This window comes from Rhizobium sp. 32-5/1 (assembly GCF_029537235.1).
Classification (GTDB): Bacteria; Pseudomonadota; Alphaproteobacteria; order Rhizobiales; family Rhizobiaceae; genus Pararhizobium.
In genome coordinates, this window is record NZ_CP120638.1 from 2416977 (window position 1) to 2474647 (window position 57671).

The window sequence follows — 57671 nt, forward strand, 5'->3', positions numbered from 1 at the left end:
GCGATGATGGCGAGGCAAAGGATCGATTCCGTCAGCCCGAATTGCAGACCTGGGCAGACCCGCGGGCCGCTGGCAAAGGGAATATAGCTGTAGGGGATGGGCTTCTGGCCATCCAGAAACCGTTCCGGCTTGAACAGGTTGGCATCCGTAAAGAAGGCCTCCGTGCGGTGCAACAGCCAAGGCACGATCAGGATCAGCGACGCCGGCTTGACCTCGATATCGCCGATTCTGTCGGCCTTCGTCGCCTGACGCGCAAGAATCGGAACGGGCGGGTAGAGGCGTAGCGTCTCTTCGATGACGGCGCGGCACCATTCAAGCTTCGGGACATCGTCCAGCGTCGGCACATTGCCGCCGCAGACGCGTTCGATTTCCTCATGCACCGATTGTTCGACCCAGGGCGCCCGCGACAGCAGATACCAGGCCCAGGTGAGTGTGGCCGCCGTCGTTTCGTGCCCTGCCATGAAGATGGTCGCGGCCTCGTTACGGAGCGCCACCACATCGAGTTTCAGCTCCGGATTCCGGCTCTGGCGCCGCACCAAGAGTTCGACCATGGAATTGTTGTCACCGCGTCCAGCCAGGTGATCCTCGACCACTTTGTCGATGATGCCGTGGATGCGCTTGACCGAGCGGCGCAGCTTCGGCGTGCGCAGCACCGGCAGGCCTTCGTCGAAGCCGAGGAAATAGCCGATATTAATGGAATCGATCAGCGACTGGTAGCTGGTGAAGCCTTCTGTGACCGCGTTTGCGGCCTCCTCGCCGAGGTCGTTTCCGAAAACGCTGCGGGAAATGATTTCCGCCGTCAGCCCGGCCATTTCGTAGAGTGCGTTGACACTTGCGCCGTCCTGCATGTCGTTCCAGCGTTGAACCAGTTCGGTGGAGGTGTTCTCCATGATCTTGCCGAAGGCGGGAACGCGGTTCTTGTGGACGATGTCGTTGACCAGCGGTCGCCGCTGTTTCCAGGTGTCACCGTCGGAGATGAACAGGCCGTCGCCGAGCAGGAATTCAAGCGCGCGGCGCATCTGCGGCGACTTGCGCTCGAAATTTTCGTGACGGGTCGCGACGACATATTTGATCGCTTCCGGCGAATTGACGATCACGATCTGCCGGCCGAAAAGCTTCATGGTGGAAACGCGGTTGGTATAGTCGTTTTCACGCCAGATCGACAGGAAGTCGTGCCGCGCCTTCAGGATCAGGTTGAGAGGCTTACCAGGCTTGCCGCGGTAGAAATCCGCATGCGCAGGCTCAAGCGTAGTCTCGCCACGCTTTTCGACGATGTCAGTCGTTTGCCGAAAACTCGCAAACATGATCCGGCTGCCCCAGCAAGACGGGACACATCAAGCTGCCCCGAAAATTTCGTTGTCCCCGGATAGCAGCAAATGGAGGCGGTGCAAAATTCTTTCCTGCAACACAAAACCTGCCGCAGAAGGCGGCAGGTTTTCAGCGCCCGGCGATTTGCCGCGCGTCACTGAAGTTCAGCGCAGGCCTTGGCAATCCGCTCCAGCGCGACGGTCAGTTCCGCTTCCGATGTCGCATAGGAAATCCTGAAGAACGGTGACAGGCCGAAAGCCGAACCGGGTACGACCGCGACATGTGTTTCGTTGAGCAAGTAGGCGCAGAAATCGGTATCGGTTTCGATCCGCTTGCCTGCCGGTGTCGTCTTGCCCAGCATGCCGGCACAGCCGGAATAGGTGTAGAAGGCCCCTTCCGGCACGCGGCAATCCAGACCATCGATCGCATTCAGGCCTGCAACGACGAGATCGCGGCGTCGTTTGAAGCTGGCCGTGCGCTCCTTGAGGAAATCCTGCGGCCCGTTGAGCGCGGCCACGGCCGCTGCCTGGCTGATCGAGCAAGGGCAGGAGGTTGCCTGGCTCTGCACAACGGCCATGGCCTTGATCAGGTCGCGCGGGCCACCGGCGTAACCGATGCGCCAGCCGGTCATGGCATAGGCCTTGGAGACACCGTTGACGGTCAGCGTCCGGTTCTTCAGCCGCGGCTCCAGTGCCGCCGGCGTCACGAATTCGAAGTCGTCATAGAGGATATGCTCATACATATCGTCGACCAGAAGCCAGACATGCGGATGCCGGAGCAGCACGTCGAGAAGCGGCCGGTAGTCGGCGGCGCTATAGGCAGCACCCGAGGGATTCGATGGCGAATTCAGCATGACCCAGCGTGTCTTGGGCGTGATCGCCGCTTCGAGCTGCTCGGCCTTCAGGCGAAAACCTGCTTCTGCGTCGCAGGCGATGAGAACCGGCTTGCCTTCGGCGATTTCGACGATATCCGAGTAGGAGGTCCAGTAGGGCGTCGGGATGATCACCTCGTCGCCGGGGTTCAGCGTCGCCATCATGGCGTTGAACAGGATCTGCTTGGCGCCGGTTGCGACCGTGATCTCATCTAGCTCATAGGAAACCTCGTTTTCCCGGATGAACTTGTCCCGGATCGCCTTTTTCAGCTCCGGCGATCCGTCAAGCGCGGTGTACTTGGTCTGACCGCTCTGCATGGCATCCCATGCCGCCTGCTTGATATGATCGGGCGTGTCGAAATCCGGCTCTCCGGCGCCGAGGATGATCACCGGCTTGCCGTCGCGCTTCATTGCTTGCGCCCGAGCGCCGATTTTCAGGATTTCCGAAACACCGATCGTGGAAATCCGCGAGGCGGGCGCGAAGCCCGCCTCCTCAACCTGTGTGTTGATGGTCATGCCCAATCCTATCAATTATTCGATGTCAAACGAGACGCCCTGAGCCAGCGGCAGGGCCTTCGAATAGTTGATCGTGTTGGTGGCGCGGCGCATGTAAGCGCGCCAAGCATCCGAGCCCGACTCGCGGCCGCCGCCGGTTTCCTTTTCGCCGCCGAATGCGCCACCGATTTCAGCACCTGACGTGCCGATGTTGACATTGGCGATGCCGCAGTCGGAGCCGTCAGGCGAGAGGAAGCGCTCGGCTTCCTGCAGGTCGAGCGTGAAGATCGACGAAGACAGGCCGGCACCGACGGCATTGTGATCGGCAACGGCAGCGTCGAAGTCGCTGTATTTCATGACGTAGAGGATCGGGGCGAAGGTTTCCTCGGTGACGGGGCCGTCCTGCTTCGGCATTTCGACCAGGGCCGGCTTCACATAGTAGCTGTTGGCATGACCGAGATCGACGCGTTCGCCGCCGGTGATCGACCCGCCGTGCGCTTCTGCTCCGGCAAGCGCCTTCTGCATGTTGTCGTAAGCCGGCTTATCGACCAGCGGGCCGACGAGAGCGGTGGATTCCAGCGGGTTGCCGACCGAAACGCTCGTATAGGCCTTCTTCAAGCGCGGAACGAGCTGGTCGTAGACGCTCTCATGGACGAACAGGCGGCGCAGCGTCGTGCAGCGCTGGCCGGCCGTGCCCATCGCACCGAAGGCGATGGCGCGCAGTGCCATGTCGAGATCGGCAGACGGGCAGACGATGCCGCCATTGTTGCCGCCGAGTTCGAGGATGGCCCGGGCAAAACGCTTGGCAAGGCGCGGGCCGACGTCACGGCCCATGCGGGTGGAGCCCGTCGCCGAAACCAGCGGCACCTTCGGGTGATCGACCATGACTTCGCCGATGGTGCGGTCGCCGATCAGAACCTGCGTCAGTCCATCAGGCGCATCGCCGAAACGGGCGATGGCGCGATCAAGGATAGCCTGCGATGCAAGGGCGGTGAGCGGCGTCTTTTCCGATGGCTTCCAGACGACGGCGTTGCCGCAGACCAGCGCAAGCGCCGAGTTCCAGGCCCAGACGGCAACCGGGAAATTGAAGGCGGAGATAACGCCGATGACGCCGAGCGGGTGCCAGGTTTCCATCATGCGGTGGCCGGGACGCTCGGTGGCGATGGTCAGACCGTAGAGCTGGCGGGAGAGACCGACAGCGAAATCGCAGATGTCGATCATTTCCTGGACTTCGCCGAGACCCTCCGAGGTGATCTTGCCGGCTTCAATGGATACGAGACGGCCGAGATCGGCCTTGTGGGCGCGCAGTTCCTCGCCAAGCAGGCGGATCAATTCGCCGCGCTTCGGAGCAGGCACCAGGCGCCAAGCGCGAAAGGCCGCGTCGGCCTTCTCGATCTTGGCGGCAGCGTCGGCAGCCGAGACCGTCTTCAGGCTGGCGATCTGCTCGCCGGTCACCGGCGAGAAGGAGGCCATGTCGCCGCCTGTGTAGAGATCCTTGGAGACGCCAAGCTTCTCCAAAAGTGTGGCCGTTTCCTGAACGACATTTACCGTCTTTGTTGCAATGTTCATGATGAGCAAACTCCCGTTTTCTTGGTCTAAGGACTATCCGAAGCGCACCGCGCCGAGCTCTCCCGGCGAGGTAATGGCTTTGAGGCCCTGAGCCATGTCCTTGATTTTCTGTTGCGTATAGAGGTCGTAATAGGCCTGGTTTTTGCGGCCGATGGCATGTTCGGCGCTGAAGCTGCCGTTGAAATCCTTGACGGCGATGGCAAACACCCAGTCGCGCAGCCGCCGCTCGAAATCGGGGTCCGATGCCGAAGCGCTGTCCTTCGGCACCACCAGATTGAAATGCACGCCGCCATCGCCGATATGGCCGAAATCGCAGATCGTCACCTCCGGAAAGGCGTTCGGCATATCGGCCTTCATGCGATAGCAGAAGGCCATGATATCACCTCTGCGGAAGGAAAGATCAAACGCGATCAGTTTTCCGGAGTGCTTCACACCTTCCGACAGGGCATGGCGCAGCGACCACATTTCATGGGCCGGACCGACGAAGGCATCGGCGAGCGGCGCTTCGTCCGTTTCCCAGATTTCCGCCAGCACCGTTTCCAGCACCGCATCGAGCGACTGCTCGCCCTCGCGCGATTCCCAGGTGCGGGAGATCTCGGCCAGGATCACATAGTCCGGCACGTTGCCGCCCTGGAAGGGATTTTTCAGCGATGGCACATGGTCGAGCGCCGCCGAGACGGAATTTTTGAGATGCCCTCGAAGGCTGAGAAATAGGCGCCGAGCCTGTCTTCCATGGCGCGCAGAAGCGGCATGACATGGGCGCCACTGGCCGGGACCAGATAGGCGGTCGCCACCTGCTTCGGCAGGGGCTCAATGTTCAGCACGCATTCGGTGATAATGCCGAAGGCGCCCGAGGTGCCGATGAAAACCTGCTTCCAGTCGATGCCGGTATTGTTCTTGCGCAATTCCGAGGTCAGGTCGAGGATCGTGCCCGCTTCATCGGCAAGCACGACCTTGATGCCCAAAGTGTTGCGGCGCACGTCGCCGTATTTCAGGAAGCGCGAACCGCCGGTATTGGTGGCGAGCATGCCGCCGATGCGCGGATCGGCACCAAGGTCGATCGGGAAGAAAAGCCCGTGCTTTTCCAGCCGGCTATTGATGTCGGAAAGCCGGAAGCCAGCGTCCAGGCGAAGCGAGCGATTGTCGAGATCGAGATCGAAACGATCGGTCATCCGGTCGAGGCTGAGAACGATCTGCTTACCGGACGTATCCGGTGTCGAACCCGAGACGAGGCCGGTATTGCCGGATTGCGGCACAATCGTCAGGTCATGGCGCACGCAATAGGCCACCGTCTGCGAGACTTCCTCGGTGGTGCGGGGGCGCAGGACAAGCGCTGCTATGCCGGCATCGTATCGGGCGCCGGTCTGATAGCCGGCCATATCGCCACCATCGGAGACAACGCCCTTGTCGCCGAGCATGTCCAGCAGTGCTGCCCTGTGCCGTTCATCGATCATGGCTGCGACTTACTCCGCCGCTTCGGCATGCGAGAGCGTGTTCAGGCATTCGGCGATCGAGGCCTGTTCGATGCCCGCATAATGATCGAACTCGTTCAGCACTTTTGCGCCAAGATCCTGCTCGAAACGCTGCTGGTTCGGGCTTGCGACAAAATCCTGAGCCGCCTCGTCCCCGAGGTTGGACTGGAAAATTCCGGCGGCGCTGACGGGCAGGAAATCCTCGTAGACAACAGGGTCGAACTGCACGAGCCCGTCAGCGATCAGGCTTTCGAGGCTTTTCGAGGCATCGGCTTTCGTCTTGCGGCCCTTGGCGGTCAGCGAATAGGCAAAATAGCCAAGGCCTTCGGTACGGATACCGGCCCAGCTGTCCGGGAAGGGAGTGAAGGCTTCGGTCAAGGCTTTTTCGTATTCGGCTGCGTTCGAGCCATCGGCCGCGGGGCGGATGACCTCGCGTGACGCGTTCAGCAGGTCGTCGTAAAGAGCGCGCCCTTCGGGGTCAGCGCAATACCGCGCTGTTCGATCTCGCCAAAACGGGCGGTGTGCGAGCCTTCCTTCCAGCTGCCATCTTCCGCCTGGAAAGAGACAGGTTCCTCCAGCGCCTTGAAGGACGTCTGGCGCAGGAGAATGGCGCATTTCCGACTCGGCGGGCCTTCGATCGTTGCCTTCGGTGCGATCCCGTATTCCGGCATCTGCGCCTGGACAGCATCGATATCGAGCGTGCGCGGCGTCAGGTGATTGATATGCGGTCCCTTGAAGGAAACGACATCGGCGATCAGCCGGTGCGCATCATGCAGCCGGTGATACATGTCCGGGCTGACATTGGCGCGGTCGTGCCAGCGGAAGGTTTCCAGCGCCTCCGTGACAAAACGCTCGGCATCGGCCTTGTCGAGACCGCCCTGCCTTTCCGCCTTTTCCGTCAGCGCGATGGCACCTTCGGTAAAAATCCGGCGCTTCGACAGGATTTTCTCGGCTTCATGGCGCAGTGATCCGTCAGCAACCAGATCGAGACGCAGCAGCGAGGTGAAAACGCGGAAGGGATTTTTCTTGAGGGCAGCCTCGCCGACCGGACGGAAGGCCGTCGAATGAACCGGGACGCCGGCCGTCGAAAGGTCGTAGTAGCCGACCGGCAGCATGCCCATGACGGCAAAGACGCGGCGCATCATCGACAGCTCGCCCGGCGTGCCGAGGCGGATGGCGCCGTGACGCTCCTGCGAGATGCGGTCCAGTGAATCGGTTTCTTCGAGCCGCTCAAGCTGGGCCGGATCGGCCGCCAGCGTCTCGGCGTTGACCTTGGCAACCAGTTCCATCAGCGTGCCGTAGGCCGGCACTTCAGCGCGATACATCGTCGACATCGCAGCAGAAAAGGCCGAGCGGATATCGTCGGCGGATACGAAACGGTTGTCAGTCACGGCGCGGACCTTTCGAAAGACGTGATAAAGCTTGGTCATTCTCAATCCGTATCATATATAGGCTCTATACGCATTGATTGCGACAATTTTGACTATGGTCATGCGAGGCGCGAATGAAGTTGAGCAGAAGGCTGGTTCCAGACGTGACGACGCTGCAGGCGTTCGAATGCGCGGCACGCCATGGCAGTTTCACGCAGGCGGCGACCGAACTTAATCTGACGCAAAGCGCTGTCAGCCGCCAGATCAAGGATCTCGAAATCCAGCTCGGCGTTCTTCTGTTCGAACGGGTTCGCCAACGGGTGATCCTCTCGGATGCCGGCCAGAAGTTCCTGCCGGAGGTTCGGCGCCTGCTCAATCAGTCGGAAGAGTTGATGGTGCGGGCGATGGCGTCGGCACGTTCGGAATCAACGCTGTCGATCGCGTCGTTGCCGACTTTCGGCAGCCGCTGGCTGACACCGCGCCTGCCGGATTTCCTGAGGCAGCACCCGGGGACCGTCGTCAACATTGCCTCGCGCTCCCAGCCTTTCGATTTCGAGGAGCAGAATTTCGATCTGGCGATCCACTACGGCCAGCCGGTCTGGGCGCATGCGACCTGTAGCTATCTCTGCAGCGAAGTCATCATCCCCGTGGCGAGCCCGGCGCTGATGGCCGCGACCCCGATGTCGGATCCGCAGGAACTGGAAGATAAGCCGCTGCTGCATCTGGCCACCCGTCCGAAAATGTGGGCGCAATGGTGCGAAGCCAACGGGCTCGATATCAAGTCTGCCTATCGCGGCAACCGGTTCGACCAGTTTTCTATGGTGATCGAGGCCGCGGCTGCTGGTCTCGGTATCGCACTTGTCCCGCGTTACCTGATCGAGCAGGAGCTGGCACAGGACCGTCTGCGTATTCTGTTCGATCGGCCGATGCAGACGGAAAACAGCTATTATCTGGTCGTGCCCGAGGGAAAGCTGGAAAATCCCGTCAGCCGGGCGTTTCGGGCCTGGATCACGAGCCAGGTCGGCTAGGACGCCTTCGGAACCTTTCGCCACGCGATACGTTCCCGTGGGAGGCAAACATCAAAATCGGACCCCGTTTTGAACAAATTACATCCCTATGCTCACCCGGAAATCATCCTTTGCCAGGGTTGCGCCGCCTGACCACATGTCAATTCGTTCACGCGACGCTTCGGTCTCCTTGCATGCTTTCGGCACTACGGCTAGAAAATGCCACGTTCGTTCCTCAGATCAGCCTGACATCAAACCAAACGGCCGCTTTCACGATCACCATCTCTTGCTTTCGTGCGATGCCGTTTCCTTTGCACCAGCATAAAGGGTGGTTAGAACCATGGCTGAGAAAAGTCTAAGTCAAGGGCCCAAGCCCATCCGGCAAGCCGATGCGAGCCGGGCAAAACAACACCCGTTGGATCCAGAACCCGCACCCATGCCCCTTCATAACAAGCCGTCCACACCACCGCGCGAGCCGGAATCGAAGCAAATCGATTATAATGACTCGATTCGTTCGACCTATTTCACCATCGACGAACTGCATGAGAGCGGCGCCAAGCTTGCGCGTGAAGGGGTGTCGGCGCTTCCGGGATTCTTCCCGTTCGAATTCAGGGCGCGTCATAAGGAAAACGAAAACGAGATTTTCCGCGTCTATAAGGTGACAGCGGCCGATGTCGAGGCTGGTGCGTCGATTACGCCGGCGGCGGAATGGCTGCTCGACAACCACTATCTCGTTGAGGAATCGATCCAGGAAGTCCGTCGCGATTTTCCGCGCAAATTCTACCGTCAACTGCCAACCATTGACGTCAACGGCACGACGATTCCTCGGACGATGGCGTTGGCCTGGCTCTATGTCGCGCATACCCATTCCACGGTTTCGCGCGAAAGCCTGACGGCCATGGTCACCGGCTTCCAGAACCACGAAACGCTGAAGATCGGTGAGCTCTGGGCCCTGCCGTCCATTCTCCGTTTCGTCCTCATCGAAAACCTGCGCCGTATCGCCATCCGGGTCGACCGCTCGCGCAGCATGCGGCAAAAGGCCAACGAGGTCGCCGACCAGATCATCCGGCTGAGCGAGGCCGACAAGGTCCAGGCGCTTCTCGCCGATGTTGAGCCGCTGTCTTCCGACAATACTTTCGTGGCGCAGCTTCTCTATCGCCTGCGGGACGGCTCGCAGACATCTGGTGCGGTCATCACCTGGCTTGAGGCGCAGCTGGAAAAACGCGGCAGCGACGTCGAGGATGCGTTGGTTGCCGAACAGAACCGGCTGTCATCAGGCAATGCCACGATGAGCAACATCGTGCGCAGCCTGCGCGAAATCGACGACAACGACTGGGCTGTGTGGTTCGAAAGCGTCAGCAAGGTCGATGCGGTGCTACGAGACGGCTCGGATTATGCCGCATTGGATTTCGGTTCGCGCAACAAGTATCGCAACACCATCGAAAAACTGGCGCGACGCTCGGGAAATTCAGAGCTTGATGTCACCAAGACCGCCCTTGCCATGGTCAAGGAGCCGCTGGAGCCCCGGGCCGCCAACATCGCCTCGCATGAGCCGAATGTCGGCGGTTTCCTAGTTGGCAAGCAGCGCCGCATTCTCGAGGAAAAGATCGGCTATCGTCCGTCTTTCCTCCAGTCGGTCATCCGCGCCAGCCGCAAGCTCGATTGGCTGGCAATTGCCGGTCCGAACATCATCCTGACGGTTCTGGCGATGATCGCCGTCTATGTGTTCGTCAGTCCGATGGACATTCCAAGCGGCGCCAAGCTGATCATGCTGCTCTTGTTCGCCCTGCCGGCTTCGGAAGGCGCCGCCGGGTTGTTCAATACGCTGGTCACACTGTTCGTGCCCCCGTCGCGCCTTGTCGGCTACGAATTTCTCGAAGGCGTTCCAGAGGACGCCCGTACGCTTGTTGTCGTTCCCTGTCTCATCTCCAAGCGCGATCATGTCGATGAACTCGTGCGCAATCTGGAAGTCCACTATCTCGCAAATCCGCGTGGCGAAGTTTATTTCGCCCTTCTCAGCGACTGGGCCGACAGCAAGTTCGAAGAAACGGCAACCGATCTCGACGTGCTTGACTATGCCAAGCATGAGATCGAGGCGCTGTCTGCGCGTTATGCCCATGATGGCCGGACACGCTTTTATCTTCTCCACCGCCGCCGGCTTTACAACGAGGCCGAAGGCGCCTGGATGGGCTGGGAGCGCAAGCGCGGCAAGTTGCACGAACTCAATCTTCTGCTGCGTGGCGACCGCGATACAAGCTATCTGCCGGGTGCCGATATGGTACCTGCGAACGTGCAATATGTCATGACGCTGGATGCCGACACGCGCTTGATGCGCGATGCGGTGACCAAGCTCGTCGGCAAGCTCTATCACCCGATCAACCGCCCGGTCGTTGATCCGGAAACGCAGCAGGTCACGGCCGGCTACGGCATTCTGCAGCCCCGCGTGACACCGTCTCTGACCACCGGCAGCAATGCCTCGGCCTTCCAGCGTATCTTCTCGATCAATCGCGGAATCGACCCTTACGTCTTCACAGTGTCAGACGTTTATCAGGACATTGCCGGCGAAGGCACATTCACCGGCAAAGGCCTCTATCATGTCGACGCCTTCGAGGCGGCGCTGAAGGGCAAGATCGAGGAAAATGCCGTTCTCAGCCACGATTTGCTTGAAGGGTCCCTGGCGCGTTGCGCGCTTGTCAGCGATGTAGAGCTGGTCGAGGACTTTCCGACCCGCTACGAGGTGGAAATGTCGCGCCAGCACCGCTGGGCGCGTGGCGACTGGCAGTTGCTTCCCTACATGTTCAACCTGGCGAATGGCGTCTCGATGCTCGGCCGTTGGAAGATGTACGACAACCTTCGCCGCTCGCTGATCCCTGCCGCCTGGCTCCTCGCCTCGGTCATGGGCTGGTACTATATGGAGCCGACTCAGGCGCTCATCTGGCAGGCCGTGCTGATCTTCAGCCTGTTCGTCGCTCCGACCCTGTCGCTGATCAATGGCCTTATGCCACGCCGCAATGACATTGTCGCGCGCGCCCATCTACATGCCGTCCTGTCGGAAATCCAGGCTTCGAATGCGCAAGTCGCGCTTCGCATCGTTTTCATCGCCCATTCGGCAGCGATGATGCTGGATGCGATCGTGCGTTCCATCTACCGCACCTTCGTCAGCGGCAAGCTGATGCTGGAATGGCGCACTGCAGCCCAAGTCCAGAGTTCGGCAGGCGGCACCATCCTCGATTATTACAGGTCGATGTGGATTGCGCCGGTGCTTGCCGTCGTTTCGCTGGCGCTTGCCGCGATTTCCGAAACCGGCCTGCCCTTCATCGGCGTGCCCTTCGCGCTGCTCTGGGTACTTTCGCCGGCAATTGCCTGGTTCGTCAGCCAGTCGGCCGAGACCGAAGACCAGCTGGTCGTGTCGGAAGAGGTTGTCGACGACTTCCGCAAGATCGCGCGTCGGACCTGGCGTTATTTCGAGCAGTTCGTTGACAAGAGCCAGAATTTCCTGCCGCCGGACAACTTCCAGGAAATCCCGCATCCGATCCTCGCCGAGCGGACGTCTCCCACCAATATTGGCGTTTACCTGCTCTCCGTCATGTCGGCCCGCGATTTCGGCTGGATCGGCTTTGAGGAGACGATCAACCGTCTCGAGCAGACGGTGGCGACCATCGACCGGATGCCGAAGTTCCGCGGCCATCTCTATAATTGGTACAAGACCGACACGCTCGAACTGATGGAGCCGCGCTATGTGTCTGCGGTCGACAGCGGCAATCTTGCCGGCCATCTGATCGCCGTGTCCTCCATGTGTCGCGAATGGGCGGAGGCGCCCTCGGCCCATGTTCAGGGCAGCCTCGACGGTATCGGCGACGTTGCCGCCATCCTGTCCGAAGTGCTGGCAGACCTGCCCGACGACCGCAAGACCGTGCGGCCGCTGCGGCGCTTGATGGAAGAGCGTATCGTCGGCTTCCAGAACGCGCTGGCCGCCGTCAAGCGCGAGCCTGAATTCGCCTCGATCCGCGTCATCAATCTGGCGGTCCTCGCCCGCGATATCCATAAGCTGACGGTCAATCTCGACCATGAAGTCAAGAATACGCAAAGCGGCGAAGTGACTAAATGGGCCGCGGCTCTGGTCAATACCTGCGAGGCGCATATTTCCGATAGCGTCTTTGATCTCGGCGCCATCGAAACGCTCCGCCAGCGGCTCATCGTCATTCGCGATCGGGCACGCGACCTCGCCTTCTCGATGGATTTCAGCTTCCTGTTCCGGTCGGAGCGGCGTCTGTTGTCGATCGGCTACAGGGTCAGCACCAACGAGCTTGACGAGGCCTGCTACGACCTTCTGGCGTCGGAAGCCCGCCTCACCAGCCTGTTCGCCATCGCCAAGGGCGACCTGCCGACGGAGCATTGGTACAAGCTTGGCCGTCCGATCGTGCCGATCGGCGCACGCGGCGCACTGGTCTCGTGGTCCGGCTCGATGTTCGAATATCTGATGCCGCCGCTGGTCATGCAGGAACGGCAGGGCGGCATCCTCAACCAGACCAACAATCTGATCGTTCAGGAGCAGATCAATCACGGTCGCCGGCTCGGTACGCCGTGGGGGATTTCGGAAGCGGCCTTCAACGCCCGCGACCATGAATTGACCTATCAGTACACCAACTTCGGGGTGCCGACGCTCGGCCTTAAGCGTGGACTTGGCCAGAACGCCGTCATCGCGCCTTATGCGTCGATCCTCGCCAGCATGTACGATCCGAAAGCGGCGCTCGCCAATCTGGAGCGGCTGCGGGACGTGGGCGCGCTCGGTGCCTATGGCTATCATGATGCGGTGGACTTCACCCCGACACGCGTGCCGGAGGGCAAGACCTGCGCCGTGGTGCGCAACTATTATGCCCACCATCACGGCATGTCGATCGCAGCCGTCGCCAATGTCGTCTTCAACGGACGCCTGCGCGCGTGGTTCCATGCCGATCCGGTGATCGAGGCAGCGGAACTGCTGCTCCAGGAAAAAGCGCCGCGCGACATTCCGGTCATCAACGCCAAGCGCGAGCCGGAATCTCTCGGCAAGGGACAGGCCGATCTCTTGCGGCCGGAAGTCCGTACGGTGGTCAATCCGCTCGTCAAGGACCGCGAGACGGTGTTTCTGTCGAACGGCCATTATTCGGTGATGCTGACGGCGACCGGAGCGGGCTATGCCCGCTGGAACGGCCAGACGGTGACGCGCTGGAAAGCCGATCCGACCGAGGATCGTACCGGCACGTTCATCTTCCTGCGGGATACGGCAACCGGTGCCTGGTGGTCGGCAACGGCAGAACCACGCCGCGCCGAGGGCGAAAAGGCGCTAGCCCGTTTCGGAGACGACAAGGCAGAATTCATCAAGACGGTCGGTGATCTCACCAGCGAAGTCGAATGCATCGTCGCCACCGAACATGATGCCGAGGGTCGCCGGGTCATCCTGCTCAACACCGGCACCGAAGATCGCTTCATCGAGGTGACCTCCTATGCCGAACCGGTCTTGACGACGGATGATACGGATACCGCCCATCCGCTGTTTTCCAAGATGTTCCTTCATACGGAAATCGACCCGAAGGGCGACGTCATCCGCGTCACGCGCAACAAGCGCAGCCCCGGCGAGCCGGACATGCAGGTCGCGCACCTGATTGCCGATAATGCCGGCAGCACGCGGCACACCGAAGCCGAAACCGATCGCCGCCGGTTCATCGGCAGCGGCCGCACGCTTGCCGAAGCGCAGGCTTTCGATGCCGAGGCCAAACTCTCGGGAACGGATGGCTATACGCTTGATCCGATCGTTTCGCTGCGTCGGGTCGTCCGGGTTCCCGCCGGAAAGAAGGTCAGTGTGATCTTCTGGACGATCGCGGCCCCCGGCCGCGAGGACATCGACCGCGCGGTTGAGCGCTACCGCCATCCTGACAGTTTCAACCATGAACTGATCCACGCCTGGACCCGCAGTCAGGTGCAGATGCGCCATGTCGGCATCACCTCGCAGGAAGCGGCCAGTTTCCAGATGCTCGGCCGATACCTCGTCTATCCCGACATGCAGCTTCGGGCCGATACGGCGACGGTGCAGGCGGGACTTGGCCCGCAATCGGCGCTCTGGCCGCTGGCCATCTCCGGCGACTTCCCCATCTTCGCCATCCGCATCAACGACGATGTCGATCTCGGCATTGCCCGCGAAGCGCTCCGCGCCCAGGAATATCTGCGCGCCCGTGGCGTCACCGCCGATCTGGTGATCATCAACGAGCGCGCCTCGTCCTATGCGCAGGATATGCAGCATACGCTGGATTCCATGTGCGAAAACCTGCGCCTGCGCGGCCTCTCCGACGGTCCGCGTCAGCATATCTTCGCGGTGCGCCGCGATCTTATGGAACCGCAAACATGGTCGGCGCTTCTGGCCGCATCGCGGGCCGTCTTCCACGCCCGCAACGGCAAGATTTCCGACCAGCTCACCCGGGCGGAAGCGCTGTTCTCGACGCCGGTCATCGAAAAAGCCGATGGCGAGCAGCCTTTGCTTCCCGTGATGTCTATCGCGGAAGGTTCGCATGCCGAGGTTTCGGGCGATGGCCTCGACTTCTGGAATGGCTTTGGCGGCTTTGCACCCGGCGGTCGCGAATATGTCACGCGCTTGCGCGGCAGGGAGGCAACGCCGCAGCCCTGGATCAACGTGATCTCCAACGAGACCTTCGGCTTCCATGTGGCGGCGGAAGGGGCCGGTTTCATCTGGAGCCGGAATTCCCGTGATTACCAGCTGACATCATGGACCAACGATCCCGTGATCAACCGCCCCGGCGAGGCGATCTTCATCCGTGATACGCAGAGTGGTGCGGTGCTGACGCCCTATGGCAGCCTGTCGCGCCGGAAATCCGTGGTGTTCGAAACGCATCACGGCCTCGGTTACTCGACCTTCAGCAGCACGCAGGAGGGGATTGCCATCGAAGCGACGCAGACCGTCGATCGTCAGGCACCGGTCAAGCATGTCAAGCTCTCGCTGACGAATACCGGAAACGACACCCGTAAACTCAAACTTTACGGCTATATCGAATGGGTTCTCGGCAACAATCGCGCAAAAACCGCACCCTTCGTCCTGTCGCAACGGGATGAGGAAACCGGCGCGCTTCTCGCCTTCAACCCCTACAGCATCGACTATTCCGGTCGGGCTGCGTTTCTGGCAGTCAGCGTCGAGGCACCCGATTTCACCACGAGCCGCCGCGAATTCCTCGGGCGCGGCGGAAGCCTCTACGCACCGCAGGCCGTCATCGATGGCACGGCGCTGTCAGGCGCCGTCGATCCGGATGGCGATTCCTGCGCAGCGCTGGCTTTCGATATCGCCCTGAAGCCGGGCGAAACTCGGGACGTAACCTTCTTCATCGGCGATGCAGATAATGCTGGACAGGCGGTCGAACTTGTAAAGTCGGCGCGCGAGACAGTGTTTGCGGAAATCGTTGCAGCCTCGACAGCCTTCTGGGACGATTTCACCGGTGTGCTGCAGGTCGAGACGCCGGACAAGGCCTTCGATACTATGGTCAATGCCTGGCTTCCCTATCAGAGCCTCGGATGCCGCATCCTGGCGCGGTCGGCCTTCTATCAGGCCAGCGGAGCCTATGGCTTCCGCGACCAGTTGCAGGATACACTGGCCTTCATCGTCCACCGTCCGGATCTGGCGCGCGCACAGATACTCAACGCTGCGGCGCGACAATTTGCCGAGGGCGACGTGCTGCATTGGTGGCTGCCGGGTAACGGTTCCGGCGTCCGCACGTTGATTTCCGACGACGTCGTCTGGCTTGCCCATGCCGTCGAGCACTATTGCTCGGTCACCGGCAACACCGACATCCTGAAAGAGCAGATCGCCTTCATCGAAGGCCCGGCGCTGGAAGAGGGTCAGCATGACAGCTTCTTCCAGCCGAAGGTCTCGGAGACGCGGGCCGATCTCTACGAGCATTGCGTTCGTGCGCTTGATCTGGCCATTGCCCGCAAGGGTGAAAACGGCCTGCCGCTGATGCTGGGCGGCGACTGGAACGACGGCATGAACCGCGTCGGAATCGAGGGCCGTGGTACCAGCGTCTGGCTGGGCTGGTTCCTGGCGTCTGCACTCCGGGCCTTCCTGCCCTTCGTGCGTGAGCGCGGCGACGAGGCCCGGGTCAAAGCCTGGGAAAACCATCTGGAGATCCTCAAGGCTGCGCTGGAAACCGCAGGCTGGGACGGCGATTATTATCGCCGGGGCTATTACGACAATGGAACGGCGCTTGGTTCCGCAGAAAACGATGTCTGCCGGATCGATTCCATTGCCCAATCCTGGAGCGTGCTGTCCGGCGAAGGCCAGCCCGAGCGCTCGGGCCAGGCCATGGATGCCGTGATGGCGGAGCTTGCCGATCCGGAACACCAGATCGTCCGTCTGTTCACGCCGCCCTTGTCCGATACCGAGCAGGATCCCGGCTATATCAAGGGCTATCCACCCGGCGTGCGCGAAAACGGCGGTCAGTATACCCATGCGGCCACCTGGGTCGTGCTGGCGCTGGCGAAACTCGGGCGCGGCGACGATGCCTGGAAAGCCTTCCAGATGCTCAACCCGGTCAACCACGCACTCGACCGCGAGGCTGCCGAGCATTACCGCGTCGAACCGTATGTGGTGGCTGCCGATATCTATGGCGAAGGCCCCCTGACAGGGCGCGGCGGCTGGACCTGGTATACCGGCTCTGCGGCCTGGCTCTACAGGGCAGCAGTCGAAGGCATCTTGGGCATTACCTGGGAAGGGGATCGTCTGATCGTCCGGCCTGTCATGCCGCAGGAATGGAACGGGTTCAAGGCCGAGCTTAAGATCGCTGGCCGCGTGCACGAGATTTCTGTGACCCGCGATGCGAAAAGTGGCGAACCGATCGTCAGCATCAATAATACTGTCACAAAAAACGCGCATGAAGGGGTTTTGCTACCCTAGCCGCGTTGATCCAAAACGGAAGCCGGCTTCGTCCCGAAAGGACAAGCCGGCTTTTTGCGTTTCAGGGCAGGACGGTGCGGGTAGATGTTAGGTCATGGGGCAGGGGCTCTGAACCATGAACGAGAGACCCCAGAACCCGAATGCTCCAGATTCCACAACGGGCGATCCCCGCCGATCCGGGCGCAACGCAACCGTCTTCGGTTGTCCCTGCCCTGCGCGATACGCGCCTTGATGTTTATCGCGCCCTTTGCCTGCTGATGATTTTCATCAATCACGTGCCGGGCCAATATCTCGAATATCTGACGTCCAAGAATTTCGGTTTCTCCGATTCGGCGGAGGCCTTCGTGCTGATCTCCGGTCTTTCCGCGGGGCTCGCCTATGGCCGGAAATTTATCGACGGGCGACGCCTTGCGATGACGCTGAAAATCTGGCGGCGGGCATTTGCGCTTTATGTCGCGCATATCATGACGAGTATCGTCACCCTCGCCATCTTTGCCGGTGGTGCGCTCTATTTCGGGCGGCAGGACCTGATCGGCGAAATCAACATCCGGCCGATGGTCGACCATACCGAGCAGGGGTTCGTTGCCATGGTGTTGCTCGGGCATCAGCTCGGCTACAATAACATCCTGTCCATGTATGCCGTGGTCTTTCTGCTCCTGCCGGGCATGCTCTGGCTTCTGCGGCTGGGCGGCGGGCTATTGCTTGCGGTTTCAGCGACCCTCTGGCTAGTCGCCGGCATCTTCATGATCGTCCCGTCGAATTTCCTCGATGAAGGCTACTGGTTTCTCAATCCCTGGTCCTGGCAGTTCCTGTTTGTAATCGGGCTGGTTGCCATGACGCATGTGCAGCGGGGCGGCGCGATCCCGCGCCATCCGCTGCTTCTCGCCCTGTCGGCTTTTTATGTCGGGCTGTCATTTCTATGGGTCATACTGTCCTGGTGGAATATCGACTTTTCCTATGGCTTGCCCGCAGTGCTGACGGGTTTCGACAAGACCTTCCTGTCGACCACGCGGCTTTTGCATGTCGTGGCACTTGCCTATCTGCTGGCGGTGCTACCGGTGTTCAGCCGGATGACGCGGCTGCGGCTCGATCATCCCCTTGTCGTGGTCGGGCGTCATTCATTGGCCGTCTTCATCTTCGGGACGATCCTTGCCATGGTGGCGCAGGTCATCCTGTTCGTCACGGGCAAGAGCCCGCTCTGGGGTACGCTTTTGGTGCTGATCGGTATCGGTCTGCACTTTGCCTATGCCTATTATCTCGACTGGCTCTCTGGTCTCTCGCGACAAGGGGCAATTCCCGCTTGATCCAGGCAACAAAAAACCGGCCCTGTAAAAACAGGGCCGGTCTTGTTGGTTCCGGAACTGACCCTGGGGATCAGGCTGCTGCTGTGTGGCTGCGACGGACATCGTCGTCCGTGAGAATACCACTGGCGCGCAGCAGGGCGGCAAAGCGGCCGTTGCTGTGGCTGAGTTCGTTGAAGCCGCCCATCTCGACGATCCGGCCGTGGTCCATGAAGATCACCAGATCCGCTTCCCGCACGGTCGACAGGCGGTGCGCGATAATGAAAGTCGTGCGGTCCTTGCGCAGGTTGTCGATGGCGACCTTCACGCGGTTCTCTGTCTCGACGTCTAGCGCGCTGGTGGCCTCGTCAAGCACCAGGATCGGTGCGTTCTTGAGGATCGCCCGGGCAATGGCGATACGCTGGCGCTCGCCGCCGGACAAGCGGTTGCCGCGCTCGCCGACCGGTGTGTCATACCCGTTCTGACGCGTCTCGATGAAGTCGTTGGCCGCCGCGGCCTGGGCTGCTTCGACGACGTCGTCGATCGAGGCATTCTCGCGGCCAAGGCGGATATTGTCGCAGATCGAGCGGTTAAGCAGGCCGGCATCCTGGAAGACCGTGGCGATCGAGCGGCGTAGCGATTTACGCGTCACCTTCGAGATATCGACACCATCGACAAGGATCTTGCCGGACATCGGCTCATGCACGCGCTGCAGAAGGTTGACCAGTGTCGTCTTGCCGGCGCCGGTCGGGCCAACGATGGCGATCGTCTGACCAGCCTTCGCTGTAAACGAGACATTGCGCATGCCTGGTGCACCATTGGCAAAGTCGAAGGACACATCACGGAATTCGACTTCGCCGTGCACGTCGCCGAGATCGCCGGCATCGGCGGGCTCTTCGCGTTCACGAACAGAGTCCTCGAGAACGAAGAAGTCTTCCAGCTTGGCACGGGCTTCGAAAATCTGCGTGACGAAGGCCTTCATCTGGTCGAGGCGACCGATGAGAAGACCGGCAAAGCCGATGAACGCGATGACGTCGCCGATGCGCAGTTCGCCCTTCTGGACGAGGACCGTACCGATGACGAGAATGGCCATCATCGAAATTGTCGAGGCCATGCGGTTCAGCGCGCTGGCCAGCGCCCACCAGTCGAGAACCGGGAGCTGGGCGGAGATCAGTTTCTGCGTGAAATTCTTCAGTTCGCGCGTTTCGGCTTCGATACGGTTGTAGCTATGCACCACCGAAACGTTGCTGATCGAGTCCGACACATGCGAAAACACGGTGTGGTAATGACCTTCGACCGAGGCCTGGCCTTCCTTGGTGCGGGTCATGACGACCTTGCCGATGACGACATAGAGAATGCCGAGCACGACGAGAACCAGCGACAGGCGAACGTCCATGGCAAAGGCGGTCGGGATCAGCAAAGTCAGGGCAACCGCAGTCGCCAGATGCTGACGCATGAATTCAAGCCAGAGGCCGAACAGCGTTTCGCAGGCGCGAAGCAGTGTATGAAGCGCATTCGACGTGCCACGTTGGGTGTGCCAGGACAACGGCATGGAGATGATGCGGCCAAAGGCCTCTGTGATCAGGGTCGAGCGGCGGGTATGCGCCAGACGGTCGGCTTCACGGGCGACCAACACAAAGGCGATCGTGTTGAAGACGCCGAGGCCAGCCCACATCAGGAGCATCGGGGTGACGGTTTCCTTGGATGAAATAGCATCGATGATCCGTCCGAAAAGGATCGGCTCGGCGATGGTGATTACCGCCAGAACGACGTTTGCCATGACAATCGCCGAAACCCGGAGCTTGTGAATGGCGAGATACTGAAGGGCTCTTGTGTAAACTTGGAACAATGACACTGTCTTATCCCTCTTGGGCATCTGAGTTTGCGTTGCCTTGGGCTGCAACGCGGGATTTTTAATGGCGGCAAAAGTATCTGAGAGCGACTAAAGGTCCGGAATCAGTCTAAGTTTTTTGTTTTCCTTGGTCTGTCGTCGACGGTCTCTAAATGCGCTCAAATTTCTTCCTGCCGTAGCCAGGTTGGCTTGAAACATGCAACAACGACTGTTGGTGCGTCGAAAGATGCTGGCTGCCGGCTCGTTCCGCTTCGTGACAAATCTGTCGTCACGGCTTGGCGGAATTATCCATAGTCTGCTATTTTTCTGGCATCGCGGTTTTTCGCTGCGATGATCATGCGATCCTGTACTTCATCTCGGATTATCGCTGGTGCAACATGAATGGCCCCTGAACGGACCGTTTATGTTGCGGCGCACAGTGATCCAGGGCGTGCGGAATCAGACCGGGGAAGGGGACTTCGTGAATATTTCATTGCTGGTGCAGTTCATGGCACTGATGGACGAAATGAAAACCCGCAACGAGATCGTTGCGGAGTTTGAACGGGTACTTGACCGCTATGGCTTCGATTTCTACGGGATCGTACGTCAGCCCAAGCCCAATGAAGATCCGCTGAGCCTGCTTTTGGCCGGGCGCTGGCCGGAAGGCTGGCCTGAAATTTACATCAGCAAGAAATATGTGATCATCGATCCGACGATCCGCTACCTCGGCCACGCGCAGCGTGGCTTCCGCTGGCGCGATACGTTGGTTGCCTTCCGTTCCGACCCGCACCGAAAGCGCATGGAGCGCATGATGGTCGAGGCAAGAGGCCACAAGCTGCATGACGGCTATATTTTCCCTGTCCATGGCAGGCGGGGGCTGATGGGCAATCTGACGATCGGCGGACGCGTAGTTGATCTGAGTTCCGTCGAAATGGCCTTGTTCGACAGTATCGCCAAGAAGATCTTCTGGAAGCTGCTCGAACTGACCGACCCGGCTATCCTAGCTGAATTGGTATCGAGCGTCGATGTGCAGATGACGCGGCGTGAAATGGAAGCGCTCAACTATCTGGCCGACGGGATGACCTCTCACGAAATAAGCCGAATTCTCGACATTTCCAACCACACGGTCGATTGGTACATGAACGGCATCCAGGAAAAGCTCAAAGCCAAGAACCGTCATCATGTCGTGGCGCTGGCCTTTCGATTGGGGCTGATTTCCTGAGCCGACAAATCTTTGCGCGAGGCTCAACTCTCAAATTGAACTTCCGTCAATGAGGCGCTAATACTTCATATCGCGGTGCAGCATTTCCGTGTTTCAAGTCTTGAGGAGTCCGACTTGCCCATTTCGAAAATCCTTGTCGCCAACCGGTCCGAAATTGCCATCCGCGTTTTTCGCGCTGCAAACGAACTGGGCATAAAAACGGTTGCGATCTGGGCTGAGGAGGACAAGCTGGCGCTCCATCGCTTCAAGGCGGACGAGAGTTATCAGGTCGGGCGCGGCCCGCATCTTTCGCGCGATCTGGGGCCGATCGAGAGCTATCTTTCGATCGAGGAGGTAATCCGGGTCGCCAAGCTGTCCGGCGCCGATGCTATTCATCCGGGTTACGGTCTTTTGTCGGAAAGCCCCGAATTCGTCGATGCTTGCAAGGCGGCCGGTATCACCTTCATCGGCCCGACCGGCGATACGATGCGAAGACTTGGCAACAAGGTGGCTGCGCGCAATCTAGCCATCGAGATCGGTGTTCCGGTCGTGCCTGCAACCGAGCCGCTTCCCGACGACATGACGGTGGTCGCCAAGATGGCTGAGGAGATCGGCTACCCCATCATGCTCAAGGCTTCGTGGGGCGGAGGGGGCGCGGCATGCGCGCCATTCGCGATCCGAAGGATCTGTCACGCGAGGTGACGGAAGCCAAGCGTGAAGCGATGGCCGCCTTCGGCAAGGACGAGGTCTATTTGGAAAAGCTGGTGGAGCGCGCCCGCCATGTCGAAAGCCAGGTTCTGGGCGATACGCACGGCAATGTCGTGCATCTGTTCGAGCGCGATTGTTCGGTGCAGCGCCGCAACCAGAAGGTTGTAGAGCGTGCTCCGGCTCCCTATCTTAGCGAAGAGCAGCGCCAGGAACTGGCCAGCTATTCGACGCGTATCGCCAAGGCGACCAACTATATCGGCGCCGGCACGGTCGAATATCTTATGGATATGGACACCGGCAAATTTTACTTCATCGAAGTCAATCCGCGCATCCAGGTCGAGCATACCGTCACCGAAGTCGTCACCGGCATCGATATCGTCAAGGCGCAGATCCATATCCTCGACGGCTTTGCCATCGGCACGCCGGAATCCGGTGTGCCGAAACAGGAAGATATTCGGCTCAACGGTCACGCGCTGCAGTGCCGCATCACCACGGAAGATCCGGAGCAGAACTTCATTCCCGATTACGGCCGCATCACCGCCTATCGCGGCGCCACCGGTTTCGGCATCCGTCTTGATGGCGGCACGGCCTATTCCGGCGCGGTCATCACCCGCTTCTATGATCCACTCCTGGAAAAGGTGACCGCCTGGTCGCCGAGTCCGCAGGAGACGATCGCGCGCATGCACCGGGCGCTGCGCGAGTTCCGCATTCGCGGCGTGGCCACCAACCTGACCTTCCTTGAGGCGATCATCACGCACGAGAAGTTCAGGGACAACACCTACACGACGCGCTTCATCGACACGACGCCGGAGCTGTTCCAGCAGGTCAAGCGCCAGGACCGTGCCACCAAGCTGCTCACCTATCTCGCCGACGTGACCGTCAACGGCCATCCGGAAGCCAAGGGTCGGCCGAAGCCGTCGAAGGAAATCGCGGAGCCGGTTGTGCCGTTCACGCCCGGCGACATCAAGCCCGGCACCAAGCAGAAGCTCGATGAGCTCGGCCCGAAGAAATTCGGCGAATGGGTGCGGGCGCAGAACCGCATCCTGATCACGGATACGACGATGCGCGACGGCCACCAGTCGCTTCTGGCGACGCGCATGCGGACCTATGACATCGCCCGCATTGCCGGCACCTATGCCCGCGCCCTGCCGAACCTGTTCTCGCTCGAATGCTGGGGCGGCGCGACCTTCGACGTCTCCATGCGCTTCCTCACGGAAGATCCCTGGGAGCGTCTCGCCAAAATCCGCGAGGATGCGCCAAATCTTCTGCTGCAGATGCTGCTGCGTGGCGCCAACGGCGTCGGCTACAAGAACTATCCCGACAATGTCGTGAAATACTTCGTCCGCCAGGCGGCCAAGGGCGGCATCGATGTCTTCCGCGTGTTCGATTGCCTCAACTGGGTCGAGAACATGCGCGTCTCGATGGATGCCGTGGCCGAGGAGAACAAGATCTGCGAAGCGGCGATCTGCTATACCGGCGATATCCTCAATTCGGCCCGTCCGAAATACGACCTGAAATACTACACCGACCTTGCCGCCGAACTTGACAAGGCCGGCGCTCACATCATTGCCGTCAAGGACATGGCGGGGCTGTTGAAGCCGGCTGCCGCCCGCGTGCTGTTCAAGGCGCTGCGCGAGGCAACCGACCTGCCGATCCATTTCCACACGCACGATACCTCGGGTATTGCCGCGGCCACCGTGCTTGCGGCCGTCGAATCCGGCGCCGACATTGTCGACGCGGCGATGGATCTCGCTGTCGGGCAATACTTCGCAACCCTGCCTCGGCTCGATCGTCGAGGCCCTGCGGGGCACCGAGCGCGATCCGGATCTCGACCCGGAGTGGATCCGCCGCATCTCCTTCTACTGGGAAGCCGTGCGCCACCAGTATGCCGCCTTCGAAAGCGACCTCAAGGGTCCGGCATCCGAAGTCTACCTGCATGAGATGCCCGGCGGCCAGTTCACCAACCTCAAGGAACAGGCCCGTTCGCTCGGGCTGGAAACCCGCTGGCATCAGGTCGCCCAGACCTATGCCGACGCCAACCAGATGTTCGGCGACATCGTTAAGGTGACGCCGTCCTCCAAGGTCGTCGGCGACATGGCGCTGATGATGGTTTCCCAGGATTTGACCGTGGCCGACGTCGAAAACCCGGCCAAGGACATCGCTTTCCCGGAATCGGTCGTCTCGATGCTCAAGGGTGATCTCGGCCAGCCTCCGGGCGGATGGCCGGAAGGGCTGCAGAAGAAGGCGCTGAAGGGGAGAAACCCTATACGGTTCGCCCCGGTTCGCTTCTGAAGGCGGCCGATCTCGATGCCGAGCGCAAGGATATCGAAACGAAAATCGAGCGCGAGGTCAGCGATTTCGAATTCGCCTCCTATCTGATGTATCCGAAGGTCTTCACCGACTATGCGCTGGCGGCCGATACCTATGGTCCGGTGTCCGTCCTGCCGACACCGGCCTATTTCTACGGCCTTGCTTCCGGCGAGGAACTGTTTGCCGATATCGAGAAGGGCAAGACGCTGGTCGTGCTCAACCAGGCGCAGGCGGAAGTCGATGAAAAGGGCATGGTCAAGGTCTTCTTCGAAATCAACGGCCAGCCGCGTCCGATCAAGGTCCCGGACCGCAACCGTGGCGCCTCCAGCGCGATCCGCCGCAAGGCAGAGGCCGGCAACGCCGCTCATCTCGGCGCCCCGATGCCGGGCGTCATCTCGACCGTGGCCGTCACGGCCGGCCAGTCGGTCAAATCGGGCGATGTGCTCCTGTCGATCGAGGCGATGAAGATGGAAACGGCGCTGCATGCGGAAAAGGATGGCACCATCGCCGAGGTCCTGGTCAAAACCGGCGACCAGATCGATGCCAAGGATCTGCTGATCGTCTACGGGGCCTGAACAGAGCCTTATATTACTGAAAATGGCCGGGTTTCCGGCCATTTTCATGTTCAAATATCGTAGCTGTTCCCTGCACTGAGGGACGAAATGAACTTCTTCGTCCGCTCGCGCTCCGGCGTCTGGAAAATATTCCGGGGTGCGCCGCTTTCGACGATCAGGCCGCCGTCGAGAAACAGCACCTGATCGGCGACTTTTGAAGCCAGCCGCAAATCATGTGTCGCCATGATCATCGTCGTGCCTTCGCCCGCCAGCCGGTTCAGCACTTCGACGACCTCTTCCGCAAGTTCGGGATCGAGCGCCGAGGTTGGCTCGTCGCAGAGCAAAACCCGCGGCGAGGGGCAAGGGCCCGGGCAATCGCGACGCGCTGTTGCTGGCCACCGGAGAGCGTTGCCGGCCAGGCGTCCGCCTTGTGCGCCATGCCGACTTTCTCCAGAAGCTCCAGGGCGCGTGCCTTTGCCTTTCCCTTCGGCCATTTCAGGACCGTGACAAGCCCCTCCATCACGTTCTCGATCGCCGTCTGGTGCGGAAACAGCTGGAAATTCTGGAAGACCATGCCGGTCTGGCGGCGCAGGCGCTGGATTTCGGCCCAGCCGGTCTTTTTGTCTGGTGCGAATGTGATCTTTTCCTCGCCCAGCCGGATGGTGCCTGATGTCGGCGTCTCCAGCAGGTTGATGCAGCGCAGGAGCGTGCTCTTGCCGCCGCCGGAGGGGCCGACGAGAGCGGTGACCGTTCGTTCCGCGATCGTGACACTGATGTCCTTGAGCACGATATTGTCGCCGAAGCGCTTTTCGATATGGGTCAGCTCTATCATGTGCGCGCCTCCAGGAAGCCGCCATAGCGGGCAAAACGGCGCTCCAGCCGCACTTGCAGTGCAGACAGAACAGAGGAAAGTGCCAGATAGATCAGCGCCGCCTCGATATAGAGGATCAGGGGTTCATAGGTTGTCGCCACGATCCGCTGGGCTGCCTGAAAAAGCTCCGGCACTGTGATGGCAGCGGCGAGCGAGGTGTCCTTGACCAGCGATATGAAGGTATTGGACAATGGCGGAACCGCAACACGCGCCGCTTGCGGCAGCACGGTACGGCGCATCGCCTGACCCCAACTCATGCCGATCGAATAGGCCGCCTCCCACTGGCCACGCGGCACCGAGGAAATGACGGCACGGATGATTTCGGAGGTATAGGCGCCGATATTCAGCGTGAAGCCGATCAGCGCGGCCGGGAAGGCATCGAGCAGGATGCCGAGGCTCGGCAGGCCGTAGAAAATGACGAAGAGCTGGACGAGCAGCGGCGTGCCGCGGATCACCCAGACATAGAAGCGCACCAGTGCGACCAGCGGCTTCGGCCCGAACAACCGCGTGATCGCGACCAGGAGCCCGAGCGCGAGGCCGAGCGTGAAAGACAACAGCGTCAGCGGGATCGTGAAGACGAGCCCTGCCCAGAGCAGGGGCTGGAGCGAATCCAGCATGAGTTGCAGCCATGGGGGCACGGGAGGGCCTTTCGAAACGGGAATGATCCGCCCCGGGTAGCCGGAACGGATCAATTCTTATAGGGCAGTCGCGGGAGCCGTGAAACTGGTTCGGCTTGGTCGGGGCGTTGCTTTACTTCGAAACGTCAGCGCCGAAATATTTCTGCGAGATCGTATCGTAGGTGCCGTCGGCCTTGATCTCCGCCAGCGCCTTGTTGATGGCCTCGAGCAGTTCCGGTTCTTCCTTGCGGATGATGATGCCGGAATAATCGGCGTTAGGCTGTTCGGCGGCGATCTTTACCGGCGCGTCGGGCTTGTGCTTCTTGAAATCGAGGAAGGACAGGCTGTCATTGATGGTGGCATCGGCACGCCCGGTCAGCACCAGCTGGATCGACTGGTCGAAGCCGTCTGTTCCGATAAGCTCGGCACCCGCATCGGTAGCGATCTTGCCGAAATTGCTCGACAGCGACTGGGCCGCCTTCTTGTCCTTCAGGTCCGGAAAATCCTTTATTTCGCTGTTGTCCGCCTTGACGATCAGCACGGCCTTGGAGGCGATATAGGGCTCGGAGAAGTCATACTTCTTCTTGCGCTCCTCGGTGATGCCGACCTGATTGATCACGGCATCGTATCTGTTGGCGTCTAGGCCGGCGATCAACCCGTCCCACTTGCCCTCGAGGAATTCGGCTTTCACGCCGAGACGCTTGGCCACTTCCTGACCGATCTCGACGTCGAAGCCGACCAGGGCGCCGCTTTCGTCGTGATAGGTGAAGGGGGCATAGGTGCCTTCCGTGCCGATCTTCAGAACGCCGGCCGATTTGACGGCCTCGAGGTTTTCACCGGCAAAAGCGCTGCCTGCGGAGACAATCTGCGCGAATGCTGCGGCGGCGAGAAGTGTGTGAACCCATTTCATCGTGTTTTCCATTTTTCCGGTTGCGGCTTGGCCGCCAGGAGGCTTTCGGGGTCCGGCTCGGCTGCCGGAGTGCTTTAACAATCGCATGGGGTATGCGGCATGGCTGCGCATAAAACTTCAGTTGTGCGGTGCAGCAGCGAAAGGTTTTCCTAAAATCTTCGGCCAGACCGTAAACTTTGGCCCCTGTCGATCAAAATCAAGGCGCTTGCCGAAATTAATGGCGGCGCGGGGAAAGTTTCAGTGCGCCCCGGTATTGAATATCGGCTGAAATAGGGTATGCGTGTTTATACCGATTTAAGCTCATTTGTGCACGATTCGAGTCGACCATGCGGGCAGACCTGCTTTTGCGCGAACGACATGCCCTGATCCAGGATCGCCTTCGGCAATCAGGCCGCGTGCTTTCGGCAGAGCTTGCCCAGGAGTTGCGGGTGTCCGAGGATACGATCCGCCGCGATCTACGCGACATGGCATCCGCCGGTCTTTGCGAGCGGGTCTATGGCGGCGCACTCTCGCTTCCGACCGCGAGCACGTCCCTTGCCGAGCGCGTCACGGTCGCTCCGAAGCGCAAGGATATGCTGGCGAGAGCGGCCGTCGGTTTCCTCAAGGCCGGCATGACCGTGTTCATCGATGCCGGTTCGACCAATCTGGCGATCGCGCGAGCAATCCCTGCCGATCTGGAATTGACCGTCGCTACCAATACGCCCCTGATCGCCGCAGCTGTTATGGACAAGCCGGGGGTGACCCTGCTTCTCATCGGCGGCAAGATCGACCGGCAGGTCGGGGCGGCGATCGGTGCCAAGGCACAGCAGGATGTGTCCGTGCTGCGGCCCGATCTTTGTGTGCTCGGCGCCTGCGGCATCGATGTCAACGCCGGTCTGACGGCCTTCGGTTTCGAGGATGCCGAATTCAAGCGTTTCGTTGCAGGCCGCAGCACCTCTGTTCTGGCAGCCGTCACCAACGAGAAACTCGGCCTGCTCGGCTCCCATGCCGTCATCCCGATTGGTGAATGCGCAACGCTGGTGCTGGAGCACGACGCGCCCGCCGATACCGACAAAGCCTATGTGCAACGCGGCATTCATGTTGTCCGGTCTGAAAAGGGGATCGAATGAGAATTGCCCATGTCGCCCTGTGGACCGCCGATCTCGACAGGCTCTGCGCCTTTTGGGAAACCACCTTCGGTGCCGTTTCCGGCGTCCGTTACGAAAGCAGGAACCGGCCGGGGTTCGCGTCGCGTTTCCTGACCCTTAAGGGCGGTCCATCGATTGAGATCATGCAAGGGCCGTGGATCGCCGCACCGGATGCAATGCCGGAGCGTGCCGGTTATGCGCATATCGCCTTGTCCCTCGGCAGCCGCGAAGCCGTCGATGCATTGGCTGAAATTGCTGCCTCCAAAGATATTCTCGTTGCCCCTGCACGCATGACCGGCGACGGCTTTTATGAAGCCGTGCTGCGGGATCCCGACGGCAACCTCATCGAAATTACAGTCTGAATCCGGCAGCGGATCATCAGGGGAAAGTTTATGGATAGACCTATCGAAAATTCTGCAACGCCGCCTGCCGTCCGGCAGGGTTATATGCCTAAAAATCGTCTCGCGGTCTCCCTGCTGTTCCTGATGAACGGTTTCGTCACCGGCAGCTGGGCACCGAAGATACCGGAGTTCAAGGAGCGCCTCGGCATTGGCGAAAGCGTGCTCGGCCTGCTCATCCTGATGTTCGGCGTCGGCTCCCTTGTGCTGATGCCGATCGCCGGCGGCTTCATTGCGCGCATGGGGTCGCAGCGTGTGGTCAAGGTCACCGCCGTCATCCTTTCGCCACTGCTCCTGTTGTTGACGCTGGCTCCCAACGTTTGGACGGCTGTGCCGGCCATGTTCGTGCTTGGCGGCTTTGTCGGCGCCATGGATGTCGCAATGAATGCCAATGCGGTCGAGGTCGAGAAGTCGATGCGCCGGGCGATCATGTCGTCCTGCCATGCCTATTGGAGCCTTGGCGGCCTTATCGGCTCGGCAAGCGGCGGCCTGATCATGGCCCACCTCGGCGTGCTGCCCCATGCCATCTTCATCACGATCGCCTGCCTGCTGGTGTTGGCGATTGCCTGGCCGATGATCCACGCCGATCAGCCGCATCCCGATGCGGCAAAGAAAAGCTGCGGTTGCCGATGACGCCACTGCCCTGGATCATCGGCATCATCGCGCTGTTTTCCATGGTGCCGGAGGGTACGGTTCTGGATTGGGGTGCGCTTTATCTGCGCGACGAACTTGGGGCGTCGGTGGCCATGTCCGGCTTCGGCTTTGCCGCCTTCTCCGCCACCATGGCCATCATGCGCTTTGCCGGTGATCACGTCCGGGATCGCTTCGGGGCCGTCCGCACGCTCCGGGTCTGCACCCTGACGGCGCTGGTCGGTCTCGTTATGGCCGGCCTTGCTCCCAACGCCATCGTCGCCATCATAGGGTTTGCGCTGGCCGGCATCGGCATATCCAACATGGTACCGATCGCCTTTTCGGCCGCCGGCAACATGCCGGGGCTAGCGCCGGGCATCGGTCTGTCGGTTGCAACCACGATGGGCTATTCCGGCATGCTGTTTGCTCCATCCCTGATCGGATTTGTCGCGGAACATACCGGCTTTGCCATCGTCTTCGCCTGTGTGCCGGTGCTGTTCATCGTCGTTCTCTTGTTTTCCCGCCACGCCGTTCATGCGGACCAGACGGACGGAGGTCACTAGGCGGGTGTAGCGCACAGGTCATCAAATCGTCGTCAAACCATGATGTGGACGTTGACAAGCTGGCTGTCCTCATCCACCTGAGGAGCCGTTGTCCTATCAGCACTCAAGGGGCTTTCATGTCTTCCGCCTTCGATTTCGATCCGCAGCCGCGCCGTGCCACCGTTGCCGTCGATGTCGGCGGCGTCATCGTCGGCGGCGGTGCGCCTGTTGTCGTGCAGTCGATGACCAATACGGACACGGCCGATATCGATGCCACCGTCGCCCAGGTCGCGGCGCTGCACCGGGCCGGTTCCGAACTGGTGCGCATCACCGTCGACCGCGATGAAAGTGCTGCCGCCGTGCCGAAGATCCGCGAGCGGCTGGAGCGGCTCGGCCTCGATGTGCCGCTGATCGGCGACTTTCACTATATCGGCCACAAGCTGCTGGCCGACCATCCGGCCTGTGCCGAAGCCTTGGCGAAATACCGGATCAATCCCGGCAATGTCGGCTTCAAGGCCAAGAAGGACAAGCAGTTCGCCGCGATTATCGAGCGCGCCATCCAGTTCGACAAGCCGGTCCGCATCGGCGTAAACTGGGGCTCGCTCGATCAGGAACTGCTGACCCGGATGATGGACGACAATCAGGCCAACGGCTTTCCGCTGACGGCGCAGCAGGTGATGCGCGAGACGATCGTTCAGTCTGCGTTAATTTCCGCCGAGCTGGCGGAGGAAATCGGTCTACCGCGCAACCGCATCATCCTGTCGGCCAAGGTCTCGAATGTGCAGGATCTGATCGCCTGCTATGCGATGTTGTCCGGCCGCACGAACCATGCGCTGCATCTTGGGTTGACCGAAGCGGGCATGGGTTCCAAGGGCATTGTATCTTCAGCCGCATCCCTCGGCATCCTGATGCAACAGGGCATCGGCGATACGATCCGCATCTCGCTGACGCCCGAGCCCGGTGGCGACCGCACCCGCGAGGTGCAGGTGGCGCAGGAATTGCTGCAGGTTATGGGCTTTCGCCAGTTCATTCCGGTGGTCGCGGCCTGTCCCGGCTGTGGCCGTACCACGTCGACCGTTTTTCAGGAATTGGCCCAGAAGATCGAGGGTGACATCAGACGCAACATGCCGGTCTGGCGGGAAAAATATCCCGGCGTCGAAGGCCTCAAGGTCGCCGTCATGGGCTGCATCGTCAATGGCCCCGGCGAAAGCAAACATGCTGATATCGGCATTTCCCTGCCCGGAACCGGCGAGCTTCCCGCCGCGCCCGTCTATATCGACGGCAAGAAGGCCATGACGATCCGCGGCACCAACATTGCCCGGGATTTCGAGGCTCTGGTCAACGATTATATCGAAAAGCGTTTCGGCCAGGGACAGGCGGCTGCCGAGTAGCGGTCAGCTTTTCCGGTCGGCGACGAAATGGGCCGTTTCGATGAGGATGTCGGCGCTGGCGCCAAAGGGCTCCAGAAGGGCCGTTGCTTGGCCCACCAGCCGGGCCAGCTCCGTTTGTGCCCAGGACTGACCGCGTAGCGATACGAGCGTGCCCTTGCCGCGCGCAGCATCCTTGCCGGTTGCCTTGCCCATGGTTGTCGCATCCGCCGTCAGGTCGAGCAGATCGTCGGCCAGCTGGAAGGCAAGGCCAATGGTTTCGCCATAGGTGCGCATCAGGCGCCGGTTTTCGGCATCGGCGTTGGCGATGATCGCGCCGGCTTCGCAGGCAAAGCGGATAAGCGCACCCGTCTTCATAGCCTGCAGCGTGATGATGCCGGCTTCATCCGGCGTGCTCGTCTCTGCCGCGAGGTCGAGCGCCTGCCCGCCGGCCATGCCGCCGATACCGGAGGCGCGGGCCAGCGCCCGCACGAGTTCCGTCTTCTGGCGGTCCGGCAGCGGCGTTTCCGGCGCGGCGATAATGTCGAAGGCAAGTGTCAGCAGGCTGTCACCAGCCAGGATTGCCGAAGCCTCGTCGAAGGCGATATGCACGGTCGGCTGCCCGCGTCTAAGGGCGTCGTCGTCCATCGCCGGAAGATCATCATGCACCAGCGAATAGCAGTGCACGCATTCAAGCGCTGCGGCAACGCGCAGGGTCGCCTGCGGCTCGCCGCCGAGAAAGGCCGCCGTTTCCATGACAAGGAACGGGCGAAGTCGCTTGCCGCCGTTCAGCACCCCGTGGCGCATGGCGGCCATCAACCTTGCCGGCCGTGCAATCTCGTCGGGCCGCGTTTCCGCGGACAGGATCTCGATCAGGCAAGCCTCGACCGCCGCGGCATTGGTTTTCAAACGTTCCTGGAACAGGCTGGTGTTGTCGCTCATGGCGCGCTCTTTGGCACGACTGCCGGGATGCTGGCAACGGCATTTATCCGGGCACAACTCTTGATGGGCAAGGTGTTCCTGCAGAAAAGGCGTTCAACTTTTGCCGCTCTTGCTCTATGAGAACCATTGGGATCATCAGGCGGGCGCTTCATAGGGTGGATATTGTACCGGAAACTCGGGACGAGAGTGACGTGCAACCCAGCCGTCGGACGGGATTGATGCGTGGCCTGCGTGCCCGCTGGCGAAAGCTGGTCCTGATTTTCATCGCGCTTCTTGTGCTGCCCTATGCGCTGATCATTCTCTACGCGCCAAGTTTCATCCATCCGATTTCGACGCTGATGCTGCGCGACCTCTTACTGCTTCGCGGTTATGACAGGCAATGGGTCTCCTTCGAAGAGATATCGCCTAATCTCGTGCAATCGGTGATGATGTCCGAGGACGGGCAATTCTGCATCCATGCCGGTGTCGACTGGGTGCAGATGCGCAGCGTCGTCAATGAGGCACTCGAGGGCGAATCGACCCGCGGCGCCAGCACGATCCCGATGCAGACGGCGAAGAACCTGTTTTTGTGGAACGGCCGGTCCTTCGTGCGTAAGGCCATGGAACTGCCCTTGGCCGTTGTTGCCGACTTCGTCTGGAGCAAACAGCGCATGATGGAACTCTATCTGAATGTCGCCGAATGGGGGCCGGGCATTTACGGCGCCGAAGCCGCAGCACAGCATCATTTCGGCGTCTCCGCCTCCAAGCTGTCGCGCCGGCAGGCCGCGCTGCTCGCCGTTTCGCTGCCCAATCCGATAGAGCGCAATGCCGGCAAGCCGGGGCGGGGCTTGCGGCGGCTTGCCGGGGTCATCGAGCGCCGCGCCGGGCGTTCTGGCGAATATATCAAATGCCTTTATGAGTAGGATCAGGCCTTTTCATTGACTCTGATGTCTTCGTGTCCCTAAGATTTGCCCAAGCATCAGCACGGAGAAAACCATTGAGCGAACTCGTCCTTTACATCGGCAACAAGAACTACTCTTCCTGGTCGCTGCGCCCCTGGCTTGCGCTCGAAGGCTGCGGCGTGCTGTTCAAGGATGTGGTCATTCCCTTTGATTTTCCGGCTGGAAATCCGGAAATTCGAAAGATTTCGCCAACTGGCCGCGTGCCGGTGCTCTATCATGGTGAGGTGCGCGTCTGGGAATCGCTTGCGATCATCGAATATGCCGCGGATCTGTTTCCGCAGGCAGGCCTCTGGCCGCAAGACATCGAGGCGCGGGCGCTGGCGCGCAGTTATTGCATGGAAATGCTCTCGGGCTTCCGGTCGCTACGCAACGCCTGCCCCATGAACATCCGGCGCGAGATCCGTGCGATCGACCTTCCCGATGGCGTCATGGATGATGTCGCGCGCATCGAAACCATCTGGCGCGACGCGATTGCCCGGTCCGGCGGCCCGTTCCTGTTCGGACGGTTTAGCGCCGCCGATGCCATGTTTGCACCGGTGGTCAACCGCTTCGAGATCTATGAACTCACCAGCGATCCGACCTCTCTTGCCTACATGAGCGCCGTGAAGACCCATCCCGCATTTCAGAAATGGCAGGCGGCCGCTCTTCAGGAAACATGGATCGTGCCCGAAGACGAAGCCTGAGCTTGGTGAGAGTCGAAAAAATCGAGGCGGGGACTGGTCAAACCCGTGGCGGGCATGTATAAGCCCGGCAAATTCCGAGATTGACAACTGTTTGTCCCGGCCGCGTGACTGGCCGCTCAACAGTGTTTTGCCCGATAAGTGGAGTATAAAATGGCTGTACCGAAAAGAAAAACAAGCCCGTCCAAGCGCGGCATGCGCCGCTCCGCTGACGCGCTGAAGTCGCCGACCTACGTCGAAGACAAGAACTCCGGCGAACTGCGCCGTCCGCACCACATCGACCTGAAGACCGGCATGTATCGCGGCCGTCAGGTTCTGACGCCGAAGGAAAGCGCATAATCTGCGCTTGACATCAGGGCAAGAGACAAGAGGGCTGGCTTTGCCGGCCCTTTTTGTGTCCGGATGGCTGTTTGCAGCCGGTCAGGGCTTGGCGCGGGTGAACACTGCCCAACTGCGCCATCTTCTTGACCTGAAACCTACTGTATGGAACAGCTATGCGCGTCGTTCGTGCGTGACAACGGGAGCCTGTGTCCAGATGATTGCCGCCATTCCGCTGCTGATCCTACCCTTCGCGCTCTACAACATTGCCATGACCGGCGTTTTCGGCGGTGGCGGGATCGCTGTGCTGGACAGCCAGGTCATGTCGTTGTCGATGCTGTCGGGCGCCACATGGACGATGAGCTTCGGCGATCTCCTGATCGTCATCGCCCTTGCCCTCCTGTTCGTCGAAATCCTGAAAGCCACGCGCACCAGTTCGAAGACGCTGATGGATCATCTCCTGTCCATGGTGCTGTTCATCGTGTTCCTGGTCGAGTTTCTGCTGGTCGGAAATGCTGCCACCCAGATTTTCTTCATCCTGATGATGATCAGCTTCATCGACGTGATCGCCGGATTTTCCGTCTCGATGCGCACGGCCGGACGGGATGTTTCCATCGGCCTGTAACGGATCGGGATAAGTCGCGCATCCGGCTTCGAATGCGCGATCTTTATCATCAGCCGAGATTTTCCAGCTTGGCTTGAAGCGCCCGCATCTGCTCTTTCAGTTCGTCAATATCCTTGGCTTCCGCCTTGCGGGTCTCCTTCGCCTGTGGTGCAGCGGCCATGAAGGGCGAAAACATCTGCATTGCCTGGTGGAAAAGGTCGGTGTTGCGCCGGACGTGTTCCTCAACCATTTGCAAGGGAACGCTGAAATTCTTGCCAAGCGGCGTATCGCCGAAGGCCTTGTTGATCTGCTCGCGCATCTGCACCTGCTGATCGGTAAAGGCCTGCATCGAGTGTTCGAGATAGCTCGGCACGACCATCTGCATCTGGTCGCCGTAGAAGGAAATCAACTGGCGCAGGAAGGATATCGGCAGAAGCGTGTTTCCGGTCTTCGACTCCTGCTCGAAGATAATCTGCGTCAGCACGGAGTGCGTGATGTCGTCGCCCGATTTCGCGTCCTGAACAGTGAATTCCTCTCCCTTTTTCACCATTACCGCGAGATCGTCCAAAGTCACATATGTGCTTGTGCCGGTGTTGTAGAGCCTCCGGTTCGCATATTTTTTGATAACGATCTGGCCGTCATGCTTTGCCATGTGGGGTCTCCTCCTCCCATGTTCCCGTCTTTATTGTACTTTTCAGAGTATCCGCAAAAAAACCGTTCTGACAATCTCTTTGTGCAATGCGGCGACGCAGGTGCGAAGTTTGGTTTCCGCCGTAGATTGCACTCCCCAACAAACGCCCGTCACATTATCGCGTTTGACTTGCGCTGCGAGCTTTGCCAGTCTCGCCTCAGCGTAAAAAGAAGAACGAGGAAACAGACCATGAGCAATCCCTCCATCGTGATCGCCAGTGCGGCCAGAACAGCCGTCGGCTCCTTCAACGGCGCCTTTGCCAATACGCCTGCCCACGAACTCGGTGCTGCGGTGATCAAGGCGGTGCTGGCCCGGGCCGGCGTCGATGCCGCCGAGGTCGACGAGGTTATTCTCGGGCAGGTGCTTTCCGCCGGCGAGGGACAGAACCCGGCCCGTCAGGCGGCCATGAAGGCCGGTATCCCGCAGGAGGCGACAGCCTGGGGCATGAACCAGCTTTGTGGCTCCGGATTGCGCGCCGTCGCGCTCGGCATGCAGCAGATCGCCACCGGCGACGCGAAGATCATCGTTGCCGGTGGCATGGAATCCATGTCCATGGCTCCCCATTGCGGTCATCTGCGTGCAGGCGTGAAGATGGGCGATTTCAAGATGGTCGATACCATGATCAAGGACGGCCTGACCGATGCCTTTTACGGCTATCACATGGGAACGACAGCGGAAAACGTCGCCAAGAAGTGGCAGTTGTCGCGCGACGAACAGGATCAGTTCGCGCTTGGCTCGCAGAATAAGGCCGAGGCCGCGCAGAAGGCTGGCAGTTTTGCGGACGAGATCGTTCCCTTCATCGTCAAGGGCCGCAAGGGCGACGTCACCGTCGATCAGGACGAATATATCCGCCATGGCGCGACGCTGGAATCGATGACCAAGCTGCGCCCGGCCTTTGACAAGGAGGGCACTGTCACCGCCGCCAACGCCTCCGGCCTCAATGATGGTGCCGCGGCTACGCTGCTGATGACAGAAGCGGAAGCGGCACGCCGCGGCATCACGCCGCTTGCCCGGATCGTCTCCTGGGCAACGGCTGGCGTCGATCCGCAGATCATGGGCACGGGCCCGATCCCGGCGTCGCGCAAGGCGCTGGAAAAGGCCGGTTGGTCGGTCAGCGATGTTGAGCTGGTCGAGGCAAACGAGGCCTTTGCGGCGCAGGCCTGCGCGGTCAACAAGGATCTCGGCTGGGATCCGTCTATCGTCAACGTCAATGGTGGCGCCATCGCCATCGGTCACCCGATCGGCGCATCCGGGGCCCGCGTCCTCAACACGCTTCTGTTCGAAATGAAGCGCCGTGGCGTCTCCAAGGGGCTGACCACGCTCTGCATCGGCGGCGGCATGGGTGTTGCCATGTGCGTCGAGCGCATCTGAGAAGGAGAGCCGACTTAAAATAGATCACCTCACGGCAAAACGCCGGAGGGGTTTCGCAAATGGCTTCGCCCGTGTTTGACGGGCGGGCCATGGCAAACGACCAACAATTCATCGGGGAGTGAATCAATGAGCAGGGTAGCACTGGTAACGGGCGGAACGCGTGGCATCGGCGCCGCGATCTCGATCGCGTTGAAGACGGCAGGATACAGCGTCGCGGCAACCTATGCCGGCAATGACGAGAAGGCGCAGGCTTTCAGCAGCGTCACCGGCATCGCCGTCTTCAAGTGGGATGTCTCCGACTACAAGGAATGCGTCGCCGGCATCGCGTCGGTGGAAGCGGCTCTCGGCCCGATCGAAATCCTTGTCAACAATGCCGGCATTACGCGCGATGCCATGTTCCACAAGATGACGCCCGAACAATGGGGTGATGTCATCGGTACCAATCTTACCGGCCTGTTCAACATGACGCATCCCGTCTGGTCGGGCATGCGCGACCGCAATTTCGGCCGCGTCATCAATATCTCCTCGATCAACGGCCAGAAGGGCCAGATGGGGCAGGCAAACTATTCTGCCGCCAAGGCCGGCGATCTCGGGTTTACCAAGGCGCTCGCCCAGGAAGGTGCCGCCAAGGGCATTACCGTCAATGCCATCTGCCCCGGCTATATCGGCACGGAAATGGTGCGCGCCATCCCGGAAAAGGTGCTGACCGAGCGGATCATTCCGCAGATTCCGGTCGGTCGCCTCGGCGAACCGGAAGAAATCGCCCGCTGCGTCGTCTTCCTAGCATCCGACGATGCCGGTTTCATCACCGGTTCGACGATCTCCGCAAATGGCGGCCAGTTCTTCGTCTGACGCAGTCTTCACCATGCTTTCAAAGGGCGCTTTCGAGCGCCCTTTTCATTTTCTGCAGTGCGCAAAGGTTAACGGCGCACCGGAAAGCTACGGCATCACGCCAGTTTATCCACTGTTTCCTATGGTTAACCAATTGTAATTCCACATCATATAGCGATGAACAAACCGTGAAAACCCTTATGTCGGTGATTCATCGCCGATTCGTTCCTGCTTTGGCTGAGAGGTTAACGGCAACTTGTTTCGGCCCATCTGCTGCGCGATCGGAGTGTTTTGTGAAACACCACTGCGGCGATGGGAATCCGGCAAAATTCTGCTCCCGTGCGTTGCTCGAAAAGACGTAGCTCCCACTACATCTTGTGTTGGAGCGAGCGAAAGGTCCATGAGGCTCGCGATTCGCCGCTGAATCATCCCGAGAAGGCACGAAGTGTTAATTTCGTTCGGAATCGATCCTGCTGGCGCGTCGTCGAGGGTTGAATTTTCCTAAATTTTCCAGAGTCTTGGATTCCGAATCCCGCAGTCGAAGCTGACGCTTTGGTGAGATCTGCCGGTCCAATCGGCGGGAGTCACCAACGACAAAAACTCCGATTCAGCATGTGGTGCGAATCCGACTTTCGATATCAATATATAGCGGTGAACAAACCCTGAATCCGGTGGAGTCAATGATTCGTCGCTGATTCGTTCCGTGACTGTTCCGAATCTCTCTTAAGTGCCCTCCGTGGGCGTTGAGAAAGGGTGCCGCCGACCCACTATGTTGTGGTCCAGCCCTTGCCTTTGCGCGCTTGCATGGTCATGTGTGCTGCTTCTGTTGCACCGGGCTCGCGCGTGGGTGGCAATGGGGCCAGACAATGCCGGGATGAGAGACGTGCGTGACAAATCGATGATCCTGAGCGGCCGCGGCGTGACCGCGGTGCTCGGACCGACCAATACCGGCAAGACGCATTACGCGATCGAGCGCATGGTGGCGCACGAGAGTGGCGTCATCGGCCTGCCGCTGCGCCTGCTGGCGCGCGAGGTCTATACACGTGTCGTCGAGAAGGTCGGTGTGCACAATGTTGCGCTGATCACCGGCGAGGAAAAGATCACCCCGCATATGGCGCGCTTCTCGGTCTGCACGGTCGAGGCCATGCCGCGCGATACTATGGCCTCCTTCGTCGCGATCGACGAGGTGCAACTGGCCGGCGATCTCGAGCGCGGCCATATCTTCACCGACCGTATCATGCATTTGCGCGGACGCAGCGAGACCTTGCTGCTTGGCGCATCCACCATGCGGCCAATCCTGGAGCAGTTGCTCCCCGGCATCACCGTCGTCGAGCGGCCGCGGCTATCACAATTGCTCTATGCCGGCTCGAAGAAGATCACACGCCTGCCGCAGCGCACCGCCATCGTCGCCTTTTCTGCCGAAGAGGTCTACGCGATCGCCGAGCTTATTCGCCGCCAGCGGGGCGGTGCCGCCGTCGTTCTGGGCGCGCTCTCGCCGCGCACCCGAAACGCGCAGGTGGCGCTCTATCAGGAAGGCGACGTCGAATATCTGGTTGCCACCGATGCGATCGGCATGGGGCTCAATCTCGATGTCGATCATGTCGCCTTCGCGCAGGACCGCAAGTTCGACGGTTACCAGTTTCGCGATCTCAATCCCGGCGAAATGGCACAGATTGCCGGCCGCGCGGGGCGCCATGTGCGCGACGGCACGTTCGGTGTCACCTCGCGGGTCGAGCCGTTCGACAAGGAACTGGTGCACCGGATCGAATCACATCAGTTCGATCCCGTTCGCGTGCTGCAGTGGCGCTCCAAGGCGGTGGACTTCGCCTCTATCGCGGCACTGAAAAAGAGTCTTGAAGTGGCGCCCACCGTGCATGGCCTGACGCGGGCGCTGCCGGCCATCGACCAGCAGGCGCTGGAGTATCTGTCGCGTTATCCGGAGGTGGCTAGCGTCGCCACCACGCCCGAGCGTGTCGAAAAACTCTGGGATGCCTGCGCTTTGCCGGATTATCGCCGCATTACCCCTGCCCAACATGCCGATCTGATCTCCACCATCTATGCCGATCTCGTGCGTCGTGGCACAGTGAACGAGACTTTCATGGCGGAGCAGGTTCATCGGGCCGATCGGACCGATGGTGAAATAGACACGTTGTCTGCACGTATTGCGCAGATTAGAACGTGGACGTATGTGTCGAACCGTCCTGGATGGCTTGCCGATCCGACACACTGGCAAGAAAAGACGCGGGAAATCGAAGATCGATTGTCCGATGCCTTACATGAAAGGTTGACGAAACGGTTCGTTGACCGCAGGACATCTGTGCTTATGAAGCGCCTGAGAGAGAATGCGATGCTGGAAGCTGAAATCAGTGTGAATGGGGATGTCTTCGTCGAGGGACATCATGTGGGGCAGTTGGCCGGTTTTCGGTTCAGCCTGGCCGCAGGGACGGAAGGCTCCGATGCGCGTGCAGCGCTCGGCGCGGCGCAGAAGGCGCTTGCGCTTGAGTTCGAGGCGCGTGCAGCGCGGCTGCATGCCGCCGGCAACAGTGATCTCGCGCTCGCCTCCGATGGCTATGTGCGTTGGCTGGGCGAGCCGGTGGCGCGTCTTGCGGCAAGCGACCATGTCATGCGTCCGCGTGTTATCCTGCTCGCTGACGACCAGCTCCAGGCCAATGCTCGCGATCACGTCGTTGCCCGCATCGAGCGCTTCGTCAATCATCACATCTCCACGGTGCTGAAGCCGCTCGACGATCTGTCGCGGGCCGAGGATCTGGAGGGTCTTGCCAAGGGTCTGGCTTTCCAGCTCGTCGAAAACCTCGGCGTGCTCTTCCGTCGCGATGTCGCCGACGACGTCAAGTCGCTGGACCAGGAGGCGCGTGCCTCGATCCGCCGCCACGGCATCCGCTTCGGCGCCTATCACATCTTCATGCCGGCGCTCCTGAAGCCCGCGCCTGCCGAACTGATCACGCTGCTCTGGGCGCTGAAGAACGACGGCCTCGACAAGCCGGGCTATGGCGATCTGATCCCGGTGCTTGCTGCCGGCCGCACCTCCGTCGTCACGGATCCGACCTTCGAGCGTACATTCTACAAGCTCGCCGGCTTCCGCTTCCTCGGAAAGCGTGCCGTGCGCATCGACATTCTCGAGCGCCTTGCCGATCTCATCCGTCCGCTGCTGCAGTGGAAGCCGGGCTCGGCCACGCGTCCTGACGGCGCCTATGATGGTCGTCGCTTCACTGCGACCACGGCCATGCTGTCCATTCTCGGCGCGACGCCTGATGACATGGAAGAAATTCTGAAAGGCCTCGGCTACCGCGCAGACAGCGTCAAGGCCGAAGAAGCAACCGCATTCCTGGCCGCGCAGGCCGGTTCGGCCGCCGCGCCTGCCGAGGCTGCTCCCGTCGAAGCCGATGCGGACAAGGCCGACCACGACGATGCTGATGCATCTGCCGAAGAGCCGGTCAGCGAGCCAGTTGCCGAAGTAACCGCCGCTCCAGATGCGCCCGCCGAGACGGAAACGACCGAGGTGGCTGCGGAGACGGCGGCGCCGGCAGAAGCCAGCGAACCTGTCGAGCCAAAGCCTGTACTCCTCTGGCGTCCAGGTAGCCGCAATGACAACCAGCGCACCGGTGGCCGTCCACAGGGTGATCGTCGGGGTTCCGGCAATCGTGCGCCGCAGGGTGAAGCACGTCGTGAAGGCGGTGAGCCGCGCCGCGAAGGCGAAGGTCGCCGGGAAGGCCGTGACGACAACCGCAAGAGCGGCGGCGGCCGGCCGGATCATCGCGCAAAAAGCCGTGACGGAAAGCCGCAGGGCGGCCAGCGTCCTGACAAGGGCGAACGGCAGGATCGTCCCGACCGCAACGACCGCGGCCCGAAGCCGCAGCAGGCCGCCAAGTTCGAGGCGCGTCCACCGCGCAAGGAAAAGCCGCTCGATCCGGATAGTCCTTTCGCCAAGCTCGCTGCCCTGAAGGAGCAGATGAAGAAGTAAGCTCATGAGTGAACAGCAGCCACAGTCCCTGCCGGTGTCTCGCCAGCGTCTGGACAAGTGGCTGTTCTTTGCCCGGCTTTTGAAATCCCGCTCGCTCGCCCAGAAGGCGATCGAGGCGGGCCATATTTCCGTCAATGACACGCGCATCAAGCAGCCCGCCCATGCAATCAAGGCCGGCGACACGATCGTCGTTTCGCTGGACCGTCGCGATCTGATCGTCCGGGTTCTTCTGCCGGGAAACCGCCGCGGCCCGTATGAGGAAGCGCGGCTGCTCTATGAGGACCTGACGCCGGCGCCGGTTTCCCGCGAAGAGCGCACCGCGTTCGAGCAGGCGACGCGGGAGCGTGGCAGCGGGCGTCCGACAAAGAAGGAGCGTCGCGAAGTCGATCGGCTGATATCCGGGCCGGACTGGCGCGAGGATTAGAAAACTCTCCCTCCGACGGCGATTTTTGCGCATGAATTATTCTTGCAAAGGCTCTTTAAAGCCTTTACCTCACAGATCAACCACGCTGGCATGGTGCGTCGTTCCCGACAGCCACAGGATGGACATCAAAGTGATGTGCGGACTGCGGGCATCACTCTTGATTGCCGCCTGCCATCAAATGTGAAAAATTGCTGGAGTACTTCATGACGTATGTCGTGACCGACAACTGCATTCGCTGCAAATATACCGACTGCGTCGAAGTGTGCCCGGTGGACTGCTTCTATGAGGGCGAAAACTTTCTCGTCATTCATCCGGACGAGTGCATCGACTGTGGCGTCTGCGAGCCGGAATGTCCGGCTGGCGCGATCAAGCCGGATACGGAGCCGGGCCTTGATAAGTGGCTGACGGTCAATGCCGAATATGCGGTAAAATGGCCGAATATCACCATCAAGCGTGATGCCATGCCCGAAGCCAAGGAACTGGACGGTGAAGAAGGCAAGTTTGAAAAATACTTCTCGCCGGAGCCCGGACAGGGCGACTGAGGTCGGCGCGCGCCGTCTCAAGTGCGATGCAGCAATCCTTGACGAGGATTGTAAAAACGAGGAAATCCGGCAAGACCCGGCTTAACCATGTCCATGACGGACGGGTTGGGCGCTTCTGCGATGTAAAGCAAATTATTGATTTCCGCAGTTTTTTATGATAGGGTCATAAAACTGATCCAAATCGTGGCACGCATGTGTGCCCGAAAACCACCACGAAAGCAAACATCTCCCACGGCGCGGCTCACTCAAAACACGCAACGTCAGTTGCTTTATTGTGATCGCCCCGAAAAGACCCGTTTGCGTTCCACTGGCTGGATTGGCATGGAGTCACCCGACGGTGTCCCCGTCTATCCCGGGCCTGACTGACCCGGCCCCGGCCCCGCCGGGAGCGTAACAGGGAGTTTTTGAAACGAATGACGACCCAGCAGAAAAAATCTTCAACACGCCATGGATTCAAGACCGGTGAATCGATCGTTTACCCGGCGCATGGTGTTGGACAAATCGTTGCGATTGAAGAACAGGAAGTGGCAGGCATGACGCTTGAGCTTTTTGTCATCGATTTCGAAAAGGACAAGATGCGTCTCAAGGTGCCGGTTGCCAAGGCCGTGACCATCGGCATGCGCAAGCTGTCCGAGACCGACTTCGTCGAACGCGCACTCAAGGTCATACAGGGCCGTGCCCGCGTGAAGCGCACCATGTGGTCGCGTCGCGCCCAGGAATATGATGCCAAGATCAATTCCGGCGACCTGATCTCGATCGCTGAAGTCGTCCGCGACCTCTATCGTGCTGAAAACCAGCCGGAGCAGTCCTATTCCGAACGCCAGCTCTACGAAGCTGCCCTTGATCGCATGGCGCGTGAGATCGCAGCCGTGAACAAGATGTCGGAAACGGAAGCTGTCCGTCTCGTCGAAGCCAACCTGAGCAAGGGTCCGAAGCGCGGCAAGGCCGTCGAAGAAGACGAAAGCCAGGACGAAGCCGCGTAAGCTCTCAAGCCACGCAGCGTCAATCAAAAGCCCTGTCAGCGATGACGGGGCTTTTTTGTGTCTGGTAGGTGGAATGTCTCAGCTCTGCAGGGCGCCTGCGCACAGCCGCCAAAAATAAAAAGGGCGCCGCGGTCGTAACCGCTGCGCCCTTGTCTTTATTCTGTCTTTGCGGCTGCTTATGCAGCGCCGCGGGACTTTTCGAAACGCTTGCGGTCGTTCGAGTCGAGATACATCTTGCGCAGGCGGATATTCTTCGGCGTCACTTCGACCAGTTCGTCGTCCTGGATCCAGGACAGCGCGCGGTCGAGCGTCATGCGGATCGGCGGCGTCAGCTTGACGGCTTCGTCCTTGCCGGAGGCGCGCATGTTGGTGAGCTTCTTGCCCTTGAGAACGTTGACTTCAAGGTCGTTGTCGCGCGTGTGGATGCCGATGATCATGCCGGCATAGACCTTTTCGCCGACGTCGATGATCATCGGGCCGCGGTCTTCCAGGTTGAACATGGCATAGGCCACGGATTCGCCGGCATCGTTGGAGAGCAGAACGCCCTGAACACGGCCGCCGATATCGCCCTTGTAAGGCTGATATTCGTGGAACAGGCGGTTCATGATCGCCGTGCCGCGCGTGTCGGTCATCAGTTCCGACTGGTAGCCGATCAGGCCGCGGGTCGGGGCAAAGAACTTCAGGCGAACGCGGTTGCCGCCGGACGGACGCAGCTCGGCCATTTCGGCCTTGCGCTCGGACATCTTCTGAACGACGACGCCGGAATATTCCTCATCGACGTCGATGACGACTTCTTCGACCGGCTCCAGCATATCGCCGGTTGCTTCATCCTTGTGCATGACGACGCGCGGACGCGAGACGGCGAGTTCGAAGCCTTCGCGACGCATGGTTTCGATCAGAACAGCCAGCTGCAATTCGCCGCGGCCTGAGACGTAGAACGAGATCCTTGCCTTCGGCTTCTTCGATCTTCAGCGCAACGTTGCCTTCGGCTTCCTTCAGCAGGCGGTCACGAATGACGCGGCTGGTAACCTTGTCGCCTTCGGTGCCGGCAAGCGGCGAGTCATTGACGATGAACGACATGGTGACGGTCGGCGGGTCGATCGGCTGGGCATGCAGCGCTTCGGTGACCGAAGGATCGCAGAACGTATCGGCGACCGTGCCCTTGGAGAGGCCGGCGATGGCGACGATGTCACCCGCATGCGCTTCATCGATCGGTGTGCGCTCGATGCCGCGGAAGGCGAGGATCTTGGAGATACGGCCGTTCTCGATCAGCTTGCCGTCCTGGCCAAGAACCTTGACGGCCTGGTTCGGCTTGATCGAGCCGGAATGGATGCGTCCGGTGATGATGCGGCCGAGGAAGGGGTTGGCTTCCAGGATCGTGCCGATCATGCGGAAGGCGCCGTCTTCGTCGCCGACGCTCGGCTCCGGAACATGCTTGAGAACGAGGTCGAGAAGCGGCGCGAGGCCCTCTTCCTTCGGACCTTCCGGATTGACGTTCATCCAGCCGTTGCGGCCCGAACCGTAGAGGATCGGGAAATCGAGCTGTTCGTCGGTCGCGTCGAGGTTGGCGAAGAGGTCGAAGACTTCGTTGATGACTTCTTCGTGGCGGCCATCGGGACGGTCGATCTTGTTGATCGCGACGATCGGGCGAAGGCCGACCTTCAGCGCCTTGGAAACCACGAACTTGGTCTGCGGCATCGGGCCTTCCGAGCTATCGACCAGAACGATCGCGCCATCGACCATAGACAGGATACGTTCGACTTCACCACCGAAGTCGGCGTGGCCAGGGTATCGACGATGTTGATGCGGACGCCCTTCCACTCGATCGAGGTCGCCTTGGCAAGAATGGTGATGCCGCGCTCTTTTTCGAGATCGTTGCTGTCCATCATGCGCTCGGTCGTGCGCTGGTTGTCGCGGAACGAACCCGACTGCTTCAGAAGTTCGTCAACAAGCGTGGTCTTGCCATGGTCAACGTGTGCGATGATCGCGATGTTGCGCATTTTCATATGTAAATACTCGGAGGTTTCGGGGTGCATCTTGCGCACGCCACATCTTCAATTGCCGGGCTCATACAGGTTTTTTGCATTTGCGAAAGGGGCAGGCCGCAAAGTCTTGCAGCCTGCCGCCATGTTTTAAAAACCTTCATATATCCGCGGTTGCCCAGGCGTCTTTCGGGCTATCGATGGCTCAGGCAGCGAGCCCCTTTTTCGCCAGCATGGCATCCGGGCTTGGCAGCTTGCCGCGGAAGGCCTTGTAGGCATCTTCGGGATCGATGGCGCCACCGATCGAATAGATGTTGTCCTTCAAGCGCTTTGCCATCGCGCTGTCAAAGGCGTCGCCGGTCTCCTCGAAGGCGGCGAAGGCATCCGCGTCGAGTACCTCCGACCACATGTAGGAATAGTATCCGGCCGAATAACCATCGCCGGAAAACACATGCTGGAAATGCGGTGTTGCGTGGCGCATGACGATCGAAGCCGGCATGCCGATCTTGTCCAGCACCTCGGCCTGCACCGCCATCGGGTCCGCCACCGCATCCCGCGTATGGAAGGCCATGTCGACCAGTGCCGAAGAGGTGAACTCGACCGTGTTGAAACCGGAATTGAAGGTGCGCGCCGAAAGCACCTTGTCGAGCAGCGCCTGCGGCATCGGCTCGCCGGTCTGTTCGTGCACGGCATATTTTTTCAGAATCGCCGGCACGGTCAGCCAGTGTTCGTAAAGCTGCGACGGCAGTTCGACGAAATCGCGCGAGACGCTGGTTCCGGAAACGGAGGGATAGTTGACGTTCGACAGCATGCCGTGCAGCGCGTGGCCGAATTCGTGGAAGAGCGTGCGCGCATCGTCCAGTGATAGCAGCGCCGGCTTGCCGGCGGCAGGCTTGGCGAAGTTGCAGACATTGTAGATGATCGGAATTTCACCCTTCACACCGTTCTTCAGAAGCAGCTTGTGCTGTGACTGGAAGGCGCTCATCCAGGCGCCGGAGCGCTTCGAGGCGCGGGCGAAATAGTCGCCCAGAAACAGCGCGACAAGTTTTCCGTCTGCATCGCGAATGTCGAAGACGCGCACATCCGGGTGATAGCCGGCGACGCCCTTCTTCTCGGTGGCGGTAATGCCGAACAGCCGCTGCGCGACATCGAAGCAGGCATCGATGATCTTTTCCAGCTGCAGATAGGGCTTCAGTTCGCTTTCGGAGAAATTGAAGCGTTCCGAGCGCAGCTTCTCCGCATAATGCCGCCAGTCCCAGGGCATGACTTCATGGTTCTTGCCTTCGGCCGCAATCAGCTTCGCGAGGTCAGCTTCTTCTTCGCGGGCCCGGACAACCGCCTTTTCCCAGACCTGCGTCAGAAGGCCGTTCACGGCGTCGGCGGTTTTCGCCATGGTGTTGTCGAGCTTGAGCGCGGCATAGTGTTCATAGCCCAGCAGCTTTGCCTTCTCGGCTCTGAGCGCCAGCGTCTCGCGGATGGTTTCGCGATTGTCGGTTTCGCCACTATTGGCGCCGCGCGCTGTCCAGGCGCGGAACGCCTGCTCGCGCAGGTCGCGTCTTTCGGAAAAGGTCAGGAACGGCTCGATGATCGAGCGCGACAGGGTGACGGCATATTTGCCTTCCTCGCCGCGGTCGCGGGCGGCCGACGCCATGGCATCCTTCAGAAACTCCGGAAGACCTGCAAGCTCGTCGCCGCCGGTCAGGATCAGCGCCCAGCTCTTTTCATCCGCCAGCACGTTCTGGCCGAATTTTGCGCCGAGGCTGGCCAGTGTTTCGTTGATCGCGGCAAGCCGTTCCTGCTCGGCCTTCGGCAGTTTGGCGCCGGATTTGACGAAGCCTTTCCAGTGCCGTTCCAGGACGCGCGTGGCTTCGAGATCGAGCCCCAGCGTTTGGCGATTTTCCCAGAGCGTGTCGATGCGCGCGAAAAGGGCTGTATTCATGCCGATCTTCGAATAGTGACGCGACATTTTCGGCGCGATCTCGCGCTCCAGCGATTGGATTGTGTCATTGGTATGGGCGCCGGCCTTGTTCCAGAACAGCGCGGAAACGCGCGACAGGCTGTCGCCGGCGATTTCCAGCGCCACGACGGTGTTTTCGAAGGTCGGCGCATCTGGATTGTTGGCGATGGCCTCGATCTCGGCTTCATGATCGGCGAGCGCGACATCGAAGGCCGGGCCGAAATCCGTATCGTTGACAGCCTCGAAACGCGGCAGGCCGTCCGGGCCGTTCCATTCCGTCAGGGCCGGGTTGAGCGGGGTGCTGGTGGTCATTGCAATCTTCCTTCGTCTATTCTGTCACGCGCATTGCAGCGCGGGCGATGCCGTTGTCGACGGCGAATGTGGAGACCTCAAGGTCGTCTCGGGTTTGCTGTTTTCAAGTCGTTCCGGTTTTTCAGGGTTTGCGCAGACCCAGCAGTCCGGGGGCCGCATGCCAGATCGCCTGCACCGCAAAACCGATGAAGAGAAGGCCGGACAGCCGCACGATCGCCAGTTCGTGACGACGATAGAACCGCCGCACGATCGGCGCGCCGATGATGAAGATCAGGATCAGGTCGGCGGCAACGAAGCCGAAGAAGGAGACCGCAAGCAGCATCGGTAGCGCGTCAAATTCCAGGGCATTGGCAGAGCCGGCGAGCAGCGCCGTGAAAGTTGCCAGCGCCACCGGATAGCCCTTGGGATTGGTCAACCCGAAGATCAGCCCGCGGCGATAGGGACGCTCAACGACCAGCAGCGGCTGGTTTTCGCCGCGCGGCTTCGCGTTCAAAGCCGTCCAGCCGATCCAGGCGAGGTAGAGCCCGCAGAACAGGCCCAGAATGTCGAAAATCGTGCTGCCGATGGATTTCGCTCCGACAATCGCGACGAGGGCGAGTGCCGACCACAGCACGTCGCCGGCCAGATGCCCGCCCATGAACATCGCGCCGGCCTTGCGCCCCTGACCGGCGCCGATGCCAAGAAGGGCGAGGAAGGCCGGGCCGGGAATGAGAACGTAAAAAGGGCCGCCAGAAAGGCGCCGACGAGCAGGGTCTGCGACATGCAATCTCCTTGAAACAGATTGCCATTCGATCCTGCCCGCATGATTCCGTCAAGCCACAGGCACGATCTTGCTGGCGCCAAATCGAAGGAAGAGGCTCTTTGAGCACCGGTCGCCTTGCATTGCCGTCGAATGGATGAGCTGATAATTGTCCGGCGGGCACGAGCCGCCCGCCTGCCAAGATTTGCGCGCTGGGCGGCTCGTTTTGCGCCTCAACCTGCAAAACAGGATCGTCGCTCGGACGACACTGAGAAGGGAGCGACCCATGGCGGACCGCATGACCGAACGGCGCACCAGCATGCTGGGTGCGCTTCTGGCGACACTCGGGCCAATCTCAATGTCGCTCTATACCCCGGCCATGCCGCAGCTTGTTGAAGCCTTCGGCACGACGGAATCGGCGATCAAGCTGACGCTGTCGTTTTACTTTGCCGGGTTCGCCTTCGCCCAGCTTCTGGCCGGGCCGCTGTCAGATGCCTTCGGACGACGTGTGGCGACCTTGTCTTTCCTCGCGATTTACCTGGCCGGCAGCCTGCTTGCCGCCTATGCGCCAAGCGTCGACTGGCTTCTGGCCGGACGGCTGATCCAGGGCATAGGCGCCTCCGTCGGGATCACGGTCGCGCGCGCCATCGTGCGCGACCAGTTTGTCGGCGAGGAAGCCTCGCGGATCATGAACCTGATCGGCATCATGCTGGCGATCGGCCCGGCCATCGCGCCAACGCTTGGCGGCCTGACGCTTGCCGCCTTCGGTTGGCAGTCGGTGTTCTTCCTGATGGTCGTCTTCGGCCTTCTCTCCTGCCTGACGATGATCGTCTTTCTGAAGGAAACGACGGTGCCGGAGCCTCACCGGGCACGTCCCGGGCCGGTCATGGCTGCCTATCGCACGCTTGCGTCCGACAGCCGATTTCTGGCGAGCGCCATGGTCATGGCGGGGGCCGTGGGCGCGCTCTATGCGCAGTCGACCATGCTGCCCTTCATCCTGATCCAGAAAGTCGGCCTGACGCCGACCCAATTCGGCATGGGCATGCCGATGCAGTCGGGCGCCTATTTCTCAGGCTCCATCGCGCTGCGTTTCTTCATGCGGCGCTTCAGTGGTGAGCAGGCGGTTCGCCTGGGCCTGCTTCTCATCGGCCTCGGCAGCCTGATGATCGTGCTGTCCGTCGTCTTGCTCGAGCCGCGTTTCCTGTCGATCATGATGCCGGTCTCGTTCTACACGTTGGGGATCGCCTTCGTCACGCCGCAGATGACCACGGCCGCGATGTTTCCGTTTCCGCATATCGCCGGTTCCGCCTCTGCGCTGATGGGCTTCATCCAGATGGGCGCCGGGTTCGCGGCAGGCGTCGTTGCAGCCGTTCTCGGCATGCCGGTCCTCGCCTTCGGCACCGTCATCCCGATCATGGGCGCGATGTCGATAGCTGGCTATTTATGGTTCCTTTGGGCATGCCGCGTAAAGACTGCCTGAAGCGTCACTAGACCTTTTGAATAATCATGAAAAAGCCCGCGACGAAGACGCCGCGGGCTCACAGACATGCTTTTCAAGAAAAACAGTATTACTTGCGGTTGCGGGCCGCCAGCGTGCGCAGGCGCAGCGCGTTGAGCTTGATAAACCCTGCGGCGTCCTTCTGGTCGTAGGCGCCCTGGTCGTCCTCGAAGGTCACTAGCTGATCGGAATAGAGCGACTTGTCGCTCGACCGTCCCGTAACCATGACATTGCCCTTGTAGAGCTTCAAAGTCACTTCGCCCTCGACATGCTCCTGGCTCTTGTCGATCAGCGCCTGCAGCATTTCGCGCTCGGGCGAGAACCAGAAGCCGTAATAGATCAGCTCGGCGTAGCGCGGCATGATGTCGTCCTTGAGGTGGGCTGCACCCCGGTCGAGCGTGATCGATTCAATGGCGCGGTGGGCGGTGAGCAGGATCGTGCCGCCGGGGGTCTCGTAGATGCCGCGCGACTTCATGCCGACGAAGCGGTTCTCGACCAGATCGAGACGACCGATGCCGTTGTCACGGCCAAGCGCATTGAGGGCGGTCAGGATCGAGGCCGGGCTCATTTCCCTGCCGTCGATCGAGACGGCATCACCCTTGCGGAAGCCGATCGTAACGGTGGTCGCGACGTCAGGCGCTTCTTCCGGCGAAATCGTGCGCATGTAGACGTAGTTCGGGGCCTCGACGGCCGGGTCCTCGAGAACCTTGCCCTCGGAGGACGAGTGCAGCAGGTTGGCGTCAACGGAGAAAGGCGCTTCGCCCTTCTTGTCCTTGGCAACCGGGATCTGGTGCTTTTCGGCAAATTCGAGCAGGTCCGTGCGGCTCTTGAACGACCAGTCGCGCCAGGGGGCGATGATCTTGATATCGGGGTTGAGCGCATAGGCCGAAAGCTCGAAGCGAACCTGGTCGTTGCCCTTGCCGGTCGCGCCGTGGGCGATGGCATCAGCGCCGGTTTCTCGGGCGATGTCGATCAGGTGCTTGGAGATCAGAGGGCGGGCGATCGAGGTGCCGAGCAGGTAGACGCCTTCATAGACGGCGTTGGCGCGGAACATTGGGAACACGAAATCCTTGACGAACTCCTCGCGCACATCGCGGATAAAGATATCCTTGATGCCCATCATCTCGGCCTTCTTGCGGGCCGGCTCCAATTCTTCCCCCTGGCCGAGATCGGCGGTGAAGGTGACGACTTCGGCGCCGAGTTCTGTCTGGAGCCATTTCAGGATGATCGAGGTGTCGAGGCCGCCGGAATAGGCGAGGACGACTTTCTTCACTTGCTTCTGCGATGTCATGGGCTTGATGTCCGTCTGGTCTTTGTGCGGCACGGTCTGTGCCGCATGGAAAATTTCGCGGCACTTTTAGCCAGATTATGCGTTCGTGCAAGACGCAGAGGCCGTTGCCGCGCCTGGTGCTGCACAAAGATGCGCCGCGGATAGCGAATTCCGCGCGCAAGAGCCGTGTCTCGTTCGAATTGAACCTGCGGCTTCAAGAGCATTTAAACAATTGCCCTTTACCGTACAGTGTCAGGTGAGTGCTGCAGGAAACGAAATGGACGACGTCGACATAGTTCCTCATGAGGTCCTGGCCTCCATGCTGATGCGGATGTTCGAATTCGCACCTGTCGCCATGTCCATCACCACCAGCGATATGCAGACGTCGAGCTATGCAAAGGTCAATGACGCCTATCTGCGGCTCACCGGTTTGAAATGGGAAAACATCCGAGGCCGCAAGCTCATCTCGGAAGGTGCTGCAATCGACAGTCCCGCCCGCAACCGGCGTCACCGCATGCTGGCCGAGGAGGGCTCCTATGAACTCGAGGAAGTCGAGATCGCCCATGTCGACGGGACGATCATCCCGACGCTGATCTCGGCGCAGCGCACGGTGGTCAACGGCGTCTCCTTCGATGTCGAAATTCTGATCGACGTGTCGGCGCGTGTCCGCCAGCAACGCGAGATCGAGAACGCGCTGAAGGCTTCGGCCCGCACAGACGTTCTGTCCGGCCTGCCCAACCGGGCCTGTTTCGACGAGGTTGTCGCCGAGGCTGTTGTGCATATGGACGAGACGGAAAAAGGCTGGCGCTCGCCTTCATCGATCTCAACGGCTTCAAGGCCGTGAATGATACGATGGGTCACGCCGCGGGCGATGAGGTATTGCGGGTCATTGCCAGCCGTCTGCGCGAAAGTTTCCGTGCAACGGACTTCATCGCGCGCATCGGCGGCGACGAATTCGTCGTGTTGCTGGAGCTTGATCCGATGCTGGTGCCGAACCTGCAGCACAGTTTGCAGGAAACCATGGAGCGGATCTTCAAGCCGATCCCGGTCGATGGGCATGTGACCTATACCGGTGCTGCCGTCGGAGTTACCTTCCTGCAGGCAGACGACACAGCCGCTTCCTTCGTCAAACGGGCGGACGACTACATGTACGTCGCCAAGACCACCGAGCAGCGGGTTGCCATTGTCTGCTTCGGCCAGGTCGTCGAAAAGCCACTCGTTAAGGTTCGGCATAATCGGCGCGGCACGCAGCGGTAATCACCGGACTTGGATTCACGAAAATTGTTGTGCTGTGAAAAAAACGCCGAGCCGAATTGGTTGCTGCGTGTTATCGACACGGAACGATCGAGTTTCGCGAAAGAACATCCCATGGACTTCCTGCCAAGCCTGCCGACGCTTCTGGCTTTCACCGCAGCAACCCTGCTGCTCGCCGCCACGCCGGGCCCGGACATGACGCTTTCGATCAGCCGCGCCTTGTCTCAGGGCAAGGCCGCCGCGATGTACGTCGTTGTTGGCACAAGTCTCGGCTGCCTTGTTCATACTCTGCTGGTCGCCTTCGGTGTCTCCGCCCTTATCACCGCATCACCGACGGCATTTCTTGTGTTGAAGACCGGCGGCGCCGCCTATCTCTTCTGGCTTGCAATCCAGGCCATCCGTTTCGGCTCCACCCTGTCGGTGAAAAAGGTCGATGATTCCGGCGCCTCGCCCCTGTCAAATATTTCGACCGGCTTCGGCGTCAATCTGCTCAATCCCAAGGTCATCATCTTCTTCATGACCTTCCTGCCGCAATTCGTCACGGCCCATGACCCGAACGTCACGGCCAAACTTTTGTTCTTCGGCATCTTCTTCATTTTCGCCGCCATGCCGGTCAACATCGCCGTCATCCTGACGGCCGATTGGCTTTCCGCCTGGCTGCAGCGCAAGAAGAGCGTGATGCGGGCGATCGACTACACCTTCGCTGGCGTCTTCTCGATCTTTGCGGTGAAGATCCTGTTCACGCAGACGCGCTGAAGCACGGCCGGAGGCCGTCCCAAGGTCTGATCCATGTTCGCCAGGTTCAGTCGTCTTCGCCGTGATTTGCGATCATCAGCGCTTCGAGCGCCATGCGATCGACCTTGCGCATGCGTTCGCTGTCGGATTTCAGCTGACCGCAGGCGGCGAGAATATCGCGGCCGCGCGGGGTGCGGATCGGTGAGGCGTAGCCGGCCGCATTGATGAAGTCGGCAAACTTTTCGATCTGCTCCCATTTCGAACACTGGTAGTTCGTGCCCGGCCAGGGATTGAACGGGATGAGGTTGATCTTCGCCGGAATACCCTTCAAGAGCCGCACCAGTTCCTTGGCGTCTTCGAGGCTGTCATTGACGCCTTCGAGCATCACATATTCGAAGGTGATGCGGCGGGCATTCGAGACGCCGGGATAGTTGCGGCAGGCGTCGAGCAGGTCCTTCAGCGGATATTTCTTGTTGATCGGCACGAGCATGTCGCGCAGGTCGTCCTTCACCGCATGCAGCGAGATTGCCAGCATGACGCCGATCTCCTCGCCGGTACGAAAGATTTCAGGCACGATGCCGGAGGTCGAAAGCGTGACCCGGCGGCGCGACAGCGACAGGCCGTCGCCATCGGTCGCGATCAGAAGTGCTGTCTTGACGTTCTCGAAATTGTAGAGCGGCTCGCCCATGCCCATCATCACCATATTGGTGACCTTGCGGCCCTCATTGGGAACGATCGCGCCGGCCGGCGTGTCGCGGTCGGGAAAGTCGCCCAGCCGATCGCGCGCGAGCAGCAGCTGCGAGAGGATTTCCTCCGCCGTCAGGTTGCGGACCAGCTTCTGGGTGCCGGTGTGGCAGAACGAACAGGTGAGTGTGCAGCCGACCTGGCTGGAGACACAGAGCGTGCCGCGGCCTTCTTCGGGAATATAGACCGTCTCGATTTCGACCGGACGGCCGGCGCCGCGCGGCGGAAAGCGCATCAGCCACTTGCGCGTGCCGTCATTGGAGATCTGCTCCTCGACGATTTCCGGCCGGGCGATGGTGAAATGCCGCTTGAGCATTTCGCGCAGGTCCTTGGAAACATTGGTCATATGGTCGAAATCGGAGACGCCGCGGACATACAGCCAGTGCCAGAGCTGGCTGACCCGCATCTTCACCTGTTTCTGCGGCACGCCGGCGCCGGCCAGAGCCTGCCCCAGATCCTCGCGCGACAGGCCGATCAGTGACGGCATTTCCGGGGCCGGGCCTGTACGGATCGGTGCCTTGACCGGACGGTCCAGATTGAGTGCTTCAGTCGCGGCCATGTCTGCCATTTCCCATTCTGCAACGCCAAGGCCCGTCAAGCGTATTGCCTGCAGTCCGTCGCGTAAAATGCTGAGATCAGTGTTCGTTTGCCGCGCATCGGGATCGTCAACGGATCCGCGCAGCCATCATTGGACGGGCCTTTAGCACGCTTTTTGCCAATCGTCACCCTCCCGGCCTTCAGGGCAGATCTGCAATTTGCAAATGCCTTAACGGCCAAAGGCCGGACAAGCCGGCCTTTGCGAGTCGGTCAAGCGAGGTTGCCTTACTTGCAGGTTTCGATCTGCTTCAGGGCAGCCGAAATGCCTGATAGGGAATAGGAGTAGGCGGTCGGCGTGCCCTTGCGCGATTTTGCCGCGACAGACATGGCCTTGCCGCTCTTCATGGCCGCGACCAGCGCCGGCTCTTCGGCAGCGTTCTCGACCCAGGCCGAATTGCCCTTGGTGAACAGCGTGAAGGACCGTTCGTCGATCTTGACGACGACCTTGGAATTTTCCTGTAGCGGATAGCCCATCATCGCCTGCGGCTCGTAGGAGATATTCTGGCCCGGGCGCTGCGAGACCAGGAAGAAGATGTCGCCGTGATCGACATTGGCCGGGCTCTTTTCCTTTGGTACCGACAGCACATAGCAAACCTTGCCGGCGCCGGCCGTATAGGAATAGGCACCCCAGGCATTGAACTGCTGGATTCGGGTTGGCGACTGGGCCGAGGCCACGCTGGCAAAAGAAAGCACGATTGCGAGAGCGGTGGTGAGCTTTGTTACAAACATAATGTCCTGCCGGTTTCTTAGCTGCCACGTCCGATCCTGGATATGGGCCGGGTACGCATGGTCACGATTTGATTGATTTTGACTTAATTCAGGTTACCAAACCGTCAACAATCCTGAATTTCCTTCATACCCGGTTCATTGCGAAACACATACGACAGAACCGTACCGAGATTTCAAGGTCGGCACAATGTTACCGGCGAGCCTTGCCCGTTCGTCCGGTCGCGTGTCCGGTTTGAATTTGCCCCGTAAAGAACGTTGCCCGCAGTCCGATTTCGCGGCCTGCTTGTCACCCCATGCCCCTTGTGCCGGGTTTCCTCCATCGTGTGATGGAATACCGATACAAGGCAACGTTTTATGTCACAAAGAATCAGGCAAGAGTTTGACGTTTCGCAAAAGCGTTGTACCTGTGGTGCAAATATAGAAAAGACGGACTGAGGGAGGCCGGCAGAGCGGAATGGATGTTGATGCAAAACAGCATTTCGCCAATCTTGCGGTCTCCGTCGCGGAAAAGCGTGACCAGACGGCTTTTGCAGCCCTTTTCGATTTCTTTGCGCCGCGACTGAAATCCTTCCTGATGCGCCAGAATATGCCGGCGATGGAGGCCGAGGAACTGGCGCAGGAAGTCATGGTGGTGCTGTGGCAAAAGGCGCATCTTTACGACCCCGCCAAATCCTCGCTATCCACCTGGCTGTTTCGGATCGCCCGCAACCGCCGCATCGATGCGGCCCGGCGTCAGCGCAACCGGACGCTGGACGAAACCGATCCCTCTCTGATGCCTGCGGCCCCGCAGCACCCGATGCGCTGGTCGAAAACAGCGACCGCGAGCAGTTCGTGCGCGTTGCGTTGGAAAAACTGCCCGAGGAGCAGATCGCGCTAATCCGCATGGCCTTCTTCTTCGGTCAATCGCATTCGGAGATTTCGGCCGCCACGGGCATTCCGCTGGGCACTGTGAAATCGCGCATCCGGCTCGCCTTCGGCAAACTCAAGAAACTGCTCGAGGAAGACGGCGTCGATAGCGCTTGAGGAGAGGCTACTCGTCCGGTCTGGATTCCAGCGCCTCGTCGGCGCGAACATAGTGATCTTCCTTGATCTGGCCGCTGATTGCCGCAAAGGCTGCCGTCAGCACTGCGATGTCGTCGGAAAAGCCGACCATGGCCAGCATGTCCGGAAGGAAATCGAACGGCATCACGAAATAGGCGAGCGCGCCCAGAAGGATGCCGCGTGTCCGCAGCGGCGTCGTCGGATCCATGGCACAATAATAGGCTGCAACGAGATCGCGGCTGAACGGGACCTGCCGCATCGCGCGCTTCAGCGTCGGCCAGAACCGCCGGCGAACTTTTTGGCGCGGGCTTCCTGTTCGCTCTGTTCGCCGGGCAGGAGTATTTCGCCGATCTTGACGTCGTCCATCTTGTCCCTTTCCTCTGTCATCGGAAACATATGGTGCCGTTATCAGGCAATTCAAATGCCGGTTCCATGCTGCCTGCGGATAGAGGTTACTTGATGTGATCGGGCATGCGCCCGGCGGCGGCCTTGTCCATTCTGGCCGCCAGCTTGAAATCCAGTTCCGTCAGGCCTTTGGCGTCATGCGTGGTTAGCGTCACGTCCACCTTGTTGTAGACATTGAACCATTCCGGGTGGTGGTTGAGTTTTTCAGCAGCCAGCGCGCTTTCCGTCATGAAGCCGAAGGCCTCGACGAAGCTCTTGAAACGAAAGGTTTTCCAGATAGACAGTCCGTCTTCCGCCAGTACCCAGCCCTCCATGCCATGGAGATGCTCCTTGATGGTGGTGACGTCGAGTTTTTCCTGTTTCATGATATTCCCCTTCTCGTGACCGGTCTTGCGATGGCGCGGCGAATGTTTCAGGGTCAGAACGCCGGCGCTGCCGATAGGTTCGATATTCTTTTCAACACGCTGGATAGCATGAAACCGATGCGCATTCTCTTCGTTTGTCTGGGCAATATCTGCCGTTCGCCTCTGGCTGAAGGGATATTGCAGCAGCAGGCGGCGGAAGCCGGGCTGGAAATTATAGTCGATTCTGCCGGGACGGGTGGCTGGCATGTCGGCGATGCGCCGGACCCGCGATCAATCGCCGTTGCCGCGCGCCACGGTATCGATATCAGCGGGCAGCGCTGCAGACGCGTGACCCCTGAGGATTTCGGAAATTTCGATCTGA

General features: G+C 60.3%; 37 protein-coding genes and 9 pseudogenes (2 of these 46 cut by a window edge). 25 read left to right on the plus strand and 21 right to left on the minus strand.

The annotated features are described in order from the left end of the window. The 5 genes and pseudogenes from P6U16_RS12370 to P6U16_RS12390 all read right to left on the minus strand — a co-directional run. A protein-coding gene (locus P6U16_RS12370; RefSeq protein WP_277700840.1) for a cytochrome P450 crosses the window boundary here: on the minus strand, positions 1-1304 show its 5' portion. Its footprint begins 106 nt before the window's first position; only the first 1304 of its 1410 coding nucleotides appear in the window; its start codon is at positions 1302-1304; the stop codon falls past the left edge of the window. A 158-nt stretch (positions 1305-1462) separates the two neighbouring features. Beyond that, positions 1463-2695, minus strand: a complete 1233-nt coding sequence (locus P6U16_RS12375) for a pyridoxal phosphate-dependent aminotransferase (RefSeq protein WP_277700841.1) — start codon at positions 2693-2695, stop codon at positions 1463-1465. Positions 2696-2710: 15 nt separating this feature from the next. Beyond that, the gene (locus tag P6U16_RS12380) at positions 2711-4243 is read right to left on the minus strand and encodes an aldehyde dehydrogenase family protein (RefSeq protein WP_277700842.1); all 1533 of its coding nucleotides are present in this window, start codon (positions 4241-4243) and stop codon (positions 2711-2713) included. Between the two features lie 33 nt (positions 4244-4276). Continuing rightward, positions 4277-5697 (minus strand): annotated as a pseudogene (locus P6U16_RS12385) (FAD-binding oxidoreductase). Positions 5698-5706: 9 nt separating this feature from the next. Beyond that, positions 5707-7106: pseudogene (locus P6U16_RS12390) on the minus strand (VOC family protein). Between the two features lie 113 nt (positions 7107-7219). Between P6U16_RS12390 and P6U16_RS12395 the strand changes: the two are divergent. From P6U16_RS12395 to opgC, 3 genes are all read left to right on the plus strand, one after another. Continuing rightward, positions 7220-8113: a LysR family transcriptional regulator gene (locus P6U16_RS12395; protein WP_277700843.1), complete on the plus strand. Its 894-nt coding sequence runs from the start codon at positions 7220-7222 to the stop codon at positions 8111-8113. A 319-nt stretch (positions 8114-8432) separates the two neighbouring features. Beyond that, positions 8433-17027 carry a glucoamylase family protein gene (locus P6U16_RS12400; RefSeq protein ID WP_277700844.1) on the plus strand — a complete coding sequence of 2865 codons (8595 nt, stop codon included), beginning with the start codon at positions 8433-8435 and terminating at the stop codon, positions 17025-17027. A 140-nt stretch (positions 17028-17167) separates the two neighbouring features. Beyond that, entirely contained in the window at positions 17168-18331 is a 1164-nt protein-coding gene (opgC, locus tag P6U16_RS12405; protein ID WP_277700845.1) for an OpgC domain-containing protein, read from the plus strand. Between the two features lie 70 nt (positions 18332-18401). Here opgC and P6U16_RS12410 read toward each other — a convergent pair whose 3' ends face one another. Then, complete coding sequence (locus P6U16_RS12410) at positions 18402-20162, minus strand: glucan ABC transporter ATP-binding protein/ permease (protein ID WP_277700846.1); 1761 nt, start codon at positions 20160-20162, stop codon at positions 18402-18404. 457 nt (positions 20163-20619) lie between these two features. Here P6U16_RS12410 and P6U16_RS12415 point away from each other — a divergent pair, with 457 nt between their 5' ends. Together P6U16_RS12415 and pyc are read left to right on the plus strand one after the other, a co-directional pair. Then, entirely contained in the window at positions 20620-21360 is a 741-nt protein-coding gene (locus P6U16_RS12415; RefSeq protein WP_277700847.1) for a LuxR family transcriptional regulator, read from the plus strand. A 114-nt stretch (positions 21361-21474) separates the two neighbouring features. Continuing rightward, positions 21475-24932 (plus strand): annotated as a pseudogene (pyc, locus tag P6U16_RS12420) (pyruvate carboxylase). 50 nt (positions 24933-24982) lie between these two features. Here the strand turns inward: pyc and P6U16_RS12425 are convergent. The 3 genes and pseudogenes from P6U16_RS12425 to P6U16_RS12435 all read right to left on the minus strand — a co-directional run bounded on the left by P6U16_RS12425 (position 24983) and on the right by P6U16_RS12435 (position 27309). Further along, positions 24983-25743 (minus strand): annotated as a pseudogene (locus P6U16_RS12425) (amino acid ABC transporter ATP-binding protein). Beyond that, positions 25740-26420, minus strand: coding sequence for an amino acid ABC transporter permease (locus tag P6U16_RS12430; protein WP_277700848.1), 681 nt, complete (start codon positions 26418-26420; stop codon positions 25740-25742). The pseudogene P6U16_RS12425 and the gene P6U16_RS12430 overlap by 4 nt, the downstream one beginning before the upstream one ends. A 112-nt stretch (positions 26421-26532) precedes the next feature. Beyond that, the gene (locus tag P6U16_RS12435; RefSeq protein ID WP_277700849.1) at positions 26533-27309 is read right to left on the minus strand and encodes an amino acid ABC transporter substrate-binding protein; all 777 of its coding nucleotides are present in this window, start codon (positions 27307-27309) and stop codon (positions 26533-26535) included. A gap of 326 nt (positions 27310-27635) precedes the next feature. Here P6U16_RS12435 and P6U16_RS12440 point away from each other — a divergent pair, with 326 nt between their 5' ends. The 4 genes and pseudogenes from P6U16_RS12440 (at position 27636) to ispG (ending at position 31397) form a co-directional block, all read left to right on the plus strand. Then, positions 27636-28418 (plus strand): DeoR/GlpR family DNA-binding transcription regulator, encoded by a 783-nt coding sequence (locus P6U16_RS12440; protein WP_277700850.1) that lies wholly within the window; start codon positions 27636-27638, stop codon positions 28416-28418. Then, entirely contained in the window at positions 28415-28798 is a 384-nt protein-coding gene (locus P6U16_RS12445) for a VOC family protein (RefSeq protein ID WP_277700851.1), read from the plus strand. The genes P6U16_RS12440 and P6U16_RS12445 overlap by 4 nt, the downstream gene beginning before the upstream one ends. Positions 28799-28828: 30 nt before the next feature. Next, positions 28829-30027, plus strand: a pseudogene (locus P6U16_RS12450) (MFS transporter). Between the two features lie 116 nt (positions 30028-30143). After that, positions 30144-31397 (plus strand): flavodoxin-dependent (E)-4-hydroxy-3-methylbut-2-enyl-diphosphate synthase, encoded by a 1254-nt coding sequence (ispG, locus tag P6U16_RS12455; RefSeq protein WP_277700852.1) that lies wholly within the window; start codon positions 30144-30146, stop codon positions 31395-31397. A 3-nt stretch (positions 31398-31400) separates the two neighbouring features. Here the strand turns inward: ispG and P6U16_RS12460 are convergent, their stop codons facing one another. Continuing rightward, complete coding sequence (locus P6U16_RS12460; protein ID WP_277700853.1) at positions 31401-32315, minus strand: polyprenyl synthetase family protein; 915 nt, start codon at positions 32313-32315, stop codon at positions 31401-31403. A gap of 116 nt (positions 32316-32431) precedes the next feature. On the opposite strand from P6U16_RS12460, the gene mtgA reads away from it, so the two are divergent. The 4 genes from mtgA to P6U16_RS12480 all read left to right on the plus strand — a co-directional run bounded on the left by mtgA (position 32432) and on the right by P6U16_RS12480 (position 34879). After that, on the plus strand, positions 32432-33217 hold the full coding sequence (gene mtgA, locus P6U16_RS12465; RefSeq protein WP_277700854.1) for a monofunctional biosynthetic peptidoglycan transglycosylase: 786 nt from the start codon (positions 32432-32434) through the stop codon (positions 33215-33217). 74 nt (positions 33218-33291) lie between these two features. Then, entirely contained in the window at positions 33292-33939 is a 648-nt protein-coding gene (locus P6U16_RS12470; RefSeq protein WP_277700855.1) for a glutathione S-transferase family protein, read from the plus strand. 150 nt (positions 33940-34089) lie between these two features. Then, positions 34090-34275: a 50S ribosomal protein L32 gene (gene rpmF, locus P6U16_RS12475; protein WP_158473426.1), complete on the plus strand. Its 186-nt coding sequence runs from the start codon at positions 34090-34092 to the stop codon at positions 34273-34275. Positions 34276-34471: 196 nt separating this feature from the next. Then, positions 34472-34879 carry a hypothetical protein gene (locus P6U16_RS12480; RefSeq protein ID WP_277700856.1) on the plus strand — a complete coding sequence of 136 codons (408 nt, stop codon included), beginning with the start codon at positions 34472-34474 and terminating at the stop codon, positions 34877-34879. A 49-nt stretch (positions 34880-34928) separates the two neighbouring features. Here P6U16_RS12480 and phaR read toward each other — a convergent pair whose 3' ends face one another. Then, the gene (phaR, locus tag P6U16_RS12485) at positions 34929-35510 is read right to left on the minus strand and encodes a polyhydroxyalkanoate synthesis repressor PhaR (RefSeq protein ID WP_277700857.1); all 582 of its coding nucleotides are present in this window, start codon (positions 35508-35510) and stop codon (positions 34929-34931) included. Between the two features lie 228 nt (positions 35511-35738). Between phaR and P6U16_RS12490 the strand changes: the two genes are divergently transcribed. The 6 genes from P6U16_RS12490 (at position 35739) to P6U16_RS12515 (ending at position 43682) form a co-directional block, all read left to right on the plus strand. Further along, positions 35739-36920 (plus strand): acetyl-CoA C-acetyltransferase, encoded by a 1182-nt coding sequence (locus P6U16_RS12490; RefSeq protein WP_277700858.1) that lies wholly within the window; start codon positions 35739-35741, stop codon positions 36918-36920. Between the two features lie 126 nt (positions 36921-37046). Then, entirely contained in the window at positions 37047-37772 is a 726-nt protein-coding gene (locus tag P6U16_RS12495; RefSeq protein WP_277700859.1) for a beta-ketoacyl-ACP reductase, read from the plus strand. A gap of 877 nt (positions 37773-38649) precedes the next feature. Next, a complete protein-coding gene (locus P6U16_RS12500) occupies positions 38650-41733 on the plus strand; it encodes a helicase-related protein (protein ID WP_277703834.1) in 3084 nt (1027 codons plus the stop codon). Positions 41734-41737: 4 nt separating this feature from the next. Continuing rightward, the gene (locus P6U16_RS12505) at positions 41738-42157 is read left to right on the plus strand and encodes an RNA-binding S4 domain-containing protein (protein WP_277700860.1); all 420 of its coding nucleotides are present in this window, start codon (positions 41738-41740) and stop codon (positions 42155-42157) included. 203 nt (positions 42158-42360) lie between these two features. Then, the gene (gene fdxA / locus P6U16_RS12510) at positions 42361-42699 is read left to right on the plus strand and encodes a ferredoxin FdxA (RefSeq protein WP_277700861.1); all 339 of its coding nucleotides are present in this window, start codon (positions 42361-42363) and stop codon (positions 42697-42699) included. A 413-nt stretch (positions 42700-43112) separates the two neighbouring features. Further along, positions 43113-43682, plus strand: coding sequence for a CarD family transcriptional regulator (locus P6U16_RS12515; RefSeq protein WP_277700862.1), 570 nt, complete (start codon positions 43113-43115; stop codon positions 43680-43682). 176 nt (positions 43683-43858) lie between these two features. Here P6U16_RS12515 and P6U16_RS28365 read toward each other — a convergent pair whose 3' ends face one another. The 5 genes and pseudogenes from P6U16_RS28365 to P6U16_RS12530 all read right to left on the minus strand — a co-directional run bounded on the left by P6U16_RS28365 (position 43859) and on the right by P6U16_RS12530 (position 48695). Next, entirely contained in the window at positions 43859-44569 is a 711-nt protein-coding gene (locus tag P6U16_RS28365; protein ID WP_349017696.1) for a hypothetical protein, read from the minus strand. After that, positions 44508-45182: an EF-Tu/IF-2/RF-3 family GTPase gene (locus P6U16_RS28370; RefSeq protein ID WP_349017697.1), complete on the minus strand. Its 675-nt coding sequence runs from the start codon at positions 45180-45182 to the stop codon at positions 44508-44510. The genes P6U16_RS28365 and P6U16_RS28370 overlap by 62 nt, the downstream gene beginning before the upstream one ends. Continuing rightward, a pseudogene (locus tag P6U16_RS28375) lies at positions 45168-45718 on the minus strand (GTP-binding protein); the annotation flags it as partial. The pseudogene P6U16_RS28375 and the gene P6U16_RS28370, both read right to left, overlap by 15 nt. Before the next feature lie 151 nt (positions 45719-45869). Then, positions 45870-47933: a M3 family metallopeptidase gene (locus P6U16_RS12525; RefSeq protein ID WP_277700863.1), complete on the minus strand. Its 2064-nt coding sequence runs from the start codon at positions 47931-47933 to the stop codon at positions 45870-45872. Positions 47934-48054: 121 nt separating this feature from the next. Further along, positions 48055-48695, minus strand: a pseudogene (locus tag P6U16_RS12530) (LysE family translocator). Between the two features lie 263 nt (positions 48696-48958). Here P6U16_RS12530 and P6U16_RS12535 point away from each other — a divergent pair. Next, on the plus strand, positions 48959-50152 hold the full coding sequence (locus P6U16_RS12535; protein ID WP_277700864.1) for a multidrug effflux MFS transporter: 1194 nt from the start codon (positions 48959-48961) through the stop codon (positions 50150-50152). A gap of 88 nt (positions 50153-50240) precedes the next feature. Here P6U16_RS12535 and P6U16_RS12540 read toward each other — a convergent pair whose 3' ends face one another. Continuing rightward, entirely contained in the window at positions 50241-51461 is a 1221-nt protein-coding gene (locus P6U16_RS12540) for an argininosuccinate synthase (protein WP_277700865.1), read from the minus strand. A 256-nt stretch (positions 51462-51717) separates the two neighbouring features. On the opposite strand from P6U16_RS12540, the gene P6U16_RS12545 reads away from it, so the two are divergent. The 3 genes from P6U16_RS12545 to P6U16_RS12555 all read left to right on the plus strand — a co-directional run bounded on the left by P6U16_RS12545 (position 51718) and on the right by P6U16_RS12555 (position 53450). After that, positions 51718-52284, plus strand: coding sequence for a PAS domain S-box protein (locus P6U16_RS12545; RefSeq protein ID WP_277700866.1), 567 nt, complete (start codon positions 51718-51720; stop codon positions 52282-52284). After that, positions 52281-52697 carry a GGDEF domain-containing protein gene (locus P6U16_RS12550; RefSeq protein WP_277700867.1) on the plus strand — a complete coding sequence of 139 codons (417 nt, stop codon included), beginning with the start codon at positions 52281-52283 and terminating at the stop codon, positions 52695-52697. The genes P6U16_RS12545 and P6U16_RS12550 overlap by 4 nt, the downstream gene beginning before the upstream one ends. A gap of 111 nt (positions 52698-52808) precedes the next feature. Further along, positions 52809-53450 carry a LysE family translocator gene (locus P6U16_RS12555; protein WP_277700868.1) on the plus strand — a complete coding sequence of 214 codons (642 nt, stop codon included), beginning with the start codon at positions 52809-52811 and terminating at the stop codon, positions 53448-53450. A gap of 46 nt (positions 53451-53496) precedes the next feature. Here the strand turns inward: P6U16_RS12555 and rlmN are convergent, their stop codons facing one another. Continuing rightward, entirely contained in the window at positions 53497-54732 is a 1236-nt protein-coding gene (rlmN, locus tag P6U16_RS12560) for a 23S rRNA (adenine(2503)-C(2))-methyltransferase RlmN (RefSeq protein ID WP_277700869.1), read from the minus strand. Positions 54733-54995: 263 nt separating this feature from the next. Then, positions 54996-55499, minus strand: a complete 504-nt coding sequence (locus P6U16_RS12565; protein WP_277700870.1) for an invasion associated locus B family protein — start codon at positions 55497-55499, stop codon at positions 54996-54998. Between the two features lie 454 nt (positions 55500-55953). On the opposite strand from P6U16_RS12565, the pseudogene P6U16_RS12570 reads away from it, so the two are divergent. Beyond that, positions 55954-56522: pseudogene (locus P6U16_RS12570) on the plus strand (sigma-70 family RNA polymerase sigma factor). Positions 56523-56529: 7 nt separating this feature from the next. Here P6U16_RS12570 and P6U16_RS12575 read toward each other — a convergent pair. Continuing rightward, a pseudogene (locus tag P6U16_RS12575) lies at positions 56530-56906 on the minus strand (YkvA family protein). Between the two features lie 86 nt (positions 56907-56992). After that, a complete protein-coding gene (locus P6U16_RS12580; protein ID WP_277700871.1) occupies positions 56993-57310 on the minus strand; it encodes a 4a-hydroxytetrahydrobiopterin dehydratase in 318 nt (105 codons plus the stop codon). Positions 57311-57418: 108 nt separating this feature from the next. Here P6U16_RS12580 and P6U16_RS12585 point away from each other — a divergent pair, with 108 nt between their 5' ends. Further along, positions 57419-57671: the 5' portion of a low molecular weight protein-tyrosine-phosphatase gene (locus P6U16_RS12585; protein ID WP_277703835.1), read on the plus strand. The gene runs 218 nt beyond the window's last position; 253 of the gene's 471 nt are visible here — the first part of the coding sequence; the start codon lies at positions 57419-57421; its stop codon lies off the right edge, out of view.

Bases quoted from the DNA above. Each gene is read 5' to 3' on its own strand.
- P6U16_RS12460 (WP_277700853.1), bottom strand. From the start codon at position 32,315: ATGAGCGACAACACCAGCCTGTTCCAGGAACGTTTGAAAACCAATGCC.
- P6U16_RS12440 (WP_277700850.1), top strand. From the start codon at position 27,636: ATGCGGGCAGACCTGCTTTTGCGCGAACGACATGCCCTGATCCAGGAT.
- rpmF (WP_158473426.1), top strand. From the start codon at position 34,090: ATGGCTGTACCGAAAAGAAAAACAAGCCCGTCCAAGCGCGGCATGCGC.
- ispG (WP_277700852.1), top strand. From the start codon at position 30,144: ATGTCTTCCGCCTTCGATTTCGATCCGCAGCCGCGCCGTGCCACCGTT.
- P6U16_RS12395 (WP_277700843.1), top strand. From the start codon at position 7,220: ATGAAGTTGAGCAGAAGGCTGGTTCCAGACGTGACGACGCTGCAGGCG.
- P6U16_RS12480 (WP_277700856.1), top strand. From the start codon at position 34,472: ATGATTGCCGCCATTCCGCTGCTGATCCTACCCTTCGCGCTCTACAAC.
- P6U16_RS12580 (WP_277700871.1), bottom strand. From the start codon at position 57,310: ATGAAACAGGAAAAACTCGACGTCACCACCATCAAGGAGCATCTCCAT.
- opgC (WP_277700845.1), top strand. From the start codon at position 17,168: ATGCTCCAGATTCCACAACGGGCGATCCCCGCCGATCCGGGCGCAACG.
- P6U16_RS12545 (WP_277700866.1), top strand. From the start codon at position 51,718: ATGGACGACGTCGACATAGTTCCTCATGAGGTCCTGGCCTCCATGCTG.
- P6U16_RS28365 (WP_349017696.1), bottom strand. From the start codon at position 44,569: ATGCGTCGCGAAGGCTTCGAACTCGCCGTCTCGCGTCCGCGCGTCGTC.
- fdxA (WP_277700861.1), top strand. From the start codon at position 42,361: ATGACGTATGTCGTGACCGACAACTGCATTCGCTGCAAATATACCGAC.
- P6U16_RS12490 (WP_277700858.1), top strand. From the start codon at position 35,739: ATGAGCAATCCCTCCATCGTGATCGCCAGTGCGGCCAGAACAGCCGTC.
- P6U16_RS12445 (WP_277700851.1), top strand. From the start codon at position 28,415: ATGAGAATTGCCCATGTCGCCCTGTGGACCGCCGATCTCGACAGGCTC.
- P6U16_RS12565 (WP_277700870.1), bottom strand. From the start codon at position 55,499: ATGTTTGTAACAAAGCTCACCACCGCTCTCGCAATCGTGCTTTCTTTT.
- P6U16_RS12555 (WP_277700868.1), top strand. From the start codon at position 52,809: ATGGACTTCCTGCCAAGCCTGCCGACGCTTCTGGCTTTCACCGCAGCA.
- phaR (WP_277700857.1), bottom strand. From the start codon at position 35,510: ATGGCAAAGCATGACGGCCAGATCGTTATCAAAAAATATGCGAACCGG.
- P6U16_RS12380 (WP_277700842.1), bottom strand. From the start codon at position 4,243: ATGAACATTGCAACAAAGACGGTAAATGTCGTTCAGGAAACGGCCACA.
- mtgA (WP_277700854.1), top strand. From the start codon at position 32,432: ATGAGAACCATTGGGATCATCAGGCGGGCGCTTCATAGGGTGGATATT.
- P6U16_RS12495 (WP_277700859.1), top strand. From the start codon at position 37,047: ATGAGCAGGGTAGCACTGGTAACGGGCGGAACGCGTGGCATCGGCGCC.
- P6U16_RS12400 (WP_277700844.1), top strand. From the start codon at position 8,433: ATGGCTGAGAAAAGTCTAAGTCAAGGGCCCAAGCCCATCCGGCAAGCC.
- P6U16_RS28370 (WP_349017697.1), bottom strand. From the start codon at position 45,182: ATGAACGTCAATCCGGAAGGTCCGAAGGAAGAGGGCCTCGCGCCGCTT.
- P6U16_RS12500 (WP_277703834.1), top strand. From the start codon at position 38,650: ATGATCCTGAGCGGCCGCGGCGTGACCGCGGTGCTCGGACCGACCAAT.
- rlmN (WP_277700869.1), bottom strand. From the start codon at position 54,732: ATGGCCGCGACTGAAGCACTCAATCTGGACCGTCCGGTCAAGGCACCG.
- P6U16_RS12435 (WP_277700849.1), bottom strand. From the start codon at position 27,309: ATGAAATGGGTTCACACACTTCTCGCCGCCGCAGCATTCGCGCAGATT.
- P6U16_RS12540 (WP_277700865.1), bottom strand. From the start codon at position 51,461: ATGACATCGCAGAAGCAAGTGAAGAAAGTCGTCCTCGCCTATTCCGGC.
- P6U16_RS12375 (WP_277700841.1), bottom strand. From the start codon at position 2,695: ATGACCATCAACACACAGGTTGAGGAGGCGGGCTTCGCGCCCGCCTCG.
- P6U16_RS12515 (WP_277700862.1), top strand. From the start codon at position 43,113: ATGACGACCCAGCAGAAAAAATCTTCAACACGCCATGGATTCAAGACC.
- P6U16_RS12535 (WP_277700864.1), top strand. From the start codon at position 48,959: ATGGCGGACCGCATGACCGAACGGCGCACCAGCATGCTGGGTGCGCTT.
- P6U16_RS12505 (WP_277700860.1), top strand. From the start codon at position 41,738: ATGAGTGAACAGCAGCCACAGTCCCTGCCGGTGTCTCGCCAGCGTCTG.
- P6U16_RS12525 (WP_277700863.1), bottom strand. From the start codon at position 47,933: ATGACCACCAGCACCCCGCTCAACCCGGCCCTGACGGAATGGAACGGC.